The organism is Halopseudomonas sp. T1L2 (assembly GCF_055397385.1).
Map to the genome: position 1 here is coordinate 1,814,653 of NZ_AP040865.1, position 55,115 is coordinate 1,869,767.

Annotated in this window: 60 protein-coding genes (2 of these 60 only partly in view); 30 read left to right on the plus strand and 30 right to left on the minus strand. The window is 60.9% G+C overall.

Annotated features, from left to right (window positions below):
- From fliH to ACZ5WQ_RS08500, 13 genes are all read right to left on the minus strand, one after another.
- Positions 1–230, minus strand: the start of a protein-coding gene (gene fliH, locus ACZ5WQ_RS08440) for a flagellar assembly protein FliH (protein WP_233048259.1). The gene continues 562 nt to the left of window position 1, outside the view; only the first 230 of its 792 coding nucleotides appear in the window; its start codon is at positions 228–230; its stop codon lies beyond the left edge, outside the window.
- Between the two features lie 71 nt (positions 231–301).
- Positions 302–1,324, minus strand: coding sequence for a flagellar motor switch protein FliG (gene fliG / locus ACZ5WQ_RS08445; RefSeq protein WP_088273564.1), 1,023 nt, complete (start codon positions 1,322–1,324; stop codon positions 302–304).
- Positions 1,317–3,032 carry a flagellar basal-body MS-ring/collar protein FliF gene (gene fliF, locus ACZ5WQ_RS08450; RefSeq protein WP_088273563.1) on the minus strand — a complete coding sequence of 572 codons (1,716 nt, stop codon included), beginning with the start codon at positions 3,030–3,032 and terminating at the stop codon, positions 1,317–1,319. Before fliF ends, fliG begins: the two co-directional genes overlap by 8 nt.
- Before the next feature lie 34 nt (positions 3,033–3,066).
- Positions 3,067–3,399 (minus strand): flagellar hook-basal body complex protein FliE, encoded by a 333-nt coding sequence (gene fliE, locus ACZ5WQ_RS08455; RefSeq protein WP_233048261.1) that lies wholly within the window; start codon positions 3,397–3,399, stop codon positions 3,067–3,069.
- Positions 3,400–3,557: 158 nt separating this feature from the next.
- A complete protein-coding gene (locus ACZ5WQ_RS08460; RefSeq protein WP_464383566.1) occupies positions 3,558–4,982 on the minus strand; it encodes a sigma-54-dependent transcriptional regulator in 1,425 nt (474 codons plus the stop codon).
- Positions 4,969–6,225, minus strand: a complete 1,257-nt coding sequence (locus ACZ5WQ_RS08465; RefSeq protein ID WP_464383567.1) for a sensor histidine kinase — start codon at positions 6,223–6,225, stop codon at positions 4,969–4,971. Before ACZ5WQ_RS08465 ends, ACZ5WQ_RS08460 begins: the two co-directional genes overlap by 14 nt.
- 110 nt (positions 6,226–6,335) lie before the next feature.
- Positions 6,336–7,805 (minus strand): sigma-54 dependent transcriptional regulator, encoded by a 1,470-nt coding sequence (locus ACZ5WQ_RS08470; protein ID WP_464383568.1) that lies wholly within the window; start codon positions 7,803–7,805, stop codon positions 6,336–6,338.
- 161 nt (positions 7,806–7,966) lie between these two features.
- Entirely contained in the window at positions 7,967–8,263 is a 297-nt protein-coding gene (locus ACZ5WQ_RS08475) for a flagellar protein FliT (RefSeq protein ID WP_169847211.1), read from the minus strand.
- 10 nt (positions 8,264–8,273) lie between these two features.
- A complete protein-coding gene (gene fliS / locus ACZ5WQ_RS08480; protein WP_464383569.1) occupies positions 8,274–8,657 on the minus strand; it encodes a flagellar export chaperone FliS in 384 nt (127 codons plus the stop codon).
- 121 nt (positions 8,658–8,778) lie between these two features.
- Positions 8,779–9,147 carry a flagellar export chaperone FliS gene (gene fliS, locus ACZ5WQ_RS08485; protein ID WP_464383570.1) on the minus strand — a complete coding sequence of 123 codons (369 nt, stop codon included), beginning with the start codon at positions 9,145–9,147 and terminating at the stop codon, positions 8,779–8,781.
- Entirely contained in the window at positions 9,148–10,605 is a 1,458-nt protein-coding gene (gene fliD / locus ACZ5WQ_RS08490) for a flagellar filament capping protein FliD (protein WP_464383571.1), read from the minus strand.
- A gap of 100 nt (positions 10,606–10,705) precedes the next feature.
- On the minus strand, positions 10,706–11,080 hold the full coding sequence (locus ACZ5WQ_RS08495; RefSeq protein WP_464383572.1) for a flagellar protein FlaG: 375 nt from the start codon (positions 11,078–11,080) through the stop codon (positions 10,706–10,708).
- Between the two features lie 70 nt (positions 11,081–11,150).
- Positions 11,151–12,665: a flagellin gene (locus tag ACZ5WQ_RS08500; protein ID WP_464383573.1), complete on the minus strand. Its 1,515-nt coding sequence runs from the start codon at positions 12,663–12,665 to the stop codon at positions 11,151–11,153.
- 721 nt (positions 12,666–13,386) lie between these two features.
- Between ACZ5WQ_RS08500 and ACZ5WQ_RS08505 the strand changes: the two genes are divergently transcribed.
- The gene (locus ACZ5WQ_RS08505; protein ID WP_464383574.1) at positions 13,387–14,253 is read left to right on the plus strand and encodes an alpha/beta fold hydrolase; all 867 of its coding nucleotides are present in this window, start codon (positions 13,387–13,389) and stop codon (positions 14,251–14,253) included.
- Positions 14,254–14,459: 206 nt separating this feature from the next.
- On the opposite strand, the gene ACZ5WQ_RS08510 is transcribed toward ACZ5WQ_RS08505, so the two are convergent.
- Positions 14,460–15,308: an SDR family NAD(P)-dependent oxidoreductase gene (locus ACZ5WQ_RS08510; protein ID WP_088273551.1), complete on the minus strand. Its 849-nt coding sequence runs from the start codon at positions 15,306–15,308 to the stop codon at positions 14,460–14,462.
- 216 nt (positions 15,309–15,524) lie between these two features.
- Between ACZ5WQ_RS08510 and ACZ5WQ_RS08515 the strand changes: the two genes are divergently transcribed.
- Both ACZ5WQ_RS08515 and ACZ5WQ_RS08520 read left to right on the plus strand, forming a co-directional pair.
- Positions 15,525–16,781 carry a substrate-binding periplasmic protein gene (locus tag ACZ5WQ_RS08515; protein ID WP_464383575.1) on the plus strand — a complete coding sequence of 419 codons (1,257 nt, stop codon included), beginning with the start codon at positions 15,525–15,527 and terminating at the stop codon, positions 16,779–16,781.
- Entirely contained in the window at positions 16,778–17,200 is a 423-nt protein-coding gene (locus ACZ5WQ_RS08520) for a PA0061/PA0062 family lipoprotein (RefSeq protein ID WP_269686971.1), read from the plus strand. The genes ACZ5WQ_RS08515 and ACZ5WQ_RS08520 overlap by 4 nt, the downstream gene beginning before the upstream one ends.
- Here the strand turns inward: ACZ5WQ_RS08520 and ACZ5WQ_RS08525 are convergent, their stop codons facing one another.
- A complete protein-coding gene (locus ACZ5WQ_RS08525; RefSeq protein WP_269686970.1) occupies positions 17,201–17,992 on the minus strand; it encodes a hydroxypyruvate isomerase family protein in 792 nt (263 codons plus the stop codon).
- Positions 17,993–18,156: 164 nt separating this feature from the next.
- Between ACZ5WQ_RS08525 and ACZ5WQ_RS08530 the strand changes: the two genes are divergently transcribed.
- Genes ACZ5WQ_RS08530 through phnE form a run of 4 tightly spaced genes read left to right on the plus strand, consistent with a single transcriptional unit; the run spans position 18,157 to position 21,420 of the window.
- On the plus strand, positions 18,157–19,026 hold the full coding sequence (locus ACZ5WQ_RS08530) for a putative selenate ABC transporter substrate-binding protein (RefSeq protein ID WP_269686969.1): 870 nt from the start codon (positions 18,157–18,159) through the stop codon (positions 19,024–19,026).
- Positions 19,023–19,826, plus strand: a complete 804-nt coding sequence (locus tag ACZ5WQ_RS08535) for a phosphonate ABC transporter ATP-binding protein (RefSeq protein ID WP_464383576.1) — start codon at positions 19,023–19,025, stop codon at positions 19,824–19,826. The genes ACZ5WQ_RS08530 and ACZ5WQ_RS08535 overlap by 4 nt, the downstream gene beginning before the upstream one ends.
- Complete coding sequence (locus ACZ5WQ_RS08540; RefSeq protein WP_228247204.1) at positions 19,823–20,659, plus strand: PhnE/PtxC family ABC transporter permease; 837 nt, start codon at positions 19,823–19,825, stop codon at positions 20,657–20,659. Before ACZ5WQ_RS08535 ends, ACZ5WQ_RS08540 begins: the two co-directional genes overlap by 4 nt.
- The gene (gene phnE / locus ACZ5WQ_RS08545; protein WP_228247203.1) at positions 20,656–21,420 is read left to right on the plus strand and encodes a phosphonate ABC transporter, permease protein PhnE; all 765 of its coding nucleotides are present in this window, start codon (positions 20,656–20,658) and stop codon (positions 21,418–21,420) included. Before ACZ5WQ_RS08540 ends, phnE begins: the two co-directional genes overlap by 4 nt.
- 129 nt (positions 21,421–21,549) lie before the next feature.
- Here the strand turns inward: phnE and ACZ5WQ_RS08550 are convergent, their stop codons facing one another.
- Positions 21,550–21,852: a DUF2288 domain-containing protein gene (locus ACZ5WQ_RS08550; RefSeq protein WP_285676396.1), complete on the minus strand. Its 303-nt coding sequence runs from the start codon at positions 21,850–21,852 to the stop codon at positions 21,550–21,552.
- Positions 21,853–22,158: 306 nt separating this feature from the next.
- Between ACZ5WQ_RS08550 and ACZ5WQ_RS08555 the strand changes: the two genes are divergently transcribed.
- The 5 genes from ACZ5WQ_RS08555 (at position 22,159) to ACZ5WQ_RS08575 (ending at position 27,059) form a co-directional block, all read left to right on the plus strand.
- On the plus strand, positions 22,159–23,286 hold the full coding sequence (locus tag ACZ5WQ_RS08555) for a branched-chain amino acid ABC transporter substrate-binding protein (protein WP_088273543.1): 1,128 nt from the start codon (positions 22,159–22,161) through the stop codon (positions 23,284–23,286).
- 111 nt (positions 23,287–23,397) lie between these two features.
- Positions 23,398–24,324 (plus strand): high-affinity branched-chain amino acid ABC transporter permease LivH, encoded by a 927-nt coding sequence (gene livH, locus ACZ5WQ_RS08560; RefSeq protein ID WP_228247201.1) that lies wholly within the window; start codon positions 23,398–23,400, stop codon positions 24,322–24,324.
- Entirely contained in the window at positions 24,324–25,580 is a 1,257-nt protein-coding gene (locus ACZ5WQ_RS08565; RefSeq protein WP_276530409.1) for a high-affinity branched-chain amino acid ABC transporter permease LivM, read from the plus strand. The genes livH and ACZ5WQ_RS08565 overlap by 1 nt, the downstream gene beginning before the upstream one ends.
- Positions 25,577–26,344 carry a high-affinity branched-chain amino acid ABC transporter ATP-binding protein LivG gene (gene livG / locus ACZ5WQ_RS08570; protein ID WP_088273542.1) on the plus strand — a complete coding sequence of 256 codons (768 nt, stop codon included), beginning with the start codon at positions 25,577–25,579 and terminating at the stop codon, positions 26,342–26,344. The genes ACZ5WQ_RS08565 and livG overlap by 4 nt, the downstream gene beginning before the upstream one ends.
- A gap of 13 nt (positions 26,345–26,357) precedes the next feature.
- The gene (locus ACZ5WQ_RS08575) at positions 26,358–27,059 is read left to right on the plus strand and encodes an ABC transporter ATP-binding protein (protein ID WP_228247199.1); all 702 of its coding nucleotides are present in this window, start codon (positions 26,358–26,360) and stop codon (positions 27,057–27,059) included.
- Between the two features lie 26 nt (positions 27,060–27,085).
- Here ACZ5WQ_RS08575 and ACZ5WQ_RS08580 read toward each other — a convergent pair whose 3' ends face one another.
- A complete protein-coding gene (locus ACZ5WQ_RS08580) occupies positions 27,086–27,727 on the minus strand; it encodes a hypothetical protein (RefSeq protein ID WP_338212809.1) in 642 nt (213 codons plus the stop codon).
- Between the two features lie 154 nt (positions 27,728–27,881).
- Here ACZ5WQ_RS08580 and ACZ5WQ_RS08585 point away from each other — a divergent pair, with 154 nt between their 5' ends.
- The 3 genes from ACZ5WQ_RS08585 (at position 27,882) to ACZ5WQ_RS08595 (ending at position 31,303) form a co-directional block, all read left to right on the plus strand.
- Positions 27,882–28,445: an OmpA family protein gene (locus ACZ5WQ_RS08585; RefSeq protein WP_088273539.1), complete on the plus strand. Its 564-nt coding sequence runs from the start codon at positions 27,882–27,884 to the stop codon at positions 28,443–28,445.
- A gap of 133 nt (positions 28,446–28,578) precedes the next feature.
- Positions 28,579–29,901 (plus strand): Na+/H+ antiporter NhaC family protein, encoded by a 1,323-nt coding sequence (locus ACZ5WQ_RS08590; protein WP_269686964.1) that lies wholly within the window; start codon positions 28,579–28,581, stop codon positions 29,899–29,901.
- 430 nt (positions 29,902–30,331) lie between these two features.
- Positions 30,332–31,303, plus strand: coding sequence for an IS110 family RNA-guided transposase (locus tag ACZ5WQ_RS08595; RefSeq protein WP_464383577.1), 972 nt, complete (start codon positions 30,332–30,334; stop codon positions 31,301–31,303).
- 15 nt (positions 31,304–31,318) lie between these two features.
- On the opposite strand, the gene ACZ5WQ_RS08600 is transcribed toward ACZ5WQ_RS08595, so the two are convergent.
- From ACZ5WQ_RS08600 to ACZ5WQ_RS08630, 7 genes are all read right to left on the minus strand, one after another.
- On the minus strand, positions 31,319–31,657 hold the full coding sequence (locus ACZ5WQ_RS08600) for a Na+/H+ antiporter subunit G (RefSeq protein ID WP_338212810.1): 339 nt from the start codon (positions 31,655–31,657) through the stop codon (positions 31,319–31,321).
- Positions 31,658–31,666: 9 nt separating this feature from the next.
- Complete coding sequence (locus ACZ5WQ_RS08605) at positions 31,667–31,936, minus strand: K+/H+ antiporter subunit F (RefSeq protein WP_233048283.1); 270 nt, start codon at positions 31,934–31,936, stop codon at positions 31,667–31,669.
- Complete coding sequence (locus ACZ5WQ_RS08610; protein WP_285676398.1) at positions 31,921–32,427, minus strand: Na+/H+ antiporter subunit E; 507 nt, start codon at positions 32,425–32,427, stop codon at positions 31,921–31,923. Before ACZ5WQ_RS08610 ends, ACZ5WQ_RS08605 begins: the two co-directional genes overlap by 16 nt.
- On the minus strand, positions 32,424–33,941 hold the full coding sequence (locus tag ACZ5WQ_RS08615; RefSeq protein WP_338212811.1) for a monovalent cation/H+ antiporter subunit D: 1,518 nt from the start codon (positions 33,939–33,941) through the stop codon (positions 32,424–32,426). The genes ACZ5WQ_RS08610 and ACZ5WQ_RS08615 overlap by 4 nt, the downstream gene beginning before the upstream one ends.
- The gene (locus tag ACZ5WQ_RS08620; protein WP_464383578.1) at positions 33,941–34,267 is read right to left on the minus strand and encodes a Na+/H+ antiporter subunit C; all 327 of its coding nucleotides are present in this window, start codon (positions 34,265–34,267) and stop codon (positions 33,941–33,943) included. The genes ACZ5WQ_RS08615 and ACZ5WQ_RS08620 overlap by 1 nt, the downstream gene beginning before the upstream one ends.
- Positions 34,267–37,059, minus strand: coding sequence for a monovalent cation/H+ antiporter subunit A (locus ACZ5WQ_RS08625; protein WP_335600547.1), 2,793 nt, complete (start codon positions 37,057–37,059; stop codon positions 34,267–34,269). The genes ACZ5WQ_RS08620 and ACZ5WQ_RS08625 overlap by 1 nt, the downstream gene beginning before the upstream one ends.
- Positions 37,060–37,261: 202 nt before the next feature.
- The gene (locus tag ACZ5WQ_RS08630; protein ID WP_228245329.1) at positions 37,262–37,723 is read right to left on the minus strand and encodes a glycine zipper domain-containing protein; all 462 of its coding nucleotides are present in this window, start codon (positions 37,721–37,723) and stop codon (positions 37,262–37,264) included.
- A gap of 279 nt (positions 37,724–38,002) precedes the next feature.
- On the opposite strand from ACZ5WQ_RS08630, the gene ACZ5WQ_RS08635 reads away from it, so the two are divergent.
- Complete coding sequence (locus ACZ5WQ_RS08635; RefSeq protein ID WP_233048287.1) at positions 38,003–38,278, plus strand: hypothetical protein; 276 nt, start codon at positions 38,003–38,005, stop codon at positions 38,276–38,278.
- Between the two features lie 12 nt (positions 38,279–38,290).
- Here the strand turns inward: ACZ5WQ_RS08635 and ACZ5WQ_RS08640 are convergent, their stop codons facing one another.
- Positions 38,291–39,451 (minus strand): 1-acyl-sn-glycerol-3-phosphate acyltransferase, encoded by a 1,161-nt coding sequence (locus ACZ5WQ_RS08640; RefSeq protein ID WP_285676401.1) that lies wholly within the window; start codon positions 39,449–39,451, stop codon positions 38,291–38,293.
- Positions 39,452–39,566: 115 nt separating this feature from the next.
- Here ACZ5WQ_RS08640 and ACZ5WQ_RS08645 point away from each other — a divergent pair, with 115 nt between their 5' ends.
- From ACZ5WQ_RS08645 to ACZ5WQ_RS08655, 3 genes are read left to right on the plus strand one after another with little or no spacing between them, the layout of a single operon-like run.
- Positions 39,567–39,761 carry a CPXCG motif-containing cysteine-rich protein gene (locus ACZ5WQ_RS08645; protein ID WP_200818393.1) on the plus strand — a complete coding sequence of 65 codons (195 nt, stop codon included), beginning with the start codon at positions 39,567–39,569 and terminating at the stop codon, positions 39,759–39,761.
- 2 nt (positions 39,762–39,763) lie between these two features.
- Positions 39,764–40,012: a putative signal transducing protein gene (locus tag ACZ5WQ_RS08650; RefSeq protein WP_228245321.1), complete on the plus strand. Its 249-nt coding sequence runs from the start codon at positions 39,764–39,766 to the stop codon at positions 40,010–40,012.
- Complete coding sequence (locus ACZ5WQ_RS08655; RefSeq protein WP_233048289.1) at positions 40,009–40,659, plus strand: SOS response-associated peptidase; 651 nt, start codon at positions 40,009–40,011, stop codon at positions 40,657–40,659. Before ACZ5WQ_RS08650 ends, ACZ5WQ_RS08655 begins: the two co-directional genes overlap by 4 nt.
- On the opposite strand, the gene ACZ5WQ_RS08660 is transcribed toward ACZ5WQ_RS08655, so the two are convergent.
- Entirely contained in the window at positions 40,644–42,788 is a 2,145-nt protein-coding gene (locus tag ACZ5WQ_RS08660) for a methyl-accepting chemotaxis protein (protein WP_464383579.1), read from the minus strand. The genes ACZ5WQ_RS08655 and ACZ5WQ_RS08660 overlap by 16 nt on opposite strands.
- A 202-nt stretch (positions 42,789–42,990) precedes the next feature.
- On the opposite strand from ACZ5WQ_RS08660, the gene ACZ5WQ_RS08665 reads away from it, so the two are divergent.
- From ACZ5WQ_RS08665 to ACZ5WQ_RS08675, 3 genes are all read left to right on the plus strand, one after another.
- A complete protein-coding gene (locus tag ACZ5WQ_RS08665; protein WP_088273524.1) occupies positions 42,991–43,125 on the plus strand; it encodes an entericidin A/B family lipoprotein in 135 nt (44 codons plus the stop codon).
- Positions 43,126–43,192: 67 nt separating this feature from the next.
- The gene (locus ACZ5WQ_RS08670; protein WP_228245315.1) at positions 43,193–43,999 is read left to right on the plus strand and encodes a M48 family metallopeptidase; all 807 of its coding nucleotides are present in this window, start codon (positions 43,193–43,195) and stop codon (positions 43,997–43,999) included.
- 173 nt (positions 44,000–44,172) lie between these two features.
- A complete protein-coding gene (locus ACZ5WQ_RS08675; protein ID WP_228245313.1) occupies positions 44,173–44,826 on the plus strand; it encodes a 7-cyano-7-deazaguanine/7-aminomethyl-7-deazaguanine transporter in 654 nt (217 codons plus the stop codon).
- Positions 44,827–44,832: 6 nt separating this feature from the next.
- Here the strand turns inward: ACZ5WQ_RS08675 and chrA are convergent, their stop codons facing one another.
- Positions 44,833–46,194, minus strand: coding sequence for a chromate efflux transporter (gene chrA, locus ACZ5WQ_RS08680; protein WP_269686959.1), 1,362 nt, complete (start codon positions 46,192–46,194; stop codon positions 44,833–44,835).
- Between the two features lie 101 nt (positions 46,195–46,295).
- On the minus strand, positions 46,296–46,952 hold the full coding sequence (locus tag ACZ5WQ_RS08685) for a DsbA family oxidoreductase (protein WP_269686958.1): 657 nt from the start codon (positions 46,950–46,952) through the stop codon (positions 46,296–46,298).
- Between the two features lie 114 nt (positions 46,953–47,066).
- On the opposite strand from ACZ5WQ_RS08685, the gene ACZ5WQ_RS08690 reads away from it, so the two are divergent.
- The 5 genes from ACZ5WQ_RS08690 (at position 47,067) to ACZ5WQ_RS08710 (ending at position 51,039) form a co-directional block, all read left to right on the plus strand.
- A complete protein-coding gene (locus tag ACZ5WQ_RS08690; RefSeq protein WP_269686957.1) occupies positions 47,067–47,300 on the plus strand; it encodes a DUF1272 domain-containing protein in 234 nt (77 codons plus the stop codon).
- Positions 47,300–47,893, plus strand: a complete 594-nt coding sequence (locus ACZ5WQ_RS08695) for a LysE family translocator (protein WP_269686956.1) — start codon at positions 47,300–47,302, stop codon at positions 47,891–47,893. The genes ACZ5WQ_RS08690 and ACZ5WQ_RS08695 overlap by 1 nt, the downstream gene beginning before the upstream one ends.
- 155 nt (positions 47,894–48,048) lie before the next feature.
- Positions 48,049–49,734, plus strand: a complete 1,686-nt coding sequence (locus tag ACZ5WQ_RS08700) for a carbon starvation CstA family protein (protein WP_269686955.1) — start codon at positions 48,049–48,051, stop codon at positions 49,732–49,734.
- Positions 49,724–50,005, plus strand: coding sequence for a cory-CC-star protein (locus ACZ5WQ_RS08705; protein WP_088273516.1), 282 nt, complete (start codon positions 49,724–49,726; stop codon positions 50,003–50,005). The genes ACZ5WQ_RS08700 and ACZ5WQ_RS08705 overlap by 11 nt, the downstream gene beginning before the upstream one ends.
- 53 nt (positions 50,006–50,058) lie before the next feature.
- Entirely contained in the window at positions 50,059–51,039 is a 981-nt protein-coding gene (locus ACZ5WQ_RS08710; RefSeq protein WP_464383638.1) for an ArsA family ATPase, read from the plus strand.
- Positions 51,040–51,046: 7 nt separating this feature from the next.
- Here ACZ5WQ_RS08710 and ACZ5WQ_RS08715 read toward each other — a convergent pair whose 3' ends face one another.
- A complete protein-coding gene (locus ACZ5WQ_RS08715) occupies positions 51,047–52,309 on the minus strand; it encodes an ABC transporter substrate-binding protein (RefSeq protein WP_373314994.1) in 1,263 nt (420 codons plus the stop codon).
- Positions 52,310–52,477: 168 nt separating this feature from the next.
- Here ACZ5WQ_RS08715 and ACZ5WQ_RS08720 point away from each other — a divergent pair, with 168 nt between their 5' ends.
- From ACZ5WQ_RS08720 to ACZ5WQ_RS08730, 3 genes are read left to right on the plus strand one after another with little or no spacing between them, the layout of a single operon-like run.
- The gene (locus ACZ5WQ_RS08720; RefSeq protein ID WP_464383580.1) at positions 52,478–52,702 is read left to right on the plus strand and encodes a hypothetical protein; all 225 of its coding nucleotides are present in this window, start codon (positions 52,478–52,480) and stop codon (positions 52,700–52,702) included.
- 3 nt (positions 52,703–52,705) lie between these two features.
- Positions 52,706–53,821, plus strand: a complete 1,116-nt coding sequence (locus ACZ5WQ_RS08725) for a beta/alpha barrel domain-containing protein (protein WP_464383581.1) — start codon at positions 52,706–52,708, stop codon at positions 53,819–53,821.
- Between the two features lie 50 nt (positions 53,822–53,871).
- The gene (locus ACZ5WQ_RS08730; protein WP_269686953.1) at positions 53,872–54,813 is read left to right on the plus strand and encodes a GGDEF domain-containing protein; all 942 of its coding nucleotides are present in this window, start codon (positions 53,872–53,874) and stop codon (positions 54,811–54,813) included.
- A 1-nt stretch (position 54,814) separates the two neighbouring features.
- On the opposite strand, the gene ACZ5WQ_RS08735 is transcribed toward ACZ5WQ_RS08730, so the two are convergent.
- Positions 54,815–55,115, minus strand: partial view of a TMEM165/GDT1 family protein gene (locus ACZ5WQ_RS08735; protein WP_088273512.1) — the 3' portion only. It continues 287 nt past the right edge of the window; 301 of the gene's 588 nt are visible here — the last part of the coding sequence; its start codon lies off the right edge, out of view; it ends in the stop codon at positions 54,815–54,817.

Genomic DNA, 55,115 nt, shown 5'->3' on the forward strand with positions numbered 1-55,115 from the left:
TCGCGGATCTGCTCAAGCTCCTCCACGGTGAAAGGCTTGACCGCTTCCACGTCCAGCTCCTGCGGATCGGCCGCCGCTTCTGCTTCGGCTTCCGGCTTGGCCGCAGCCTCAGCCGCTCGTTCAAGTGGAATATGATGCGGCTCGGCGTCAAAGCTCGGCAGATCCCAGCGACTGAACGCTGATACATCACCACTGCGCAACAGCTCGCTTTCGTTCTTGACCTGCGACATGACACCCTACCCCGCTTGGAAAACCCGGCCAGCATACCACCGCGCGATGTGCAGGGCAGCGATTGCCGGGCTCAGATCATCTCTTCGCCACCCTTGCCGCCGAGCACAATTTCGCCGGCGTCGGCCATGCGGCGTGCAATGGTGAGAATTTCCTTCTGTGCAGCCTCGACCTCGCTGATACGGACCGGCCCCTTGGCTTCCAGGTCGTCCTGCAGCAACTCGGACGCGCGCTTGGACATATTGCGGAAGATCTTCTCCTTGATTGCCTCGTCGGCACCCTTGAGTGCGACAATCAGCACCTCGGAGGAGACCTCGCGCAGCAGCGCCTGGATGCCGCGGTCATCCACATCTGCCAGGTTATCGAACACGAACATCAGATCCTCGATCTTGGAAGACAGGTCCTCGTCGATTTCACGGATCGACTCGATCAGCTGCGACTCGGCGCTGGACTCAAGGAAGTTCATGATGTCGGCCGTGCGTTTGACACCGCCCATGGACGCGCGCGAGGTATTGGAGTTGCCGGCAAACTGCTTCTCGAGAATCTCGTTCAGTTCTTTCAGCGCCGATGGCTGCACGGTATTGAGAGCGGCCACGCGCAGGAGAATGTCCAGCCGCACCTTGTGGTCGAAATAGCCAACCACCTCAGCGGCCATATCAGGGTCAAGATAGGCCACCACAATGGCCTGAATCTGCGGATGTTCGTAGCGGATCACATCAGCAACGGCACGCGGCTCCATCCACTTCAGGCTGTCCAGACCCGAGGTGCTGCCGCCAAGCAGAATGCGGTCAACCAGGCTGTTGGCCTTGTCCTCCCCCAATGCCTGGGTAAGCATGGTGCGGATATAGGAATCGGCGCCAACGCCCAAACCGGTCTGCTCGCCCACCACCTCGATAAAGTCGCCCATGACTTCCTGAACCTGATCGCGCTGTACAGTGCGCAATCCAGCCATGGCACTGCCGACCCGCTGAACTTCCTTGGGCCCCATGTGCTTGAGAATCGCCGCCGCATCGGACTCACCGAGGCTGAGCAGGAAAATGGCCGCCTTATCCAGCTTGGACAGTTTGGCCGGGCGTTTGCTGGCGTCATCACTCATCGGCGTTAATCCACTCTTTCACGACCTGTGCCACCCGACCCGGGTCTTCGGCCAACAGGCCCTTGATCGCATTGAGCTGCTGTTCGTAGCCGGCGCCGGGCGGCGGCAACAATACCGGACCGGAGGAAGGACCGGACAGACTCACCTGATCATCACGCAGGCCGCCGTCCATGCCATCGTAACCTCCGCCTGCCAGCGCCGGATAGTTGTCACTGCCGCCCTTGCCGGCGACTGTCAGGTTCTTGAGCGCCGGGCGCAGCACCGCGAAGACCAGCACCAGAACAAACAGAATACCCAATATCTGTTTGGCAACATCCCAGAACCACGGCTGCTCCCAGAACGGGATGGCCGGCAGCGGTTCCAGTTCGGCTTCAGCAACAAACGCGCTATTGATCACGCTGACGCTGTCACCCCGGCTGGCATCATACCCCACCGCGTCCTGGACCAGGCGGGTCAAGCGCGCCATTTCCGCCTCGCTGATCGGCGTCCGGGTGACTTCCCCGGTCTGCGGATCCACCTGTGCCGGGTCGTCTACCACAACGGCAACCGAAAGACGCTTGAGACGGCCCAGCTGCTGGCGGGTATGGCTGATCTGCCGATCCAGCTCGTAATTGCGTACCGCCTGCTCGCGCTTGTCCTGCGGTACGGCGGCAACAACCGGCTGGCCGGTTACCGGGTCAATAACCTGTTCAGGCACCTGGGTGGCTCCCGGCGGCTGGTTCGACAGCGCACCCGGTACGCCCTGGGGGCCAGCATTGGCCGAACGCGCCTCGGTCACCACCTGCTCGCTGCGCAGCGCTGCATCGGGGCTGAACATTTCCGCGGTGGACTCAACTGCGCTGAAATCCACATCCGCCGACACCTCGGCCTTGTAACGTCCGGTCCCCAGCACCGGCTGGAGGATATTGTGTACCCGGCGGGTGTAGGTCTCTTCCAGGCGACGGGTGTAATCAAATTGGCGGCCGGCCACTGTCAGCTCGTTCAGCTCGCTCTGATTGGACAGCAGGTTGCCGTTCTGATCAACAACCGTGACTTCGTCCTTGCCCAGTTCGGGCACACTGGTTGCCACCAGATTGACGATGGCCATCACCTGTGCAGGCTCCAGTCGTCGACCGGCGTACATTTCCAGCAGCACGGACGCGCTGGGCTTGCGATCATCGCGAACAAACACGGTGGAGCGCGGAATGGCGATATGTACGCGCGCTGCCTTGACGTTGTAGAGGCTGGAGATGGTGCGAGCCAGCTCCCCCTCAAGACCGCGGCGGTAACGCGTGGTTTCCATGAACTGACTGGTACCAAGACCCTGCTCACGATCCAGAATCTCGAAGCCTACGTTGCCGTCGGTCGGCGAAATGCCGGCACTGGCCAGACGCAGACGTGCATCGGCCAGATCCTCGCTGCGAACCAGCAGCGCGCCGCTGTTGGGCTCGACCTTATAGTCGATACGGCTCTGCTGCAGCATTTCCACCACCTGACCCGCGTCAAAACCGTCCATGCTGTTGTAAAGCGGCCGGTACTCGGGCTCCTGCGACCACAGCACCACGGCAAACCCGATGGCCACACTGGCAGCCAGACCAACCAGCAGACCGAACTGGCGCAACATCGGCAGTTGCGACAGATTGTCCAGAAAGGTCAGTCCCATCAGCGGCTTGCGATCGGCACCGAGCGGATCACGGGTAGCTGGGGTATTGCTGCCGGCAGAATCCATTGTCATTTCCTCAGACAGTCAGGCTCATGGGAGATTAGATTGGCATTTTCATGATGTCTTCGTAGGCGGTAATCATCTTGTTACGCACCTGCGTCATCGCCTGAAAGGCAACCGATGATTTCTGCGAGGCAATCATCACCTCGGTCAGATCGATCCCCTCTACACCTCGCTCATAGCCGGTTTGCAGTTCAGACGTGGTTTTTTGCAATTCGTTGACGCGATCAACAGCCTGCTTGAGCAGATCATCGAAGCCCGGGCCGTTGACGCCGGGCTCCGCAGGCTTGACCGCCTGCGGCTTGCCCATGGCCTCCATTTGCATGGTGCGCATTTGCAGCATCAATCGATTGAATTCAACACCCTGAGTCACGCTTGCCTCCACGCCGTCCGGTTTTTTGACGGCTACAGTCGCTTTACAGGGTATTCAGCAAGTTTGATGCCAACAGTGGCCAGCCCGCCACCATATGGACAAATGCAAGGCAGCACCGGCCAGATAGCCGATGCCAGAGAGAGGACGATAATTGACGATCAGATACCGGCGAACAGGCTACCTTCGACATCCAGCCCGGCATCGCGCATCTGCGCGAGCTTGTAACGCAGGGTGCGGGGACTGATACCCAGGCGCTCGGCGGCTTCCTTGCGGCGCCCGCGCTCGGCACGCAGTACATTGATGATCATTTGAAATTCGCGCTGACGCACCCCGCTGCCCAGATCAGAGGTGTTGTCGGCGGCGGGCAATACCGGTGACGACGGCTGTACCGATTCAATCGGCGGGACTGGCGGTACCGCGCGTAGCAACGGCGTTGCACCACCGGCCTGCAGATCGAGACACAAATCCGACGGCTGAATGACACCCCCCGCCTGCAGCACGAGTGCGCGCTGCACCGCGTTGTCGAGCTCGCGGACGTTACCGGGCCAGGGATGCGCCTCCAGTGCCTTGACCGCCTGCGCCGAAAAACTGACGCTAGGCAGATTCATCTTGCTCGCGTGCTTGCTCAGCAGGCGCTCGGCAATCGGCAGAATATCCGCCGGGCGCTCGCGCAGCGCCCGCCACTGCAGCGGAAACACACCCAGGCGATAGTAGAGGTCCTCACGGAAGCGCCCGGCAGCCACCTCCGCCGGCAAGTCCCGGTTGGTGGTGGCAATGATACGGATATCCAGCCGAATCAGCTTGCGACCACCCACGCGCTCGACCTCACGCTCCTGCAGCACCCGCAACAGCTTTGCCTGCAGCGCCAGCGGCATTTCGGAAATCTCGTCCAGCAGCAGAGTGCCACCATTGGCCTGCTCGAACTTGCCCGGTTGCGCCGCTACCGCGCCGGTAAAGGCGCCCTTCTCATGCCCGAACAGGGTGGCCTCCAGCATGTTATCCGGAATAGCCGCGCAGTTAATGGCAATAAACGGCTGTTCGGCCCGCGGAGATTGCTGATGGATGTAGCGCGCGAGCACTTCCTTACCGGTCCCGGACTCACCCGAAATCAGGACAGTCGAGTCACTGCCAGCAACCCGCGCAGCCAGTTCCAGCAGCTGCACACTGGCGGGATCGACCGCAACCGGCCCCGTACCGGGGGCCCCCTCAAGGCGTCCTTGCGCATGCTGAGCAATCAGCTCCAGCAGCGCCTTGGGTGCAAAGGGCTTGACCAGATAATCAACCGCCCCTTCGCGCATGGCGCTGACCGCCTGCTGCACAGTGCCGTAGGCGGTCATCAGCAGCACCGGCAAATGCGGGTATTGCGTGCGCAGGGTGCGCAGCAGCGCATGCCCGTCCATGCCAGGCATGTTTACATCACTGACCACCATGCTCACGCTCTCTCGCCCAAGCAATGCGAGCGCAGACTCGGCATCAGCCGCCTGAAGGCAGGCATAGCCACCCAGCATCAGCGTATCGGCCAGCGCCTCGCTCAGATCAGCATCATCCTCAACCAGCAGGATACGAATATCAGGCTTGCTCATGATGGTGTTCCTTGGCTGCGGGCAATAGCCGCAGCGGCAGCAGAATCTCGGCGCTGGTTCCCCAACCGGCCTTGCTGTGCAAATGCAATGCCCCACCGTGCGCATTGACCACCGACTTCACAACCGTGACGCCAAGCCCGGTACCCTGCGGCTTGCTGGTATGAAAGGGCTCACCGATCAGTGCCAATTGCTCGGCCGTCATGCCCTGACCGGCATCCACCACACTCAGGCTCAGCTGACCTTCCATCAAGCGGGCCACCACCTTCAGCCGCGGCGCTGGCATACCCGCCTGCAGCGCATTTTCGATCAGGTTGATAACGGCGCCGACCAGCGTGTCGCGGTTGCAGCGAAGCATTGCATCCTGAGGCAGCAGGTTGACCCAGCGGCAGGTCCCGCCGCGCGCTTCAATCACGCTTTCAGCCTGGCTTTGCAGCCATTCAAAGAAAATGGACACCGGCAGCAAATCGTTGATTGGCAGATCGCCCTTGGCGAACTGCAGCATGTCACGAATCTGGTGTTCAATACTCAACAGACGCCCGTGCAGGCGGCTGGAAAACCGGGTACGGTGCTCAGTCGGCAGGTCGGCATCATTAAGATGTTCGGCATACAGCAACGCCGAGGCCAGCGGGGTTCGAATCTGATGCGCCAGCGACGCCACCATCCGCCCCAGTGCGGACAGGCGCTCATTGCGCGCCAGTTCCGACTGCAGCGCGCGGGTCTCGGTCTGATCCTGGATCAGGATCAACTGACCCGGCTCCCCCTGCAACGACCGGGTTGCCAACGAAACTCTGCGACCGCTGCGCAGTGACACCTCGTGGTAATCGTCTTCACGTGGAGCAAAGCGTTGCTGGATCAGGTCACGCCAGAGCTGCCCCTCAAGTGGCTCGCCGAGCAGCTCACGGGCCGCGGGATTGGCTTCACGCACAACGCCACGCCCGTCCAGAACGATCACGCCGCCAGGCAGCAGATTGAGTACGTTCTGCAACCGCCCGGCCAGGCGCGCCTTCTCTGCCAGCTCACGGGAACGCTGCGCCTGACTGTCAGCCAGTTGACGCTTGAGCAGAGCGACCTGCCGCTCCAGCAGCGCATGGGAAGCACCCAACTGCTCAGACATTGACTGGAAGCGCTCGAACGCATCCTGAAGCTGATCGCTGTCTGTCGTCCGATCGGAGGCCAGCACCTGACGAACGATATCGCCAAGATCATCTGCCGGGTTTTGACTGGGTTGCACGTTGGCCGCCATGGGGTATCCCCTGAATACATGAAGCACACAGGGTTCTCACAGCAAGCCTTATGCCAATATAGAAAAAGACTTAAAAATCAAAGATATAAAAAACACCAAGACCGAGAGCGTCAGTCTTCTGACGAGTCAGTACCGCGATTCAGACCGTACTTGCGCATCTTCTCAACCAGCGTGGTACGGCGAATGCGCAGGCGTTCAGCCGCACGGGCGACCACCCCGCTGCATTCGTCCAGGGCCTGCTGGATCAGCGTTTGCTCAAGACCTGCCAGGTATTCCTTGAGGTCCAGCCCCTCGGGCGGCAGGAATGCCGGGCTGTCGAGCCCGACCAGACCATTGAACGCATCGCTGCGCTCGTCTTCGGTCTCACGCAGCTGGCGCAGGTCATCCTGATCATCCTCGACATAGCGAAACTTGCGCGGCAGCTCGCCCACGCCAATCACCCCATGGGGATGCATGATCGCCATACGTTCTACCAGGTTGGCCAGCTCCCGCACGTTACCCGGCCAATCATGCTGACACAGCGACAGGATGGCCGAGGTACTGAACCGGATCGAGCCACGCTTCTCGGTCTCGAGGCGGGTAATCAGCTCGTTCAGCAGCAGCGGCAAGTCTTCGATACGCTCGCGCATGGCGGGCATATCGATGGGGAACACGTTAAGGCGGTAATAGAGGTCCTCACGGAAGGTACCCTCTTCGATCATCTGCTCCAGATTCTTGTGCGTCGCTGCAATCACCCGCACATCGGCGCTTTGCACCTTGTTGCTGCCTACACGCTCGAAGGTACGCTCCTGCAGCACCCGCAGCAGTTTCACCTGCATCGGCAGCGGCATGTCGCCTATCTCGTCAAGAAACAGGGTTCCACCCTGAGCCAGCTCGAAACGCCCGGCCCGGCTGGTAATGGCGCCGGTGAAGGCGCCCTTCTCGTGTCCGAACAGTTCGCTTTCCAGCAGCTCGGCCGGAATGGCTCCGCAGTTGACAGGCACGAACGGCGCGTCCTTACGGCGCGAATGGTAATGCAGGTTACGGGCGACCACTTCCTTGCCCGTCCCCGATTCACCCAGAATCAGTACCGTGGCCTCGGTGTCAGCCACCTGCTGCATCATCTGACGCACAGACTGAATTGAACGGCTGGTGCCGACCAGGCTGCGAAACAGGTTGGGTTCGCGCTGGCGCTGGCGGTTGCTGCTTTCCTCAAACACCTCGCGGTAGACCTGAGCGCGGTGCAAGGCATCCAGTAGATGGTTGTAACTCAGCGGCGGCTCAAACACGGCCAGCAAACGTTGTTTCAGGTGGTCAGGCCAGTGCGTGGACTGCTCGGGGTCAAGCAGAATAACCGGCAGGTTTTCATCCCACTTGTCCAGTTGGCCGAGCAGCGCGGGCAGGCCTTGGGCGTGGGCGCAATGACCGAGAATGACACAGCGGATGTGGCTTGGCGTATCGACCGCTGCGTTGACGGCCTCCTGCCAGCCTTCGCTGTCGGCAATAATGGCGTCTTCGCCCAGAAAGGACAGAATAACGCCCAGATCATGACGCCCTTGGGCAGCGTCATCAATCAATAGGATATGGCTGTTCGGCAGCATAGACGGGGAGGCTTTCCTGTTGGCAGGCAAGGATGATCGCAGCACGGTAATGGCGCTGCGCCATACTCTTTTATCATGAGGCTAAATGTAGTCAGAAATGGTAGGCGAGTCAAATAGTTGGCGCGCCATTTTCCGACTAACGCGACTCACGCCTGTCCGCCTCAGCGGAACATCTGATAGACCTTGGCGCCTTGGCGCCCGCGCTGCAAGTCCTGCAGCTCTTCGGCCAGTTTGCCTTGGACTGCCTGACACAACGCAACCACTTCGCGGTAGGTCTCGCTCAGGTCTTCCAGCACGACAGCAACCTGCTGGTCATCGCGCTGGGGGTCTTCCATCGCCTGGCGCACCTGGTCCCGACACAGCCGGTCCAGCTCGCCAACTTGCTGCCAATCTCCAGCCTTTACGGCATCGATCAGGGAACTGTGGGTATGTTGCAACTGCTCTACGGCATTGGCCATGTCTGACTCCTCACGCTTGGCGGATGCCGTCCCAACCGGCCTTCACTTCACGCAGCAAATCGGTTACTTCATCCAGCAGGGCTGGATCATTACGCAGGTTAGCCTGACTCAGGCGCTGCTGCATGAAAGCATAAAGATTATCCAGGTTGCCCGCCACTTCTCCGCCCTGCTGATGATCCAAGGCTTCACGCAGACCACCAAGAATCGCGACGGCCTTGCCGATCTGCTCCCCCTTCAGCCCAGTGTTGCCGTACTGCATCGCCCCTTTGGCCTGAGCGACGCGCTGCAATCCGCCTTCCATCAACATCTGGATCAGGCGATGAGGGTCGGCCTCACTGACCTGAGCGTTGACGTTAACGGTCTGGTATTGCTTCATTGCGGCGTAAGCATTCATCGGACAAACCCTGCTGGCAAATGGGACATGACTCATTTATCGGCACCGCAACCTAAAGCTGAAGGCCAGAAATGAAAAAACCGGCGCCAGGCCGGTTTTTCTTCAGCAGAGCGAGCAGGCGTCACGCCGGCTCGATCGCATCCCAGGCTTCCTTGATTTCAGTCAGCAGATGCTGAACCTCATCGAGTGAGCGAGGCGTATCGTCCAGTGCCACGCCGGCCAGCTTGAGTGTCATGTAGTCGTACAAAGCATCCAGATTCTCGGCAATCTCACCGCCCAAATCCTTATCCAGCGACGCCTGCAACGCCCCGATAATGCTGATGGTACTGCTCACCGCTACGCCGCGGCGCTCGGGATTGCCGGTCTCCTGGGCGTGACGCGCCAGCTTGACGCGCTCTATCGCACCGTTAAGCAACAGCTGTACAGCGCGGTACTGGGACACTTCCTGAGAAATGTTGACCTGCTTGTAAGTGTCAATGGGATTTGCCATTTATGAATCCTTTTTAACAACGCCAGGCAAGCTGGACAACTGGCTGGAGAGAAAGTCACCTGTACTGGAAAGATTTGCGACCAAGGTATCCATAGCGTTGAACTGCGCCAACAGTCGGGTTTCAAGGCTGGCGAGGCGCGTCTCCAGGCGCTCACGCTGCTCGTCAATGCCCGATAGCGTGTTTTGCAGGGCCTTGGTCCGCCCCTCGATAATGCCACCCGTCTGGGTGTAAGGCTCGAGCTTGGCATCCAGGCGCGCCATCAGGCCATTCTCACCCGCCATAAATTCGCCCAATGCCTCAAAGTTGTTGTCCAGCGCCTCATCCAGTTTGTCGCTATCAATCGCTAAAGTGCCGTCCCGCTGAGTGGTAATACCAAGCTCTGCCAGAATACGGATATCACCACTGGCCACCGCACCCATTTCATTGCGCAAGCTGGAGAGCACCGAACGTACGGAGGCATCCCCCACCAGGGCTGCCGCCAGCGGCTCGCTGTCATCACCACCCACAGCAGTTACAGAGGTGAGTGAGCCAACGGTTTTCATCAGTGCGTTATAGCCATCCACAAAGGACTGCAGCGAGCTTCGCATGCCGGCCTTATCCAGACCAACGCCCAGGCTAACGCTGGTGCCAGCATCCAGATCTTCCTGGCTTTGGGCGGCATTAAGGGTCAGAGTGACGCCATCGATGGCGTCAGACACCGAGTTGCTAGCACTGCTAATGGCCAACCCGTCGATGGACAAATTGGCATCACGCGCATAGGAAATAACGCGCGGAGCCAGCGGGTCCAGCGGGTCTACCGGGGTAGGCTCATAATCGCTAGTGGCTGGCGGCGTATAGGCCAGCACACTCAGGTCTCCAGTGTCACCGGCCTCGGTGGTCACTTGCACGCTGATGTCGTTACCGCTACCGGTATCGCTGGAACTGAGCACCAGCCGCGAGCCGCCACCGCCGTTAGGGTCGCTCACCACTGTGGCGGTGATGCCGCTATCCGCGCTCTGCGCATTAATGGCATCACGAATGCCGGCGAGACTGTTGTTGTCTTCAGTCACCGTGACATCGATAGACTTATCCCCAGCTGCGATGGTAAGGGTGCCTGTACCGATGGCGTCCGTTGCACTAGCTTGACCACGCAGCGCGATTTTGCTGCTCTTGGCCAGATTAAACACCTGAACATCGTAGTTGCCGACCGAGGCATCTTTGTCTGCGGTGACGCTAAAAATGTCAGTATTTGAGGAGGTGGCGTTGCGCTTGGCGTATAGATCGCTGCTATTGAGCTTATCCAGAACGTCTTGGAAGGTGGACAGCGCGCCACGCAAGCTGCCAAGGGCGGTAAATTTTTCGGTTGCGGCATTTTCCTGGCGGGTCAGCTGGGCGGCCTTGGGGGCGCCATCGGCCTGTACCAATGCCGATACCAGGCTGCTGATATCCATGCCCGAACCAATACCTGTAATAGCCATGATGCTTACCTCGCGACCGTTTATTGACGGTTCGCCTGCCGAAAGGAGTATTCCGGTCTAGTCAGGCAAGTTGCATGCCAGCAAAACCGGCAGCAGAGGGTCAGGCCTCTGCTTCAAACAGTACACTGCGAATCTCAGACAGGTTTTCTGCCAGTCGCAGCGCTTCTTCCGAGGGAATCTGGCGAATCACATCACCGCTACTCGCCTCGGTTACATTGATAACCATACGGCCGCTGTAATCATCCAACGCAAAATTGATGTCACGGCGTACCGTCTGAACAAAATCCTGAATATCCGACACGGCCGTTTCCAGCTTACCGCGTTCAATCTCGGCGGGCTGAGTCACGGCCTCCTGAATTTGCGTAGCCACCGCTTGCAGCCCTGTGGCCTGCTGCGGCTTGGCTACTCCCGCGTCTCCCGCTGCCGGGTTGGCTGGGCGCACTACGTCAAAAGGTTTGATAGAACCCATATCCATGGTGACTACCTCACAACGGAAAAAGCGGAGAGAGGGTTAACCTCTCTCCGCAGTATAGCCCTGTCTACCCTTAGCCCAGCAGGCTGAGGACAGCTTGCGGCAGTTGGTTAGCCTGGGCCAGCATGGCAGTACCGGCTTGCTGCATGATCTGGTTTTTGGCCAGATTGGCAGACTCGGCGGCGTAGTCGGTGTCCTGAATACGGCTACGAGCGGCAGAAGCATTTTCTGCGATATTCTGCAGATTACTGATAGTAGAGTCGAAGCGGTTCTGGACCGCACCCAGCTGCGCACGCTGACTATCAATTGTAGCGATAGCGCCGTCAATGACCGAAATTGCGTCCTGGGCTGCATCTGCTGTCAAAATATTCAGCGATTCAACACTGACCCGACTGCCAATATTGGCACCCGTAATTTCACCAACATCGGCGCTGCCATCGTCGGTAAGGCTAAAAGAGCCCGTCGAATCAAAAGTCAGCGTACCTACAGCCTGCATCGCAAAGTCTGTATCATTCAGAGTCTCCGCCGAGCTGAAAGTGCCATCCGAAAGCTGGACTTTAATAGCTAGCGTCTCGTTAGCCGCGTCCCCGTCGGCGTCATCGTCAAAATTCTCAATCTGGATATTGTCGCCATTCTTGGCGCTTACAACCAACTCTTTATCGCTATTAATCGAAGCTGACAGGCCGTTAGCTCCTGAGTCTGCATTGATCGCATCGCGGAGTGCCTCCAGATCCGTGGTCGCATCACCCGATCCAGCGATCTGAATGGTAGTCTTACTACCGCCGGCCGTGCCGATATCGAAGCTCACCGCCGCGTCGGCCGCCAAACCCAAGTCAGTACCAAAAGAGATCGCATTTTTTGCCGACGCGGTCACCCCGGTCTGGCTTGAGATCTGATTCACTTTGCCTGCCAGATCGCTTGCAGAGTCGTTGGCCGCAACATCAAAGGTCCCGGTCCCAACTGCGCCATTGACGGTCACAACACCAGCATTGTAGGCGGTCGCCGCTTTCGCGGTTGCCAAGTCTGCCGCCACAACAACCGTACCTGCAACGCTGCCATCATCGCGAGAACGGAAGGAGCCAAGAGTTTCAGTTGACGCATCGGTCAAAGTGACGCTAATGGTCTCGTTTGCTTGCGAACCGACCTGAAATGCTGCCGAACCAAAGCTACCGTCAAGAATCTTGCGCCCACCAAAAGCGGTTGTATCAGCGATCCGCGTTAATTCTTCTTTAAGCTGATTTACTTCCTGATTCAGCGCGTCGCGCTCTTGAGCTGAGTTTGAGCCGTTAGCAGACTGCAGTGCGAGGTCACGCATGCGCTGCAGAATATTAGTGGACTCCTGCAGAGCACCTTCAGCAGTCTGTGCAATGGAAATACCGTCGTTGGCGTTTTTGACCGCTACGTTCAAGCCATTGATCTGGCTGGTCAGACGATTGGAGATTTGCAGGCCGGCTGCATCGTCTTTGGCGCTGTTGATGCGCGAGCCGGAGGACAGACGCTCCAGGGAAGTGGACAGCGCGTTGGACGAGCCATTCAGGTTACGCTGAGCATTCAGGGAAGCGATGTTGCTGTTTACTGTAAGAGCCATGATGAGTACCTCGACCTAGTGATGTTTGCCTGAGCTTACGACTCGCGGGCCGGCTTTGCCCAGGCACCCATTGAGTTCGCATTCGATTACTGTATCGGCGCTTTGCGAGCGACCTTTAGCCTTTTTTGCAATCTTTTTTTCTGATTTGCCATCAATGACTTAGGGCACCTCGGCGTATTCCTGCTGGCAGCTGTCAAAAACCCAGCGCCACAACTGCATCAAAGCTGTTACCTATATCGTTCATACCACGCCGATCTTTAGCCGTATTTCAGCCAATCCATGGCCGTTCGTCGGTCTGCGCATGCCCTGGCGGACGCGACATGCGTCCCTACGGATGGAGTGTTTGCGAGGACGCGGTGCGCACTGCGGCGGCGGTTACATCTGGTCATGCGGAAGGACATCACAGGTCGTGTCCGTGCAGTGGTTATGCGCGGAGTGAATGCGAGTACGCGCGCGACCTATCTCATCCTGCGGATGGGAGGTAAGCCGATGATCAGTCGGGGACCATGGTCACAGGGACCACAGTCAACATACAAGGGACACGACAGGTCGTGTCCGTGAGGCATTTGCCGCGCCGCGGTGACTAGTGCTCTCCATGACATATAGATGAAGACAGACAAAAGGCAGGGGCGATGCAACGCCCCTGTCATCTGACTGGGGTTAGCTGTGAGCACTGCGGTCGTCGCCCTGCGTCGGCAAGCCCACTGATATCGAGGTGCCCATGTACGCTGAGAAAGCTGTTGTTCGCGTGCACCGTGATTTGCAGGTGCACACCTGGTTTTACCCCAACCCGGCCAGCGACACGACAATCATTCTGGTCAACGGCTCGCTGGCGACCAGCGCCGCCTTCGGCCAGACGCTGCGCTATCTGCAGCCGCTGTGCAACGTGGTGTTGTTCGATCAGCCGTACAGCGGTCACTCGCGCGCACACAATCCGTCCATGCCGCTGATCGGCAAGGAAGACGAAGCGCTGATTCTGCTGGACTTGATCGAGCACTTTCGCGCCGATCAGGTGCTGTCGTTCTCGTGGGGAGGCGTGGCGACCATGCTCGCGCTGGCGCAGCGGCCATCGCGCATTCAGCGTGCGGTGATTACCTCGTTCTCACCAGTCCTGAACCCCCACATGCAGGACTACCTGAGCCGCGGCAAGACGCATCTGGCCGCCTGTGACCGGCAATCGGTCGCCATGTTGATCAACGACACCATCGGTGAACACTTGCCCTCTTTATATAAGCGCTGCAACTTCCGCCACGTCAGCAGCCTGGAGGAACACGAGTACAGCCAGATGCTGTTTCACGTGCGACAGGTGCTGGAGCTGGATGCCGGGCAATACATGAGCTGTGTGCGCAACATCGATATACCGCTGCTGTTTGTGAACGGCGCCTGGGACAAGTACACCAGCGCAGAAGACGCACGCTGTTTCGGCGAGTTGGCGAGCGATGCGCGTTTTGTCAGCATTGCGCATACCGGGCACTTTCTGGAGATGGAGCACAAGACGGCGCTGCAGGACACGCGCGCGGCGGTAGCAGGATTTGTGCTGGGCGATACGGCCGGCGCCGACAGACAGAAACTGGCGCTGGCTGGCTGAACTCCGGGACGGCCGAGTTCCAACTCGGCCATAGCGCTGCATTCCTGCCTGCTGGTCGAGCGGGCGCTCGACCTTCCCGGAAACCGCCTGCCCTGACGCTGTTGTATGACGCCGAGCTCCCGCCAGCGTAGGGACGCGACATGTCGCGTCCGCCGGTGCACCATGTCCAGGCCTGCCGCATGACCTGGACCTGATGCATCAGAGCTTTACGGATTCAGCGAGTCGAATACCGTCTGCTCGTTGTCAGCCGCCTGAGCGCGCAGGGCAATCAGTTGCTTGATCTTGCGGTGCGGGAAGACATAGAACTGGTTGGCCTCCACCGCCTTGACGGTCATTTCAGCTACGTCAGACGCCTGAATCCTGCCTTTGGCAACCGCAGCCTTGGTCATCTCGGCACGCTTGAGTGCCGTTTCACTGAGGGCAACGGTATCAGCCTTGTCCGCCGGACGGTTACGCTGAGAGTCGGAAATACCGGTGGGGAAAAACGCCGGGCACAGGCAGGTCACGCCAACATTGGCGCCAATGTCCTGCAGATCCAGCGCCAGGGTTTCGGAAAGCGCTACCACCGAGTGCTTGCTGACGTTGTAGACCGCCATGTTGGGGCCATTGAGCCAGCCTGCAGCAGAGGCGGTATTGACGATGTGACCCTCGCCCTGCTCCAGCATGATCGGGGTGAACACCTTGACGCCCCAGATCACGCCATAGACGTTCACACCCATCACCCACTCCCAGTCGTCCGGGGTGTTTTCCCAGGCGGCGCCACCGACGCTGACGCCAGCGTTATTGAACAGCAGGTGAGCGCCACCAAAGCGCGACTTGCACAGATCGGCCAGCGCCTGCACCTGTTCCAGCTTGGAGACATCCAGCCGCATGGTGGCGGATTCGGTACCCGGCGCCGCTTCCTCAACCAGGCGCACGGTTTCCTGCATGCCGCGCTCATCCACATCGCCGAGCACCAGCTTCATGCCGCGTGCCGCGCAGCACAGCGCCAGCTCGCGGCCGAGACCGCTACCACCACCCGTGATTACCGCTACCTTGCCCTGAAGGTCCTGCATGCCGTGTCTCCTCGTAAAATGCACTACATCGCTTATGCGCAGACTTGCTGATAATAAGTTGTCTGAATAGGATGCGCCGGGCGGCAACGTTCGACCAGCGCTATCGGTCTGCTTGATCAGGCAGCAGCAACCGGGTTTATCGAAATATGTCAGACCGCCGATAAGTCCGCCGATTTAACCTATAGTTGCCTTGAAACTCGACAGGGACCTTCGACGATGTCGCGTGTATTGATGCTGTCACTGCTGCTTATGCTGGCCTGCACTGCACAGGCTGGAAGCATTCGCCTGAACACTGACATCTTCCCCCCCTACCAGGTGCGCGAAGGAGACCGTCTGACCGGCAGCTCTGTCCGAGCTCTGGAATGCATATTCGACAGCATGCAGGTCGAGTACGACATCCGGGTCCTGCCGTGGGAACGCGCCATCCAGGAGGTCAGTGCCGGCAAGGCCGACGGCTTCTTCTCGGCGACCAGAATGAACCGCGCCAGCAATTTTGCGGTCCTGTCTGCACCACTGGCACTGGAAAAATGGTACTGGTTCAGCAACAGCCCTACCCGCCCGCCGAGCATAGGCAAGGCATCAAGCCTGAGGATCGCCGGTATCCGCGGGAGCAACGAGGTGGAGTGGCTGCAGCAGCATGGTTATCGCGTTGACCCGCTGGTGAGCAACACCGGGCAACTGCTGCAATTGCTGCAGCGCGGCCGTATTGATGCCTTTCTTGCTGATCAGCAGACCCTGCGAATCGAACTGACCCGGGCGCCCACAACGCTGCGCCCGTCCTACGCCCACTTTCAGCAATACACGACCCTCGGCGTCTACTTCGCCAATCGCTATGTCGATGCCCATCCTGGCTTCATAGAACAATTCAATGATCGGGTATTCGGCTGCCTGCCGGAATTTGGCGTGCTGACTGCGGGGGAGCGCCAGCGCCTGCAAAGCCTTTACGAAAACCTGTTTGCGCAATGGCGGCAGGACTCTGCATTAATCTCTGCGGTGCGGGAACAGAACCGCAGGCACCAAGGGCTATCAATCCAGGCAATCGAACAGCTGGACAGGCAATGGCTGGCGGAGCAGCACCTGCCCGCCGATCAGCGCCCGCTGACGACCAGCGTGCTGAACACGGCGCTGTCGGACTGGCTACGGAACATCCAGTCCGGCCAGAACGGAGCCATCAGCGAGCTGATAGTGACCGACCAGCACGGCCTAAACGTGGCGATCAGCGACCTGACGACCGATTACTGGCAGGGCGACGAAACCAAGTTCGTCGAGCCATTCTTTTCAGACCAGCCGTACATGAGTACGCTCGACTATGACCAGTCCACCCGGCGCTTTCAGGTTCACCTCAGTACCGGCATACGTGACCCGCTGACGAACAGCGTCATTGGCGTACTGATCATTGGACTGGATGTCGAAAAGGCCCTGCGTATGGATGACCTGCTGTTTCCTCAACCACTGACTGCAACAGGCCCATGAAGACGATCCGTGTACTTCCTTGCGCACTGCTGCTCATCGGCTGCGCCTCAGCGCCCCTGCCGCCACTGGCACAAGACAGAGCCCGCATCACCCTTGACCCTGACGTGGGCAGCCTGGCCCAGGCCTACCGACTGGATGGCGAGCCGCAGCGCAGCCTGCGCTTCGACGATCTCAGCACAGGGCCGCACGAGCTGCAGGTACGCTATGACTTCGAGACGCCTTCCGCAGGCGCGGTGCCAGGAGTAATGAGCAGCGGCCGGGGCACCTGCATCATGGCCATCAGTCATGACTTCGCCCCAGGCCGCCATTATCGCCTTGAACTGGCCCGTCGCGGCTGGCGACCGGCCGGCTGGTTATATGATGATCGCGGCAACCTGCTGACAAGAGCGCGTGAGGTTCGCTGCGGCCCCGGTGTCTGATCAGCCAACCCAGCCGGCCGAACGCCAGTTGTCCAGCCAGCGCAGGGCATCAGCCGGGTCTGGGCGGTATTCGGCCGCCAGCCAGCCGCGGTAGTCTGCCAATGCCAGCGCCTGCATCGCCTCGGCAAAATCAATATCCCCCGTGCCGGGAGCGCCGCGCCCCGGCGCGTCGGCAAACTGAACGTGGCCGATACGACCAGCCAGGCGGTCTATCGCAACAGGCAGGCTCTCGCCCATGCGGACCATGTGATACAGATCCAGCTGGGCGGCCACATTGGCATGCGCCACGCGGTCCATCAGGTCGACCAGCTCCGCTGAGCCGGCAATCAGAAAACCGGGCATATCGAGCCGATTGATTGCCTCACAGCAAACACCAATGCCCAGACCGGCGAAGCCGTCGGCCGCCAGCCGCAGATTGTCCGCCAGGCACGCCAGGGCAGCCTCCCGCTCAACGCCTTCAACCAGCCGCCCAGGCAGCACATTGACACGCTCGGGTCTGACTACTTCGGCATAACGCAGCGCCTGCTCCAGCGCCCGAGCGAAGGCCGGCCGACGCTCAGGTACTGCCGCGAGCCCCGCGCCGCCTTCCATCAGGTCACCGGCCGGCAGGTTGATCAGTACCAGCGGCAGCGCCAGGCGCTCCAGCTCGGCTCTGAGCGCTGCGGCTTCCAGCACATAGGGGAACTGGATCTCGACACCGGAAAAACCTGCGTCACGGGCAGCATCGACCCTCTCGGGCAAGGGCAGATCGGCAAACAGCAGGGACAGGTTGGCAGCGACGGGCCAGCGCATGGAGTGCCTCCACAAAAAGCCAGCAGTGTAATGGATGCCAGACAGAATGGGAGCACAGCACGGCAGCACTTCGCCTCGCTGCATTTTTTCACTACACTTCGCACACGCCGTACCGGGCCAACAACGCTCGGCACGAGTAATCCGCTATTGAACCGGAGAAAAACATGTTCCCACGTCGTCGCCCCGCCGCGCTGCTGGCAGGCCTTTGCCTGTCTGTCGCTACCCTGTTCTCTGCCGCTGTCAGTGCTGAAACAACTGAGCTTCGTGTCTCCGCCATCCCGGATGAGGCGCCCACCGAGCTGCTGCGCAAGTTCGAACCTCTCGGTCAATACCTACAGGAACAGCTGGGTATTCCAGTCGTATTCCAGCCGGTCTCCGATTATGCCGGCGTGGTTGAAGCGCTTGGTGCCAAGCGTCTGGATATGGCGTGGCTGGGAGGTTTTACCTTCGTTCAGGCCAAGCTGCGCACCGGCAACGCCATCCCGCTGGTTCAGCGCGAGCAGGATGAAGTGTTTACCAGCACCTTCATCACCGCCGACCCACAGGTAAACAGCCACGCTGACCTCAAGGGCAAGAGCTTCGCCTTCGGCTCGGTGTCCTCGACCTCCGGGCACCTGATGCCCCGCTACTTCCTGCAGCAGGACGGCATCGATCCTGACACCTTTTTCAGCCGTGTCGGTTTCTCCGGCGCCCATGACGCCACTGTCGCCTGGGTCGAATCCGGCAAGGTCGACGCCGGCGTGCTGAACTCCTCGGTCTGGGAAAAGCTGCTGGAAGAGAACAAGGTCGACACCAGCAAGGTGCGCGTCTACACCACAACGCCAACCTACTACGACTACAACTGGACCGTGCGTGGCGACCTGGAGCCTGAACTGGTCGAGCGCATCCGTGCGGCCTTCCTGGCGCTGGACCCGGCCAACCCGGCGCATAAGGCGATCCTTGACCTGCAACGAGCCTCGCGCTTTGTGCCGACCAGCGCCGAAAACTACATCGGCATTGAAGAGGCCGCCCGCTCCGCGGGTCTGCTGGAGTGAGTATCCGGCTGTCCGGGGTGGACTATGTTCACCCCAACGGCCAGACCGCACTGCACGGCATTGACCTGACCCTGAACCCGGGTGAGCAGGTTGCCATCATCGGACCCTCCGGCGCGGGCAAGACGACCCTGCTGCGCCTGTTGGCGACCAGCCTGTTGCCCAGCAGTGGCGAACTGAGTCTGCTGGACCGCCAGCCTGCCCGGCTGGGTTCCGGCGACCTGCGCCGACTGCGCAGCCGTATCGGTCTGATCCACCAGAGCCCGCCGTTGCCGCCGCGCCAGCGCGTCGTCACTGCGGTGCTCGCCGGCCGCCTGGGCCAGTGGTCACTCGCCCGCGCACTGGTTTCGTTGTGCTACCCGCTGGATATCCCGGGTGCTCGACAGGAGCTGGCTCGGCTGGATCTCGGCGACCGCCTGTTTGACCGGTGCGACCAGCTATCAGGTGGGCAGCAGCAGCGGGTCGGGATTGCCCGCACGCTGTACCAGCGTCCGGACCTGCTGCTGGCCGACGAGCCGGTTTCGGCGATGGATCCGGTACTGGCCGACCACACCCTGAGTCTGCTGGGTGAAGTAGCCCGTGAACGACAGCTGCCGCTGGTGGCCAGCCTGCATGCGGTCGATCTCGCGCTCAAGCACTTCCCGCGGATTCTCGGGTTGCGCGCAGGCCGAGTCCTGTTTGACAAGCCGGCAGGCGAGGTCAGCGAGCAGGACCTGACGGCGCTGTATGCCAACGACAGCCTGACCGCCCGCCAGTCCGAGCCGGCCAATCCGGCAATTGCCCGGCCGGTCCGTTGTCTGTGAACAGGCCTTCAACCCACTGGCGCGAGCGCGACCCGGCCGCCCTGCCCCGCGCCCTGCTGACCGCGATACTGCTTCTACTCCTGTGGCCGGGCCTGCAACTGACCGAGTTTCGTCCCCAGCATCTGTTCAGCGGTGACAACCTGAACACCATGGGCCGCTTCCTGAGCGGCTTCTGGCCACCGGCCAGCGACGCCGAATTTCTGCATCTGCTGGCTCGTGCGACGCTGGAAACCCTCGCCATGGCCACAGCCGGCATGGCACTGGCACTGATTCTGGCAATCCCCGCGGCTCTGGCAGCCACCCGGGCGCTGTCGGTTTCCACCCTGCTGAGCGGGCGAGCGCACTGGCTCGGCCGGCTGCTGCGCTACCCGGTGCGGATGCTGCTGATCGTACTGCGCAGCATTCCCGAGATCGTTTGGGCATTGCTGTTCGTGCGGGCCGTAGGCCTGGGCCCAACCGCCGGCGTACTGGCCATTGCCATTACCTACAGCGGCATGCTCGGCAAGGTCTACGCCGAGATACTCGAGTCGGTGGATCAGGCCCCCGCTCGGGCACTGCTGCAGAGCGGCAGCTCGCGCATCGCCGCCTTCTTTTATGGTCTGCTGCCCAATGCAGCACAGGAGCTGACATCCTATAGCCTGTACCGCTGGGAATGTGCAGTGCGGGCCTCGGTGGTAATGGGTTTTGTCGGTGCCGGCGGACTGGGCCAGATGATTGACCTGTCGATTCGCATGTTTGCCGGTGGCGAGGTGGTGAGCATCCTGCTGACCTTCCTGCTGCTGGTGCTGGTTGCAGACCAGATCAGCCTTTACCTGCGCCGGAGGCTGGCATGAAGCGTACGCTGCTCAACGCACTGACCCTGACGCTCCTTTGCGCCGCGGTCGCCGCGTCATTTATCTGGCTGCAACTGGATTTCAGTTCTCTGGTTACCGCGGATGGTCGCGAGCAGATGGCCCGCTATGTGGCGGCGTTCTTCCCACCCAACACCAGCCCGGCCTGGCTGGCCAAGCTTTGGCAAGGCGCATTGGAGACACTGGCCATCTCGGCGATCGGGACGCTGCTGGCTGCACTGTTCGGCGCCGCCCTGAGTCTGCTGGCGGCCGGGCGAATGGGCACTCTTGCGCGCAGCCTCTGTCGCCTGTTGCTCAATGCGCTACGCTCGGTACCGGAGCTGGTCTGGGCAGCCTTGATGGTGCTGGCCGCCGGGCTCGGCCCCTTTGCCGGCACCCTGGCACTGGCGCTGCACACCACCGGCGTGCTGGGCCGCCTGTTTGCCGAGGCGCTGGAGAACACCCCGACCGCGCCTGCGACCGCGCTGCGCGAGGCGGGAGCCGGACGCATTGTTGCCTTCCTCTATGGAACGCTGCCGGGCGTGTTGCCGCAGTGGCTGTCCTATACGTTGTATCGCTGGGAAAACAACATCCGCATGGCGGCTGTGCTTGGCTTTGTCGGTGCCGGCGGTCTGGGCCAGATGCTGCACGTCACCCTCAGTCTGTTCCAGCAGTCCAAGGCATCCAGTGTCATCATCGCCATGCTGGCGATGGTGCTGCTGGTCGATGCCCTCAGCGGCTGGTTGCGGGCAAGATTGGGTTAGACGGTAAGACCGGGGCCGCTCGGACGCGACATGTCGCGTCCCTGCCTCTCGGTGTGGTCGGCGCCTGTACCTGTGCCAACGCGCCATTGACACAGGGCCACGACATGTCGTGGCCGCAGCGTCCAACGCTCAGCCAGTCCGCTCCTGCACCAGCACCCAGGGCCGGATCACCACGGCCCAAAGCGTATCCGGGTTGCGTTCGGCCCAATCAGCGGCGCAGCTGTCGGTCGCAACCTGCAGCTGTCCGGCATCCATCCAGCCCTTGATGGCTTCGCTGTTGTCTTCCATCATCGCCGCCGCAACCTGAACCAGATCCAGTGCCGCATCAACCGCAAGCAGGTCGCCACGGGCAAAATGCGGCTCCAGCACTTTCCACTCGATCTGCGCTGTCGCGCCGAGAATGGCCGCGTAGGCCTCATCCGATACCGTCATAATTGCTCGCGCTCCCTATGGTTTCAGCCGCTGAATACTAATGAGCTGAGACGTGAACGCAAGTCTGCTGCCCGCCCTGATGGGGCAAATACGCCAAAAATGACTATTCTAAGAGCGGAGATGTCGCCATACAGACAGAATATTTCAGTTTGCGGACATCGGTTTATTTTTTGCACACCCCAGATTCCATTGCCTGCAGGACGATTGCTAAACTGCGCCGGTACAGTTCCGAACCGATGTTCCGGCAGCACGACATCACTGGCGTAACACCCCTTTTCGGCATAACAACACAAGTGAGCAGATGACATGAAAATGGCACACAAGAAAGCACTTTCCCGGATGATCGCCGCCGCGGCGCTGGCTGGCGCCAGCACCTGTGCAGTCGCAGCGGACACCATCAAGATCGCCCTGGCCGGTCCGGTCACCGGCCCCGTCGCCCAGTACGGCGACATGCAGTTCATCGGCGCCAAAATGGCCATTGAGCAGATCAACCAGGCAGGCGGCGTCAACGGTGCCCAGCTGGAAGGTGTGGTATTTGACGATGCGTGCGATCCCAAACAGGCCGTTGCGGTCGCCAACCGGATTGTCAACGAGGGTATCAGCTTTGTTGTCGGCCACCTCTGCTCCAGCTCTACCCAGCCCGCTTCCGACATCTACGAGGAAGAAGGCATCCTGATGATCACCGCGGCCTCCACCAGCCCGGACATCACCGACCGCGGCTACCAGATGGTGTTCCGTACCATCGGTCTGGACAGCCTGCAGGGCCCGACCGCCGGCAACTTTATCGTCGAGCAGATCAAGCCGCAGAAAGTCGCCGTCATCCACGACAAGCAGCAGTATGGTGAAGGTATCGCCACCGCCGTACGGGACGTGCTGCTGGCCAACGATGTTGAGGTGCCGGTCTTTGAAGGTATTACCGCTGGCGACAAGGACTTCTCCGCGCTGATCGCCAAGTTGCGCCAGGCCGGTGTCGATTTCGTCTACTACGGCGGCTACCACCCCGAACTGGGCCTGATCCTGCGTCAGGCTGGCGAGCAGGGCCTGGATGTTCGCTTCATGGGTCCGGAAGGGGTTGGCAACACAGACATCTCCGCCATCGCCGGCGAATCCTCCGAAGGCCTGCTGGTTACCCTGCCCAAAGCCTTTGACCAGGATCCCAAGAACGCCCATCTGGTCGAGGCGTTCAAGGCCAAGAACGAGGACCCGTCAGGTCCGTTCGTATTCCCGGCCTATGCCGCCGTTCAGGTCATTGCCGACGGCATCAAGATCGCCGACAGCACCGACACCGAAGCCGTCGCCGAAGCACTGCGCAGCAACAGCTTCGAAACCCCCACCGGCACTCTCAGCTTCGATGAAAAGGGCGACCTGAAGAACTTCAACTTCGTCGTCTATGAGTGGCACGCTGACGCCAGCAAGACCGCACTGACCGAGTAATCGACCCGCAACGGGCCTGTTCAACCATACGTTGGCAGGCCCGCTTTTTATTGTCGAACGCACAGCTGTGCGGACCTGCACTGTTTCCCTTGCCCTTTCGGTGTCATGGCCATGCCAGAGTCCCTTTACTACCTTATCCAACAGCTGCTCAACGGTCTGACCGTCGGCAGCACCTACGCCCTGATCGCCATCGGCTACACCATGGTCTACGGCATCATCGGCATGATCAACTTCGCCCATGGCGAGGTGTACATGATCGGCAGCTATATCGCCTTTATCGTCATCGCCGCGCTGGCCATGTTCGGTATCGAGTCGGTGCCGGTGATGATTGTCGCTGCGTTCGCCATCAGCATGATGGTGACCAGCGCCTACGGCTACAGCATCGAGCGCGTCGCCTACCGCCCATTGCGCGGCGGCAACCGCCTGATTCCGCTGATTTCCGCTATCGGCATGTCGATCTTCCTGCAGAATCTGGTGCGTATCGCCCAGGGCTCGCGCGACATTGCCATGCCGACCATGATCAGCGGTGGCATTGATATCGGCCCGCAGGACGGATTCCACGCCACCCTGTCCTACATGCAGATGATTATCTTTGTAGTCACCCTGATCACCATGACCCTGCTCACCCTGTTCATCTCCCGCTCACGCATGGGCCGCGCCTGTCGCGCCTGCGCCGAGGATCTGAAGATGACCAACCTGCTGGGGATCAACACCAATGCCGTCATCGCCCTGACCTTCGTCATCGGCGCCGCGCTGGCTGCCGTTGCCGGCGTACTGCTGGGCATGTACTACGGCGTGATCAATCCCTACATCGGCTTCATGGCCGGTCTCAAGGCCTTCACCGCAGCGGTTCTGGGCGGTATCGGCAGTATCCCGGGGGCTGTCCTCGGCGGCCTGCTGCTGGGCGTCACCGAGGCCATTACCGCCGGGTACTTCAGCACCGAATACAAGGATGTGGTCGCTTTCGGTCTGCTGATCCTGATTCTGCTGTTCCGTCCCAGTGGCATCCTCGGTCGTCCGGAGGTGGAGAAGGTATGATCCGTTCGAACCTGAAACCGGCGGTGATCTCAGCCGTTGTGGTTGCCATCCTCACCGGCCTGTTGCTGGGCGTGCGCCTAGATCAGCAGGGTACTACCCTCGGTCTGGTCGGTGCCGGCCCGGACGTGTACTGGAAGATCGCGGCAGCAGCCGCCTTCCTGTTTTTCTTCAACCTGTTCCGCGATCAACTCAGCGCCCTCTGGAAGGGCCTGCCAGGACTGCCGAAGGCGCCGCCGAAGCTGACCAGCCTCGGCGACAAGCCCGCACTGCGGCGGCTGTTCTGGTGCTTCATGATCGCCGCAGCGATCCTCTGGCCGTTCCTCTCCAACCGCGGCGGCACGGACCTGGGCACCCTGGTGCTGATCTACGTGATGCTGGGCCTGGGCCTGAACATCGTTGTGGGTCTGGCCGGTCTGCTGGATCTGGGCTACGTCGGCTTCTACGCGGTTGGCGCCTACGGCTACGCACTGATGGCGATGTATTTCGATGTCGGCTTCTGGACCGGCCTGGTCATCGCCGGTTGCCTGGCGGCCCTGTTCGGCTTTCTGCTGGGGTTCCCGGTGCTGCGCCTGCGCGGCGACTATCTGGCCATTGTGACGCTGGGTTTTGGCGAGATCATCCGCATCCTGCTGAACAACATGACCTGGCTGACCAACGGCCCGAACGGTATCGGCGGCATTCCCAAGCCCACCCTGTTTGGCCTGGAATTCAGCCGCCGTGCCAGCGAGGGCATGCAGAGCTTTCATGAGTTTGTCGGCATCAGCTACAACTCCGAGCACCGGGTAATCTTCCTCTACCTGCTGGCACTGCTGCTGGTACTGATCACCCTGTTCGTGATCAACCGCCTGCTGCGCATGCCGATCGGTCGCGCCTGGGAAGCCCTGCGCGAAGACGAGATCGCCTGCCGCGCACTGGGCATCAACCCGACCGCCGTCAAACTCGGCGCCTTCACCATCGGCGCCAGCTTCGCCGGTTTTGCCGGCTGCTTCTTCGCTGCGCGCCAGGGCTTTATCAGCCCGGAGTCGTTCACTTTCATCGAGTCCGCCATCATCCTCGCCATCGTGGTGCTGGGTGGCATGGGGTCACAGATCGGCGTCATTCTGGCGGCGATCATCATGACCATCCTGCCGGAGATGGCCCGCGAATTTGATGAATACCGCATGCTGCTGTTCGGCCTGATGATGGTCCTGATGATGATCTGGCGTCCCCAGGGTCTGCTGCCGATGAGCCGTCCGCACATGGAGTTACGTACATGAGCCGCCCCCTTCTGGATGTATCGGGCCTGACCATGCGCTTCGGCGGCCTGCTGGCCGTTGACGGCGTTCACCTCAGCGTACAGCCCGGTCAGATCGTGTCGATGATCGGCCCCAACGGGGCCGGCAAGACCACCGTGTTCAACTGCCTGACCGGTTTCTACAAACCGAGTGGCGGCAAGATCGTGTTCGATGGCCGTGAAATCCAGGGCATGCCCGGCTTCAAGGTTGCCCGACGCGGCATGATCCGCACCTTCCAGCATGTGCGCCTGTTCAAGGAAATGACCGTGGTGGAAAACCTGCTGGTAGCGCAGCACCAGCATATGAACACCAACCTGCTGGCCGGCCTGTTCAAGACACCGGGCTATCGCCGCAGCGAGCAGGAAGCGATGGAGCGCGCCGCCTACTGGCTGGATCGAGTCGAGCTGCGCGAGTTTGCCAACCGCCCGGCCAACACCCTGGCCTATGGTCAGCAGCGCCGTCTGGAGATCGCCCGTTGCATGGTGACACAGCCCAAACTGCTGATGCTGGATGAGCCCGCAGCGGGTCTGAACCCGAAGGAAACCGACGATCTCAAGGCACTGATCAGCGAGCTGCGCGATGAGCACCAGATCACTGTGCTGCTGATCGAGCACGACATGAAGCTGGTGATGAGCATCTCCGACCACATCGTCGTGATCAACCAGGGCCGCCCGCTGGCCGCCGGCACCCCGGATGAGATCAAGCAGAATCCAGACGTCATCAAAGCCTATCTTGGCGAGACCTGAGGGAAAGCACCGCATGCTGTATATGAAGAACGTGTCGACCCACTACGGGAAGATTCAGGCGCTGCATGACGTCAACCTTGAGGTGCGTCGCGGCGAAATCGTTACCCTGATCGGCGCCAACGGCGCCGGCAAGACCACCCTGCTGATGACCCTGTGCGGCGACCCGCGAGCCACCACCGGCAGCATTCGCTACGAAGGCGACGAGCTGACCGGCATGACCACAGCCGAAATCATGCGCAAGGATATTGCCATCGTGCCGGAAGGGCGCCGCGTGTTCTCGCGCCTGACGGTTGAGGAAAACCTCAGCATGGGCGCCTTTTTCAGCGACAAGGAGACACGTCAGGTGCAGCTCGATACCGTGCTGACGCTGTTCCCGCGGCTGAAGGAACGTTACCAGCAACGGGCCGGCACCATGTCCGGCGGCGAGCAACAAATGCTGGCGATCGGCCGGGCACTGATGAGCAAACCGCGGCTGTTGCTGCTGGATGAGCCGTCACTGGGCCTGGCACCGATCATCATTCAGCAGATCTTCGATATCATCGAGCAACTGCGCCAACAGGGTGTCACCGTCTTCCTGGTTGAGCAGAACGCCAACCAGGCGCTCAAACTGGCGGACCGTGGCTACGTGATGGAGCACGGCCATATCGTGCTGGAAGACACCGGCGAGGCGCTGCTGGCCAATCCGGATGTGCGCAAGGCCTACCTCGGCGGCTGATCTCGGCCAGCTCACTCCGCAGGCTATCAGGGCGCGATGATCGCCCCCTGATAGCCGCATCCGCGCTGCTGCTCGCCATTGACCGTCAGTGTTGCCCGCAGGTGAAAGTAATCACCGGTAACCGGATCCTGACAGGCCTGCGGATACAACCACAGCTCGACCTGATGATCCGACGGCGTGGCTGCATTCAGCGCGCCGTCCGGCAACTGTTCAATCACCACCGAGCGCGCCGGATAAGTCAGATTTCCATCAGATCGCACCAGCCCTGCTGGCGACAGCCAGGCCTGCCAGGCAGGTTGATAGCCCAATGCGACCCACTGCGCGGAGTCCGCGCTGTCATCACTGCAACCACGTCCGTGCGACTGCATTCGCAGCACCTGCTCCGGGTGCAGCCGGCCATGCCGGTCAATCTCACCTATCAGATCGGTGAAGATGGCGATCTGCCCCGGCTGACTGGCCAATTGATAAATCCCGTCCAGCATCTGCGACTCTGTCAATGCCATGACCCGCTCACTCCCGCACTCACGCAGCACGAAGCCATCGGTGGTGCGCTCCAGCAAGCCACTGACGCGCTGCGGCTCGCCACTCCAGAAACCCTGCATCACGCTACAGCCACTCAAAAGCAGTGGCGCCAGCAGCGCCGCCCTACCCCAGCGAATCGGACTCAATCTGTGAACTCCTTTGCGTTAAGCGGACTCAGGTCTGAATCATGACATACGGGAGATCACAAACCAGCAAGCCAGTGGTAATCTGTGCCGCATCAACCCGCTTGCGATACGCGCAAGCGCATTTGGTTCCCGACCCGCGTGTGGATAGATAACAATGAAGCTGCTTTCTGCCATTTCACTTGGAAGTGTTCTGCTCCTGCTGACCGCCTGCTCAAGCACCAAAGCTACTCCACCGCCACCTCCTGCACCAAAGCCGGTTACCCCCTGGACTCACCTGCACCTCGACGAACTGCGCGCCATCGCCGCCGAGGAGCGCTACGAACTTGAGCACGAGGGTGACAATGTGCGCCTGATCATTCCGGTCAATGGCAACTTCCACCCCAAGCGCACCCTGCTGCTGCCCTCCGGCCTGGTTCCACTGTCGCGGGTCGCGAAGCTGTTGCGCGGCGCCACCGACAGTCACATCCAGGTGACCGGCTACAGCGACAGCGTGGGCGACGACACCATCAACCAGCGCCTTAGCCTGGAACGCGCACAGGCGGTAGCCAGCGTACTGCAGCTCGGCGGCGTCAGCCGCAACAACATGGAGCTGATCAGCCTCGGCGAGGCCGACCCGCGGGCCGACAACGCCACCGCCGCCGGTCGCGAGCAAAACCGCCGTGTGGTCATCAATATAACCCCGCGGATCCCTGCCTCCAGCGTTGCCCTGGCGCCCTGAATCCGATCCGGGCGGGCCGCTACGGCCCGCCCACTCCCGACCACCTGTGCCCTGCAGGTCGGATTCCTCTGCTAAACTGGCCGGCTAACGTCGGATAGCCCGACGTACTCCCTTTGCTGTCAGAGACCACCCAATGCCTACACCCGTACAACCCCGGGCGAGCGCCCTGTTGCCCCTGTTGCTGTTCCTGCTGATCTTCCTCGGCAGCGGCATCTATTACAGCCTCGCAGGGACCGACTTCGCCTTCTACCAGATCAAGGCACCCGTCGCGATCCTGCCTGCCATTATCCTGGGCCTGCTGCTGGCCAAGCCCAGCTACCGCGAGAATCTGCAGACCTTTATCGACGGTATCGGTGATCGCAACATCATCACCATGGCGCTGGTATTCCTGCTGGCCGGCGCGTTTTCCAGTGTCACCAAGGCGATCGGCGGCGTTGATGCAACCGTCAACATGGGCCTGAGCATCTTGCCGCCCAGCCTGATCCTGCCCGGCCTGTTCATGATTGCCGTGTTCATTTCCACTGCCATGGGCACCTCAATGGGCACCATCGGCGCGCTGGTCCCCATCGCACTTGGTTTTGCCGAGGCCACTGGCCTGTCGATTCCGCTGGCCGTAGGCGCCGTGATTGGTGGCGCCATGGCCGGGGACAACCTGTCGATCATCTCCGACACCACTATCGCAGCTACCCGCACCCAGGGCGTCGGCATGCGCGACAAGTTCCGCCTGAACCTGATTATTGCCCTGCCGGCGATGGCAGTCACCCTGGTGGTGCTGTTTATTGTCGGTGACGCCCACGGCGCCGCCGCAGCAGAAGACTTCAATCCCTGGCTGGTCGTGCCCTACCTGAGCGTGCTGGTGCTGGCACTCTGCGGTCTGGACGTGATGATCGTGCTGATGACTGGCGTTATTCTCTCCGGTGTGACCGGTATGCTGATCAAGCCCGACTACGCACTGGCCAGCTACGGCAACGACATTTACCAGGGCTTCGCCGGGATGCTGGAAATCACCATTTTGTCGATGCTGATTGGCGGCCTGTCGGCCATCATGAAGCAGGAAGGCGGACTGGACTGGCTGCGCGAGCGCATTCAGGCGCTGACCTCACGCTCTGCGGGCCGTCGCAGTGGAGAAACCGGGATCGCCGGATTGGTCAGTCTGACCAACCTGTTTGTAGCCAACAACACCGTCGCCATCATCATCAGCGGCAGCGTAGCGAAGGATCTGGCCAGCCATTACCAGGTCGATCCGCGCCGCAGCGCCAGTCTGCTGGATATCTTCTCCTGCGTGATTCAGGGTCTGATTCCCTACGGTGCCCAGATACTGCTGGCCGGATCACTGGCCGCGCTGTCACCGATGGTGCTGATCACCCAGGTTCACTACTGCTGGCTGTTGGGTGTAATGGCGGTACTGGCTATTGTCTTCGGACTGCCGCGGCTGAAGACCGCGGCAACCTCGTAGGGACGCGACATGTCGCGTCCGTGCGATTGCTGGAGCACTGCGAATTGGCACGGTCACGGCATGCCGTGACCCTACGCAGAGGTTGGGGTAAGACGCGTGCGTGGAGCGCGGCATGCCGTCCGGAGTCGAGATCGACCGGAGCGATCCAGCTACGAGATACTCCAAAGGCCTTTCGGACACAGCATGCTGTGCCCCTTGTATGTTGACCGTTGTCCCTGTGACCATGGTCCCCGACTGATCATCGGGTGGCAGGTGACAGGCCGGTGTGCCCCTGAAGCCTCAAGAGCTTGGTTCGTAGATGGGCCGTCACCTGCCAACACACTCAGACAGTTCGAACGGTATCTGGTGCCAGCGCTAAGCGCCTGAGCACGTATTCGCAAGGTAGAACAGAGTGTGGTGACGATCGCCTGCCAACAGAACCGGAGGCCCCATGACCTGCGTTATCGGAATCGACATTGCCAAGCACACCTTCGATATTGCCAAGCCACTGGAGCGCGATAAATACCGCACCAAGGCCAAGCTGGCGAACACCCTAGAAGGATTCAAGCAACTGGAGCAGTGGCTAGAGAAACACGCCGAACCGAATTGCTGGGTGCTGATGGAAGCGACCAGCGTGTACCACGAAGCATTGGCGACGCATCTGCATCATCAAGGCTACCAGGTCTGCGTCATTAACCCCGCCCGCATCGCCAAGTACGCGCAAAGCGAGCTGCGCCGGGTTAAAACCGACAAGACCGATGCCAAGCTGATCGCCCGCTACGCGCAGCGTCATCTGGAAGATCTACGCCCTTGGGAGCCCGAACCAGAGGGCATTCGTCAGCTGCGTGGTCTGGTACGCCGGCTTGCTGATCTTAAGGAGTTGGCGCAGATGGAACGCAACCGTCTGGACGTCAGTGCTGAATCCGCACAGGCCTCCATCCGCATTCATCTGGAGCACCTGAATGGTCAGATAGCACTGATCAGCAAGGCCATTAACGATCACATCGACAATGACCCGGACCTACGCAAGCAGAAGCAGTTAATGAAGACCATTGATGGTGTCAGTGATGGCACTGCCGCCACACTGCTGGCGGAGCTGGGCAGCCCCCTGCGATTCGACAGCGCAAGGCAGCTGGCAGCGTTCTGTGGTCTGAATCCGCGTTTGCAGGAATCCGGGATATACCGAGGCAAGTCGACCATCTCGCGCACCGGGTCAGGTCGGTTGCGCGCAGCGCTATACATGCCAGCCCTCTCGGCGATGACCTACAACCCGGTCATCAAGGCGATGAAAGTGAGGCTGGCTGAACGCGGCAAAACAGGTCGGCTGGCCGTGTGCGCCGCTATGCGCAAGCTGCTGCATATAATCTATGGCGTGCTGAAATCAGGTCAGCCGTTCGACCCGATCAGGGCGCTTGCACACTGATCGGGAAGACGGTATCTACTGCTCCCAGGGTTCCCCGCGGGTGCGGGGTTCGCGGCGCAGCTTTTCATGCATGGCAGCCTTGGCCAGCATATTGGCACTGACCGGCGCAGTCAGGAACAAAAAGAAGGTAATCAACAGTTCATGCAGACTGATGCTGCCGCTCTGGGCACTGAAGTAGACCATGGATCCCAGTACCAGCGCCCCGACACCCAGGGTCGAAGCCTTGGTCGGGCCATGCAGGCGCATGAAGAAATCAGGCAGCTTGAACAGGCCGATGGCGCCGACAAGGGCAAATACGCTGCCGATCAGCACCAGTGCGGCAACCAGCCATTCAACCCAGCTCGCGTCACTCATGTCCCTCTCCTATTCGATGATATTGCCACGCAGCAAATGCTTGGCGATGGCCACTGTACTGACAAACCCCATGACCGCGATCAGCAGTGCGGCCTCGAAAAACAGGTTGGAGTCCAGATACAGACCCAGCAGCATGATCAACGCGATAGCGTTGATATACAGCGTATCGAGCGCCAGTATCCGGTCCGGCAGATCCGGGCCCTTGATCAGACGGGCAAAGGTCAGCAGCAGCGCTGCGGTGATGATGCCCAGACAGAGCAGAACTACGGTGTCGAGCATTCGAAAATCTCCCGAATGGGTTCTTCATAGCGCTGACGAATGTGGTCAATCAGCGCCTGTTCATCGCCCACATCCAGACCATGAATCAGCAGCGTGCTGCGATCAGGACTGATATCGGCCGATACCGTCCCCGGTGTCAGCGAAATGGTGCTGGCCAGCACACTGATCGAAAAGTCCTGCTGCAACTGCAGCGGATAATGAACGAAGGCTGGCCGCAGTCGACGGCGCGAGCCGAGAATCAGCCTGGCGACCTGCAGGTTCGCCAGCACGATGTCACTGAGCACCCGGCAGGCAAAAATCAGCAAACGACCAAAGCGCAGCCGATGCGGTGACCGCGGCCAGAAGACATGGGTCAACCAGGGAATAAGGGTGGCCAGCACGGCCGCCATGATGACGTTGCCAACCGATACCGAGTTCATCAGCAGCAGCCAGCCTATCAGCAGAGACACACTGAGCCAGGGGTGCGGAAACACGCGATCAGGTCGCTTCATTGGGCGCCTCCGGCAATGGGTTGCAGCGACAATACCGCGTCGATATACAACTGCGGCATGAGCAGTTGCTCTGCGGTCTGCGCCAGGTAAGACAACAGCGGCCCGGCCATCACCACCAACGCGGGGCTTGCAGCGAGCAGCAAGAGCACCGCACCCATGCGCGCGCCATCGACCGGCTCACCTGTGGCGGCCTGATCGGATTGACGCCAGAACAGGGTGCTGCCTGCCCGGCTCAAGGCAACCAGTCCGAGTAGTCCGCTACCCAGCACCAGGGTGTAAAGCCAGGCGGCAGTGACACCCTGCCCTGCCGAGCCGAGCAGCAACAGCTTGCCGAGGAAACCGGACAGCGGCGGCAAGCCAACGATGGACATGGCAATCAGGAAGAACACGCCTCCCAGCAGCATCGGATGCGGTAATTGCGGCCCGGCAATCAGCCTTGCCGAGAAACGCGGCCCGCGTACTCGCTGGAGGATACCGGTCAGCAGGAACAGGGCGCCGGTAATCCAGGTCGAGTGCATCAGGTAGAACAGAGTCGCCTGCAGCGACTCCGCCGTCCCGATCGCCAGCCCTGCCAGCATGGTGCCGACCGATACCACGACCAGATAGGCCGTCAGCGAACTCAGGGTGCTGGCGGCCAGCGCACCGATAGCACCGAGCAACAGGGTTACCAGAGCCAGCGGCCAAAGCCAGGACAGCGCCATATTGGCCAGCTCGCCGGCATCGGCCCCGAAAATCAGCGTATACACGCGCAGGATCGAGTACAGCCCCACCTTGGTCATGATCGCAAACAGCGCGGCAACCGGTGCACCCGCCGCCGCGTAGGCACGCGGCAACCAAAAGTAGAGTGGAAAGACCGCTGTCTTCAAACCGAACACCACCAGCAGCAGCATACCCGCCGCCCCGACCAGAGGCGCATCTGCCGGATCAAGCTCACGCACCCTGAGCGCCATGTCGGCCATGTTGAGCGTTCCGGTCACGCCGTACAGGGTTCCGACGGCGATCAGAAACAGCGCCGAGCCGGTCAGGTTCAGCAGCAGATAATGCAGGCCGGAGCGCACCCTAGCCGACCCCGCGCCATGCAGCAGCAGCGCGTAGGAGGAAATCAGCAGGACCTCGAAGAACACGAACAGGTTGAACAGATCGCCGGTCAGAAAGGCGCCGTTGATGCCCATCAGCTGAAACTGGAACAGCGGATGGAAATTGCGACCGGCGGCATCGTCACCACGCACCGCATAGATAATGGCTGCGGCGGCAAGTATTGCCGTTACCAGCAGCAACAGGGCGCTCAGCCGGTCGACCACCAGCACGATACCGAACGGCGGCATCCAGTTACCGAGGGCGTAGACCCCGATACCCTGTCCGGCCTCGACTACCAGCATCGCCGCCAGCGGAATCTGCAGAAAGGTCGCCAGCAGTGACAGTGCCCGCTTGGTGTCCATGCTCGCGCCGAGCACCAGCAACAGTGCACCGGCAAACATCGGTACCAGTACGGGCAAAATTGGCAGGTGACTCATCAATGGTCCCCCTTGCCGTCAACGTGGTCGCTGTCGAGCTCGCCCTGCGCCCGCAGCGCCAGCACCAGCGCATAGGCCGTCATGGCAAAGCCGATGACGATTGCGGTCAGCACCAGCGCCTGCGGCAAGGGGTCTGCGTACACCTCTGCCTTGCCAAGCACCGCCGGCGCTGAATCACCGAGACGACCGGTGGCAAACAGATACAGATTCACCGCGTAACTCAGCAGTGCCAGCCCGACCACCACCGGAAAGGTGCGCGCCCGCAACATCAGGTAGACACCGCAACTGGTCAGCACTGCAAGGGTAATGGCATACAGCAGCTCCATCAGAAATCTCCTCCGACTACCCGCGACTGCGGCAATTTGCCAAGGTTTGCCAGGATCAGCAGTGTTGCGCCCACGACCGTAAGATACACACCAAGATCAAACAGCATTGCGGTCGCCAGCTCGATCTCACCGACCAGCGGAATATGGAAATGCCCGAAGCTGCTGGTCAGGAACGGATAGCCAAAGGCCCAGCTCCCCACCCCGGTAGCACCGGCGATCAGAACCCCGGCGCCTGCCAGCCAGTGGTAGTTAACCGGCCAGCGCTGGGCAGTCCAGGCCTCACCGCTGGCGACATACTGCAGGATCAGCGCGACCGCGGTAATCAGGCCTGCAATAAAGCCGCCACCCGGCAGGTTGTGTCCGCGCAGGAAGATGTACACCGAGATCATCAGCGCCAGCGGCAACAGGACGTGCGACAAATTAACCAGCATCAGCAGGTCACCACGCTGCGCCCAGGGCTTGCCGAGGCTGTCTGCACCGGGCACCCGCAGACGCAGACCATCGATCAGCGCATAGATGGCGATGGCTGCGATCGCCAGCACGGTGATCTCACCCATGGTATCGAAGCCACGGAAGTCGACCAGAATAACGTTCACCACATTGTGGCCACCGCCACCCGTCACGCTGTTGGCGAGGAAGAAGTCGGCGATGCTGTCGTAGGGACGGGTGAGCATGGCGAAGGCAAGCGCGCCCACCAGAGCGCCACACAGCAGCGCGATAATCAGGTCACGGCCACGGCGCAGGCCCGAGGACTCACGTGGGGTCCGCGCCGGCAAAAAGAACAGCGCCAGCATCAGCAGGACGATGGTGACCACCTCGACCGAGATCTGGGTCAACGCCAGATCCGGCGCGGCAAAGCGGGCAAATGCCAGCACCACACCCAGCCCCACCACACTGAGGGTCACCAGTGATACCAGCCGCAGGCGATGCCAGTACGCGGTAGCAACCGCACTCAACATGGTCAGCACGGCCCCGGCCAGGGTTACGCCGTCAACGGGGGTCATGGCAACCGGCCCCCGCAGCGCCGGCAGCTGGATCAGCCAGAAACCGGTCACCACCAGTGCGGCCAGCAACAGGCAGAGGAGGTAGCGTTGCAGCGAGGCATTTTCCAGCAGCAGGGTTATCTGACCCGCGCCCCGCACCAGACGCTGCACCGCCGCCTCAAATACCAGCTTGGCGTCCACATCCCGCTGGCGGGCATACCAGTCGAACAGCGGCCGACGCAGTGAATAGACCAGAATTCCCAGCACCATGGCCGCGAAGCTCATAAACAGAGGCAGGTTGAAGCCGTGCCAGATCGCCAGACTGTACTCCGGCAAGGCGTTACCCACCGTCGACTCCGCCGCTACCGCCAGCAGACCGGCAACCGTAAAGCCCGGCGCCAGACCGACCGCCAGACACATCACCACCAGAATTTCGACCGGTACGCGCATATAGCGCGGTGGCTCGTGTGGCGGATACTTGGGTAGATTCACCGGCTTGCCGTTGAAAAATACATCGTGCACGAAGCGCAGCGAATAGGCCACCGAAAACACCCCGCCCAGGGTCGCACCCAGCGGAATCAGCCAGCTCCAGTTGCCGAGCATGTGCTGCTCCAGCGTCTCGGTGAAGAACATCTCCTTGCTGAGAAAGCCGTTGAGCAGCGGCACACCGGCCATCGCCGAGGCGGCCACCATCGCCAGCACCGCAGTATGCGGCATGAAACGCAGCAGGCCATTGATACGCCGCATGTCACGGGTACCGGTCTCGTGATCGATAATCCCTGCGGCCATGAACAGCGAGGCCTTGAAGGTGGCGTGGTTGATGATATGAAACACCGCTGCGACAGCTGCCAGCCGCGTATCCAGACCAAACAGCAGGGTGATCAGGCCCAGATGACTGATTGTCGAATAGGCCAGCAGCCCCTTGAGGTCATGCTGGAACAACGCAGTACAAGCGCCCACCAGCAGCGTTGCCATACCGGCGCTGCTGACGATGTAGAACCACAGATCGGTGCCAGCGAGTGCCGGATAGAGGCGCGCCAGCAGAAACACCCCTGCCTTGACCATGGTTGCCGAGTGCAGATACGCCGACACCGGCGTTGGCGCCGCCATGGCGTGCGGCAGCCAGAAGTGGAACGGAAACTGTGCCGACTTGGTAAACACCCCGAGCAGCACCAGCACCAGAATCACCGGATAAAGGGCATGCTGACGAATCTGCTCGCCAGCGGCAAACACATCCGTCAGCTCGTAACTCCCGACAATCTGGCCCAGCAGGAGAATACCAGCCAACAGTGCCAGACCACCGGCGCCGGTAACAGCCAGCGCCATCCGCGCGCCCTTGCGCGCATCGGTAGAGTGCGACCAATAGCCGATCAGCAGGAAGGATGACAGGCTGGTCATTTCCCAGAACACCATCAGCAGCAACAGGTTTTCGGACAGCACCACGCCAAGCATGGCCGACATGAACAGCTGCAGATAACAGAAGAAACGGCCCATCGGGTCGTTTTTGGAGAGGTAGTAGCGGGCGTAGAGAATAACCAGCAGGCCGATACCCTGAATCATCAGGGCAAACAGGAAACTCAGGCCATCAAGCCGGAAACTGATATTCAGCCCCAGTTCGCTCAGCCAGGGCCGCGACTGGATCAGAGTTTGCCCGGCGAATACCGCATCGGCATGCCGCCAGAGCAATGCCAGACCGATGACCGGTGCAACCATGGCCATCGTGGCACAAAGAGAACGCCCTTGATTCTTGAACAGCAGTGGAAGCAGGCTGCCAAGCAGCGGGAGGATGACGATCAGCGCCAGGGTCATGCAGGACTTACTCCTTATATGGCCATTGCGGCTCCCGTTCCAGCAATACCGCAACTACGGAATGGGCATGGTCAGGAGGCGCACGTCATTATAGGGGCAAGCTGCCATCGCCGAGCAACGCAAGCAGCTGAATCCGTTACAAAATGCGTAACAACGCTATGGCAGCAGCGCCCTGGCTGCTGCCATTCCGGTTCCATGCGCGTTACTTGACGACCCGGGACTGACCATTCACCGACATGATGCGCACGCGATCACCCGGGGCAAAATTAACCCCTTCAACCACTTCCTGAACGTAGGCACGAGTATAGCCACCATCTTCGTTAACGATAATTTCCACGCCCTGAGTACGGGTAATCCCCTCCTCGGCTGCCGCACCGGCCATGCCGCCAGCCACTGCGCCGACAATAGCGGCAATCGCGCTGCCACGACCGCCACCCACCGAGCTGCCGGCGACACCACCGATGGCCGCCCCTGCGGCTGGGCCAATCACGGTCTTGGTACCTTCAATCTGCACCAGACGCACCGATTCCACTGTCCCCATACGCACGGTCTGCGGCGCCCGCGCATCATCCCGACTGTAAACATCGCCGCTCAGCGAAGATGCACAGCCGCCCAATGCCAGCAGGGCACCGAGCATCAGAGTCACCACATACCGATTTTTCATATCGTCACCTCAATTGGTCCGCCTTGCATCAAGGCCCGTTTCACAAGGGTGCGCGCAGTCTCGCAGAGAGGCAATACCGACCACCGGAGGTGGTAACCGTTGATCGGATTTTGAACAGATCGAGTCGAATTTAATCGCCTCTTGGCATAACATCTGCGGCGCTTATTAATAGACGAGCCCACTCCGGCGCGTCGTTACATTCCTTTTGCGTTTCGTCGTAACCAACAAAAAAGCCAATAGAACCTGGTTGCCCGAATCCGAGACACCGGAGGTTCTGCCATGTTCCCGCTGCAGGCAGCTTGGTTGTATTACCTTGAAAACCCGGCGCTGGTCCTCAACGGCCTGGCCCTGTTCTTCGCCGTCAATGGCAGCTGGCTGTGGATTGCGACCCAACTGCGCAGCAGCCTCGGCCGCCAGCGCCTGGCGACCCTGCCACCCAGCGAAACCGACATCAGCCAGCAACGCGATCAGCGCATCAATCGCCTGTTCTACAGCGTCGGCACCGTCTGCCTCAGCCTGGCCCTGCTCCTCAGTCTGGTCAGCACCCGCGTCTGAACCTGACCTCGATCAGACGCCGGCCGATTCCTCGATCACCCGCAAGCGACTGCGCACCGGGTTAGCGTACTGCAGCAGCCAGAATGGCCGCTGCGCCTCGGGTAACGCCGACAACCGTGCTGCAAAACGCTGTTCCTCGGCCGCCAGCTCGCTGGCTGTGTAGTCCGTACGCCAGTTCGACAGCGCCGTTGGCACCTGTTCGCCTGAGTGCTCAAATGCCAGAAAGTTGCTCGGATAGAGGCGATACTGACCCAGAATCTGCCGATCCACTGCCGCAGCTACCTGTCTGGCATCGTCAAAGGCCTCCGTCAGCGGCTTGCCAAACGCCACATGCACCCGCCCCTTGTAGCCCGTCAGGCCCATGGCAATGGAGCGGTCATCCTCGCCCGGCTCCTTGCTGTAACTGCCAGCATGCGCACGCTGCTCCAGCTCGCGCGCTTTCATGCCGTCACACGGATCCCATTCGTAGGAAATCGATACCGGTACCATGCTCAGCGAGCGAATCACATCCGCAACAGCTTCGGCCTTGCGGCTCATGCAGAACATCTTGATGATCGCCGAATCGGTTTCATCCAGACCGTCCTTCGCTCGCCCCTCCGCCTGAGCAATCCAGATCGACTGCCCCTCGGCAATCGAGTGGCTGATATAGGCAGACAGGGTCTGGTAAGCCTGCAGCTTCTCGCGCCGACCGGTCAGTGAGCGGTGCACGATAAAGCTCTTGTTCAGGCGCATCAGATCGGCAACGAAGGGCCGCTGCAGCAGATTATCTCCAATCGCAATACGTGGCGTCGGGTGCCCCGCGTGGTAAAGCGCATAATTGACAAACGCCGGATCCATCACGATGTCACGATGATTGGCGATAAACAGGTGGGGCTGATCGCTGCGCAGGTTATCCAGGCCACTGTAGGTGACAGCCAGTGTGCTGCTTTCTATCAGGCGATCCAGATAGGGTTCCAGCCTGTGCTGAAGATCATCAACCGATTCGACGCCACGGGCCTCGCGTCCGAGCGCCAGTTGCACCAGCGACCGGGCAACACCCGGTAGCCAGCGATTGAGGCGCGGGAAGCGGTAGCCAGCCAGCATGCGCATCAGTTCCTGATCAGACAGCAGACGCTCCAGCACAGCTGGCACTTCGGCATCGTTGTAGGGGCGAATGCCCTCGAACTCGCTCATGTCACCCTCAGAGTCTTGTCGTCAGCCGGGCATTATGCGTTGCCCACCGTGGTTTCGCCAGATTGACGATGCAGCTACACTGCATGTCACATACAAGACGTACGGGGACTTTACGGTGCAGGCACTGGAAGAAGCGAATCTGGTCTGCCCTCACTGCGGCGAACCCATCACCCTGCTGCTTGACCTGAGCGGTGGAGCCCAATCCTATACCGAGGACTGTCAGGTCTGCTGCCAGCCAATCCACGTCAGCCTGTGGATCGACGACGCAGGCGACGACTATCACGTCGACCTGCGCCGCGAGCAGGACTGAGCATGCAGCGTATCTACCGTCCCGCCGACATGGCGGAGGCCAGCTTGCTGACCGCCGTACTGGCCGACCATCACATCCGCAGCCACATCAGCGGCGGCTATCTGCAGGGGGCCATTGGCGATCTGCCAGTGCATGACCTGCTTGGCCTGTGGGTTGAAGACGAAGACGTCGATCGCAGTACCGAGCTGATCCATGCCTATCTCCAGGCAAGCCCCATCAACGAAGAAGACAGCGAGCTACCCCAGCCATGAGCGGTCGCCTGGCCCAGTTCAATCAGCCCCATACCACAATGCCCGACGACTGGAAGCCACAGTGGAATATTGCCCCTGGCAAACCGTTGCTGATTCTGCGCAAGACAGCAGGCCAGCTGGAGTGCGCCTCTGTCCTGTGGAACCTGACGCCGGGCTGGCTAAAGGACCTCAGCCGGGCCAGTTTTTCGGCCCGGGCTGAATACCTGCACGAAAAACCCATGTTCCGGCAGGCCTTCGCCCAGCGGCGCTGCATCCTGCCCGTCGACGGCTATTTCCTCTGGCTGCAGCAGGGGCAACGCAAGCAACCCTGGTATCTGCGGCGCAAGGAAGGCGGGCTGGCACTGGCGGGTATCTGGGAACGCTACCAGCTGGATGACGGTCAGTACTGGGACAGTTGCGCGCTGATCACCGTACCTGCCAAAGGCCTGGCAAACCGGCTTGGCGACCGTATGCCGGCAGCCCTGAACAGCGCGGAGCAAGCCATATGGCTGGCCGAGAGCACGGCGGTGACGGCCCTGCAGCCATTGTTGCTGAATGCCGACAGCCGTATCGAGATGGCCTACCCTGTCAGCACAGCAGTCAGCAACCCGGCTACCCAGGGGCCGCATTGCTGCAGCCCCGCAGGTCCGGCTCAAACCTTGAACTGATTGATCAGACGGCGCTGATGCTCTGCCAGCTTGGTCAGTGACGCACTGGCCTGTGAGGCCTCATCGGCACCCTTGGCCACATCCTTGGCGACCGTGTCGATGGTCATGACGTTGCGATTGATATCCTCGGCAACCGCACTCTGCTCCTCGGCGGCACTCGCGATCTGATTGTTCATGTCATTGATCACCGATACTGCCTGGGTAATCGAGGTCAAGGCTGCATCCGCCTCCTCCGCCTGCAGTACGCTCTGATCGGTGCGGGCACGGCTTTGCTCCATCACCTTGACGGTCTCGCGGGTTCCATTCTGCAGCTGCTCGATCATATGCTGAATTTCTTCGGTCGAGCTCTGGGTTTTCTGCGCCAGGTTACGAACCTCATCGGCAACCACCGCAAAGCCGCGACCCTGCTCACCGGCGCGAGCCGCTTCGATGGCCGCATTCAGCGCCAGCAGGTTGGTTTGTTCTGCAATACCGCGAATGGTGTCCAGAATACCGGTGATATTTTCGCTGTCGCGTGCCAGTGCCTGCACGCTGTCGACCGCACGCTGAATATCCTGCGAGAGGTTCTGAATGGTTTCGGACGTTGCCCGCACCACCTCACGTCCGTGCGAAGCGGAACCGTCGGCATTTTGAGCCGCGCTGGCCGCCTGCGAGGCGTTACGTGCAACATCTTGTGCGGTCGCAGTCATTTCTGTCACGGCCGTCGCGACCAGATCAATCTCGCTGAGTTGACGCTGTACCCCGTCATTGGTCCGCAGCGCGATGTCGGCGGTGTGTTCCGAGGCATCGGTGACCTGCTGAACCGAACCGACAACCTCACGAATCATGCCCTGCAGCTTGTCGAGAAACGCATTGAAGCCCCGGGCGATATCACCCAGCTCATCCGCCCGCTCCACATTGAGACGCTTGGTCAGATCGCCTTCGCCCTTGGCAATATCGTCCAGCATGGCTACCAGCTGGCGCGCGGGCTTGGCCAGACCGTAAGCCAGCAACACCATCACACCGAGACCCGCCAGCGCAACCAGCAGGCCGATGCCGGTCAAAAGCATGGAGTCCTGTTGGCGCATGTCAGTCAGCTCGGTATCGAGCTGATTGAAGTCCTGCATGACCACCGCAAGCGGTAACTTGATAACCAGCGACCAACGCACATCTGTGCCCGGCAGCGTGACCGGCATGATCAACTGCAGATGATCCACACCTTCACTCTCGATCTGAAAAAGCGGCTCGTTGGACCTGCCCACAGCGGCAATGGCGTCCATTTCCATTTGATCAAGCACCAAAGAGGCATGATCGCCCGGCTTGGCACCCTCGCCCGTGAACGCAACCAGCCGCCCGGAAGCACTCACCAGAGCCTGCTCGCCCTGGCCGTCGTAGAGATCCTGATTGCTCTCATGCAGCATCTGCTGCAGAAACTCCATCGACAGATCGGCACCGGCGATACCCATGAACTCACCGTCGCTGACGATCGGCACGGTAAAGGAGGCAAGCAACACTGTCTTGCCGCCGACCTCATAAGGGGCTGGGTCAACTACACAGGGCTTCAGCGTTTCACGGGGGCAAAGATAATACTCGCCGGTACGCACGCCGTTTTCGAGGATGGTTTCATTCTCCATATCGCCGAGTGCTTCCAGCGACAGGCTGCCATCTTCGTTACGGAACCACATGGGCATGTAGCGCCCTGTGCCGTTGTAGCCGTCGGTTTCAACTCCCTCAAAAAAGCTGTCCAGGTTATCCAGCGAGTTTGGCTCCCAGCCGACGTAGGCATCCCACAGCTGCGGGCTTTGCTCCAGCGTCATGCGGATTACGCGGGTCATTTCCTCGCGCCCCATCATCAACGCCGGCATCCCGTCATCCTGAATCTGTCCCAACATCGAGTTGAGCTGCGCCAATTGCATGGCTACCGTCAGCGGATACTCCAGATAGCGACGAATACGCGCCTGTTCACCACCCGCTATCGCCATCACGCGGTCCCTGACCAGATCATCGATCAACACCCGCGACCGTTCCTGCACCAACGCCTGACTGCGTTCGGCGGAATAAACCGAGTAAAGCGTCATGACGCCAACAGCGATAAACAGACAGGCACCTGCCAGCACGGTAATGGAAAGCTGAATTGACCTGAATTTCATGAAATACCTCGACGTGGGAACGACAGAGCGGCGCAGGACACCGGTTCATCCGTAATATCGGCCACAGCATAAAAATCTGCAGCCCGTTGCATACAATTGTCCAAATACCGGTCCAATAACGTAATCTTTCACCGTTGAATGCCCGCGGGGCTGTTCCCCAGAGGCCTGCAACAATATTTTACGCCTGATGAGAGAATAGAGCATGAAGAGATCACGGGTACTGCTGCTGTCTGTCCTGTTCAGTCTTGCCGGCCTGAGCGCCTGCAACACGATGGAAGGGCTGGGCAAGGACATTCAGAAGGTCGGCGACAGCATCGAAGACGCTGCCAACCGATAACGCGGGGCCGGTGCTTCCAGGCGGAGCATCGGCCGAATTTCAACTTCGTTTTGCAAGGAAGAGCCCAATGCGACTGCGATTCACCCTTCTCCTGCCCGTTGTGCTGCTGGTTGGCTGTCAGAGCGTGCAGACCACTCAAGGCGGTAACGTCGGCGTCAACCGCACCCAGTATATGATGAGCGGCCTGTCCAGCGAGCAGGTCAACCAGATGGCTGCCGAATCGTACAACGAGACCCTGGCTGAAGCCAAAAAGCAGGGGCTGCTGAATACCAGCGCTGCCACCGTGCGCAGACTCAATGGTATCGCTGCCAAGCTGATCGCACAGGTCCCGCACTTCCGCCCCGATGCCAGCAGCTGGGACTGGGAAGTCAACCTGATCAAGGATGACCAGCTCAATGCCAGTTGCTCACCCGGCGGCAAGATTCTGTTCTACTCGGGAATTATCGATCGCCTTCAACTGACCGATGCCGAAATAGCCCAGATCATGGGGCACGAGATTGCCCACGCCCTGCGCGAGCATGGCCGCGAGGCTATTTCTCGAGCCTATGCCACCCAGATGGGCACCCAACTGGCCAGCGCCCTGCTGGGCCTGGGCGAAGGCGGAAGTCAGGCTGCTCAGATGGCGGTGCAATATGGCCTGACGCTGCCGAACAGTCGAGCCAACGAGAGCGAAGCCGATCTGATTGGCTTGGAGCTGGCCGCACGCGCCGGCTACGATCCGCAGGCTGCCGTGACTCTGTGGCAAAAAATGCAGGCCGCATCGCAGGGCGAGCCACCGGCATTCATGAGCACCCACCCCTCTTCCTCCGGCCGTATTGAGACACTGCGCTCTGCTGCTCCCCGCGTTCAGGGCCTGTACGAAGCTGCCAAGTAAGCAGATCCCGGCCGGCGAGCTTGCCCCGCCGGCCGGAATGCAGCGAATACGCTGGTCAATCCGTGCAAAACCGGTACAATTGCGCGCCGTTCGACCCCGAACGACATGGGTTCCCTCACCCCATCTGACAAAACGGCGAGTCAGCAGACTCGAATCGTAAAAAAGGACAGACCATGACCGTACTTACCTCCGGCATGCAGCGCCGCGCGCTCGCACTGCTGATCAGTTTTCACATTGCCATCATCATCGCCAGCAATTACCTGGTGCAGTTGCCGATCACCCTGTTCGGTTACCACACCACCTGGGGCGCCTTCAGCTTTCCGTTCATTTTCCTGGCTACCGATCTGACCGTTCGCCTGCTCGGCAAACAGGCTGCGCGCCGCGTTATTGCGCGCGTCATGCTGCCGGCGCTGGTTGCGTCCTATGTAGTGTCGGTGGTGTTTCAGGAAGGCAGCTACCGCGGCATCGACGCACTGCTGTCGTTCAATGACTTCGTGCTGCGCATTTCGCTGGCCAGTTTCGTTGCCTACGTGATCGGCCAGTTGCTGGACATCCAGGTATTCGACCGGCTGCGCCGTATCAAGGCCTGGTGGATCGCACCAAGCCTGTCGACCGTGCTGGGCAACCTGGCAGACACCTTCGCCTTCTTCTCGGTCGCCTTCTGGCACAGCAGCAATCCGTTCATGGCCGAGCACTGGGTCGAGATCGCTACCGTCGACTATGCCATCAAACTGCTCATCAGCATGCTGCTGTTCCTGCCGCTTTACGGCGTGCTGCTGCGCACCCTGATGAACCGCCTCGGCGGCCCGGCGACCTCAGCCGCCTGAGCGGTATCAGGACAACAACCCTGATACACCCAGCAAGAGCCCTGCTGCAGCACCAAGCAGCAGGGTCTGCAGCACCGTCCAGCCCCTCCCAAACAGCAGACCGGCCGCGATCAGCCCGATGCCCAGTGCCAGCCAGTCCGGCCCGGCAGTCTCGGCAGGCATGACAACGTGCCAGCCGAAAAATAGCGCCAGATTGACGATAACGCCCACAACAGCAGCACTTACGCCAGTCAGGGCGGCAGTCAGACGCAGTTCGCCACGGGTAGCTTCGATCAGCGGCGCACCGCCCAGCACAAACAGAAACGACGGCAGAAAGGTGAACCAGCAGACCAGCAGCGCCGCCAGCATGCCAGCAGCCAGCGCCTGATCAGCACCTAAAAATGCGCCCTGATAGCCACCAAGAAACGCGACAAACACCACCACCATGATCAAAGGCCCCGGGGTGCTTTCGCCCAGCGCCAGCCCGTCGATCATCTGCAGCGGCGAGAGCCAGCCGTATTGCAGTACAGCACCCTGATAAACATAGGGCAGCACAGCATAGGCCCCCCCGAAGGTCAGCAAGGCTGCCTTGGTAAAGAACCAGGCCATCTGGGTCAACGGCCCATGCCAGCCTTGCCATAACGTCAGCAGCCCCATCGGCAAGACCCAAAGCGCAGCTCCGATCAGCAGCAGCTTCGCCAAACGCCATGAGCTGAAGCGGGCATGTTCGGGTATCGGGCTGTGATCATTCAACAGCGCATCCCCGCCGCCATCAGACGGCGCGTGAGCCGCCGTAGAAGGCGAAAAGGCCGACGGCAGCAATCGCCCGCCAACGGTGCCAGCCAACGCCGCCGCCAGCACGATCAGAGGAAAAGGTAGCTGCAAGGCGAATATCGCTACGAAAGCGGCCAGCGCAATTGCCCAGAGCCAGCGGTTATGCAACACCCGACTGCCGATCCGCCAGGCCGCCTGAACAACCACGACCACCACCACCGGCTTGATCGCGTAGAACACCCCTGCAATCAGCGGCACGTCGCCATAAACCAGATACACCCAGGCCAGCAAGATCAGCAAACCCAGCGATGGCAGAATAAACAGCAGCCCAGCCACCACCCCACCCCAACTGCGATGCAGCAACCAGCCCAGATAGGTCGCCAACTGCTGCGCCTCCGGCCCGGGCAGCAGCATGCAGTAGTTCAGGGCGTGCAAAAAACGCCGCTCGGATAACCAGCGACGCCGGGAAACCAGCTCGTCATGCATCAATGCGATCTGCCCGGCAGGGCCACCGAAACTGATAAACCCCAGCTTCAGCCAAAAGCGAAATGCCTCTCGGCGACTCAGATCAGACGGGCCCGGAGGCAGGGTTTCAGATGAGGGGGCAGTTGCCATGACATACCTTCTGTAAGGACATCCGTAAGCCTCATGATGACAGGACAATATTTCACCCTTGCTGCAGGTCCTGCCAAATCCATATCAGAGTCCTCTGACGCTCAGGCCGACGCCCCTTGGCGCCCGGCAATCTCGCGCAGCGCCTGAACCAGATAATCCGGTTCCTGTGCCCCGGAAATCAGGTACTGGCCGTTGATCACGAAGGCCGGTACCGACGAGATACCCGCCTGCTGCCAGTGCGCCTCGTCGGCGCGAACAATGTCGGCGAACCTGTCACTGGTCAACACCTGCTCGGCCTCTGCCGCATCGAGCCCGGCGGCACACACGGCATCGAGCAGTACGTCCCTGTTGCTGACGTCCTTTGCTTCTCCGAAGTAGGCGTCGAACAGGGCCTGTTTCATCGCCGTCTGACGATCGTGCTCAGCCGCCCACTTCACCAAGCGGTGACCATCGAAGGTATTGGCGGTGTAGCGTTCCTGCATATGGGTGAAATTCAGCCCGAGACCGGTGGCGATACGAATCATGTCATCCTGCGCCGCCCGCACCTCGAACTCGTTACGACCGTACTTGCGGCACAGCGCCTCGACAATCGGCATCGGCCGCTGGGCCGGATCGGGATTGAGCTCGAAGGCGTGCCACTCCACCTTTGCTCCCACCTCGCCTTCCAGCGCCGCCAGAGCCTGCTCCAGGCGAGCATAGCCGATGGCGCACCAGGGACAGGCAATGTCGGAGACGATATCAATGGTCAGGTTCTGCATGGTGTTACTCACGATTGACTGGGTTTAACGGATGAGACTACACCATATACAGCGGGTTTCATCGGGCATCAGCCGCTGCTATAACTGCAAATAATCATCTTGCCGGTATCTGCCATGCTGCAACTGCGCCCCAACTGTGAATGCTGCGACCGCGACCTGCCCGCCGATGCATCCTATGCTCTGATCTGCAGCTTCGAATGCACCTTCTGCCACGACTGCGCGCAGCGCTTCGCAGGCTGCTGTCCGAACTGCGGCGGCAACCTGGTCACCCGCCCGACTCGCCCGGCACATCTACTTGAACGCTACCCGGCCAGCCGTGACCGGGTGCTCAAGCCACACATCCACTGATGAACGCCGGCGAGCTGCTCTCGCTGTTTCTTGCCCTGACGGTGCTGGCGGCGCTGCCCAGCAGCAGTGTGGCGCTGGTCGTTGTGCGCAGTGCCCGATACGGCGTTGGCCAGGGTGTTGCGGCAGCAATCGGCATCACCCTCGGCGATTTGCTGCTGGCCGCGCTGGCGCTGGCGGGCTGGCAGGTGGTAATCGACAGCCTGGGCGGGGTGTTCAACCTGCTGCGCTGGCTGGCAGCGGCCTACCTGATCTGGTTTGGCTGGTCCCTGTGGCGTCAACCGCATACAAAGCAGGCGTTGCCCATTTCGACCGGCAGCAGCTGGCACAGTCTGATCGCGGGGTTGCTGCTTACCCTCGGCGATATCAAGGCACTGATTTTCTACGCCAGCTTCCTGCCTCTGTTTGTAACCACACCACTGTCGTCCGGGGTAGCGCTGCAAGTACTGATTACCACCGCAGTGGCCTTGCTGCTGGTCAAGACACTCTATGCAGTGCTTGGCAGTCGCCTTGCCCTGCCCCGCCAGAGCCGGGGACTTCAACGTCTGGGGGGCGGGCTGCTGATTGGTTGCGGCCTGTATCTGGCAAGCCGTTGACCTACTGACCTGATATCAGGCTGCTGCGTACCTGCTTCACATTGCCCTGTTCCTCCCGGCGACCCGCCGGCCCGCCCTGGGCTATAGTAGGCAGTGCGGCGGAGCAGATGCTCCGACAGGCGATCCGACAAAACTTATAACACTGGAGCCACAGCATGAGCGCAGCCATTTTGCTACTGATCGGGCTGGGATTGATGACCCTGGGGTACTTCATCTACTCCCGTTTCATTGCCAACCGGATCTATCGCCTCGACCCGGATTTTCGTACGCCAGCGCACGAATTCGAGGATGGCATCGACTTCGTTCCGACCAACCGCTTTGTGCTGTGGGGTCACCATTTCACCTCCGTCGCCGGCGCCGCGCCCATCGTCGGGCCGGCCATTGCAGTCATCTGGGGCTGGCTTCCGGCCTTCATCTGGGTGGTGATGGGCACCATTTTCTTCGCCGGCGTCCACGATATGGGCGCGGTCTGGGCCAGTGTGCGCAACAAGGCCAAATCGGTCGGCTCGCTAACCGGCGACGTAGTGGGCAAGCGCGCCCGCAGCATCTTCATGATCGTGATTTTCCTGGTACTGCTGATGGTCAACGCCGTATTTGCGGTGGTCATCGCCAAGCTGATGATGAGCTTCCCGACTGCCGTATTGCCAGTCTGGGGTGCGATTGTCGTCGCATTGATCGTCGGCCAGCTGATCTATCGTCGCATGATCAGCCTGCCGGTCGTTTCAGTGGTTGGGGTCGTCGCGCTCTACGCGCTGATCTGGGCCGGCCCATCGGTACCGATTCAGATGCCGGCCGAGGTTGCAGGACTCTCGGGCAACGCCATCTGGATTCTGCTGCTGTTCCTCTACGCAGGCGTCGCGTCTGTGCTGCCGGTGTGGATGCTGCTGCAACCGCGTGATTACATCAACGGCCTGCAGTTGTTCGTCGGCCTGCTGATTCTGTACGGCGCAATCATGCTGCTGAACCCGGCGCTGGTCGCGCCGATGATCAATGACGACGTGCCGGCAGGCACCCCCTCGATTGTGCCGCTGCTGTTTGTCACCATCGCCTGCGGCGCCATTTCCGGCTTCCACGGGCTGGTGTCTTCCGGCACCACCTCCAAGCAGCTGAACAAGGAAACCGACGCCCGTTTCGTCGGCTACTTCGGTGCCATCGGTGAAGGCTGCCTGTCACTGGCAGCGATTCTGGTTGCCTGTGCCGGCTTTGCCAGCCTGACAGACTGGAAAGCCATGTACAGCGCCTTTGGCCAGGGCGGGGTCACCGCCTTCGTGCAGGGCGGCGCCTACGTCATCCACAACGGTCTGGGCCTGCCCGAAGTGACCGCCGCCACCCTGCTGACCGTAATGGCCGCCCTGTTCGCCGGCACGACCATGGATACCGGGCTGCGTCTGCAGCGCTATATCTTCCAGGAATGGGGCGAGATCTATCATCAGGAGTGGATGAAGAAGCCGCTGCCCGCCACCCTGCTGGCGATCGGCAGTTGCCTGCTGCTGGCCTTCGGCGCCGGCGGAGCGGACGGCTCCGGCGGCATGATCATATGGCCGCTGTTCGGCACCACCAACCAGTTGCTCGCCGGTCTGACCCTGCTGGTGATTACGGTGATGCTGGTGCACTACCGCCGCCCCATGTGGTACACCCTGCTGCCGCTGTGCTTCCTGCTGGTGATGACGGTGACCGCGCTGGTGATCCAGCTCAAGACCTTCTACGACCAGCAGAACTACTTCCTGCTTGCGCTGGATATCGTCGTGCTGATTGCCGCCATTCTGGTCGCGCTGGAGTGCGCTGCGGCGCTGAAACGGCACTTGGCACTGGCAGCAGCGGAGCAAGCCGATGGCCGCTGACCGTGGCGAGAAATGGCGCGCCTGGCTGAGTCAGGCGCGCTTCTTCCTGGAAGAGGCCTACAGCTCCCGCTACCGGGGCGCGATTGCCCGCAGCCGGCGTGACCACGATGACCTGTTCATGCTGCTGGTGTTCAGCGAGATGATGGGCGTACCCAACCCGGCTTCCTACTACACGCTGGAGCTGCAGCCGCTGCTGCTTGAACGCTTCCACGACTGGCACCGGCGCATGGGTATGGAACACTCGCCGCTGGACCATTTCCGCTGCTGCTGACCGGGAGAGTCGATATTTCCACTTCCAACCTTGACCTGCTGCACCGCCGCCTGCTGTGGGTCGGCGGCAAGGGCGGCGTCGGCAAGACCACGGTCGCTGCGGCGCTGGCCGTACTGGCGGCCAGCCGGGGGCAGCGCTGCCTGATCGTCTCGACTGACCCGGCGCACAGCCTGGGCGATGTGTTCGACCGCCCGCTGGATGATCGCCCCAGACGCCTGCTGCCCAATCTGGACGCGCTGGAAATCGACCCCGATGCCGAGGTGGACGCCCACCTGCAGCGGGTGATTGAGCAAATGCGCAAGCTGGCAGCACCTGAGATGCTGACTGAGCTCACCCGACAAATGCAGCTGACCCGCCATTCACCGGGCACCCAGGAAGCGGCACTGCTCGAGCGCATTGCCAGACTGGTCACCGCACCGCCGGACGACTACGACCTGATTTTCTTCGACACTGCCCCGACCGGGCACACCCTGCGCCTGCTCACCCTGCCTGAGGCCATGGCCGCCTGGACCGATGGCCTGCTCAGCCACAACCGCAAGTCCGCCGAGCTGGGCAAGGTGCTGCAGCACCTGACCCCGCGCAGCGGCCGTGATCTCAATAGCCCGTTTGACGATCCCAACGAGGATCCGCTGAGCGGTCTGGATCAGCGCACCCGCAGCGTTGCCGAAACCCTGCGCAACCGCAGGCGGCTGTTTCACCAGGCCCGCCGCCAGTTGGAGGATCCGGCAGACAGCGGTTTTCTGTTTGTGCTGACAGCCGAGCGGCTACCGATTCTGGAGACGGTACGGGCAGTAGAGAGTCTGCGGCAGGCGCAGATTCCGGTCGCTGCGGCGCTGGTCAACCGGGTCATACCCGACAGCGCCGACGGCCACTTCCTGCAGCAGCGTCGACTGCAGGAAGCCAGCTATCTGCAGCGAATTGATCGCGAGCTTGGCCACCTGCCGCGTCCGCAACTGCCCTGGCTGGAAACTGACGTGCAGGGCATCGGGATTCTCCAGCAGCTGGCGACACTGCTGGAGCAACAGGGGTTTTGAGCGTCGCTTAGCGCAAGCGCAGGGGCTGACCGGCCGCCTTGCGCTCGGCCTGCCACTGCTCCAGCGTCTGCGCCGCCTCTTCAGCCGAGAGCTGTCCGATGATCTTGAAGTAGTCCTGGCGCAGCGGATCAGCCATCACCTCGGCGCGCGGCTTGATACGGACCGCATAGACGGTCTGCAGGTTCTGATGGTCGAATGCACGCCAGGTCTGGGTATCCTTCAGCAGTTGATAGCTGTGCCCTTCCAGCGCACGAATCAGCCCTTCGCTCTCAAGCGACCCGCTGCGCTCAACCGCATCAGCCCACTGGTAGACAATGCTGTAAGCCGATGCGGCCGAGCTGGAAGGATAAGTCTGATAGCGTTCGGCAAAGGTGCTGACAAATTGCTCGCCCCGTTCAAAGCCGAACTCGCGCGGCACATTCCAGGTCCATGGCACCGCACCCAGCACACCGGCCATGACTGACGGCCCGGCCTGCTCGACCATGCTCAGGGTCAGATTGGGTACCACCACCTGCACATTCTCGAAGCCAAGCTGACGAACCAGGCCCATCGCCTTGACCATCTGATCACCAAAGAGCACCAGCACCAGCACCTCGGGCTCGGCAGCACGGGCCTGCTGCAGCGCCTCGCGCAGTTCACGCAGCGACGCATTCGGGAACGGTATCCGCACAGCTCCGTGCACCGCCACATCATCCGTGCCGGTAAAGTGGCGCATCGACTCCTCGGTGCTGTGGCCCCAGGTGTAGTCCGCGGTCACGTAGTAGTAGCGCTTGCCGGCGTACTGCTCCTGCAATTGTGCTGCCAGTACCCGCGCTGCCATCCAGGCGTTGTAGCTCTCGCGGAACATGTATCGCTGGCCATCGCGCCCGGTGGTGTCGTTGGAATAGGTCAGTGTGCCGAAATACAGCAGGCCACGATCGCGGGCCCGCTTGCCTGCGGCAATGGCCACGGCGCTGCTGGCACCGCCAAACAGCATGCGCGCGCCGGCATCGGCCAGTTCGTCAACATTGCGCACAGCCCGCTCGGGATTGGACGCACTGTCGCGCTCCAGCAGCTCCAGTGGACGTCCCAGCACCCCGCCGGCCTGATTAATCTCGTCCAGCGCCAGCATCGCCCCGCGCATCTGCATCAGGCCCTCCTGGGCATACTGGCCGGTGCGTGGCAGATTAAGACCAATGGCAATAGGCTCGGCCGCGCCGGCAAGGCCGGCCCAGAGCATGGCAAGACCAGCCAGGCAGCAGCGTACGGGTGAAATAGGATAAGTGGTCATGACAGGCGTCCTTGAATCAGCGAGAAACTCCGCAAAAGGCCGCATCATTCCACAGTAAGATGACATCCCGGCAGTGTCCTTTGGTCGCACCTGTATACATCTGCACACTGGCTGACCAGGCGGCGCAGTGCTATACAGAGTGTTTTTTGACCACCATGGAAGGTCGCCATGATGCCAGACAATACGTTGCTCGCCGATGCCCGCGCCATTTTGGCCGGTGCCCAGGACAAGATTGACCGGTTGCGCTCTATTGATCCGTTCTTTATCGACCTGTCGCTGCGCGAGAACCCGGTCGGCGCCCGGGTTGGTCAGACGCTGCAGGACAAGCTGGAGATCCTGCCAAAGCTGCGCGAATTCGGTTTTCGCAACATTCTGCTGGGCACCCTCGACTAAGCCATGCCCGACGAGCTGGAAGTCGACGACGACTTTATGATCTACCTGCGCGACCATCAGGTCGACATGAGCGGCTGCTACGCCTTTACCGATCTCGGGCTGGTCAACGACACCGGTGAATTCACGCCCTCGCCGTCGATGCTCAAATTGCGCGACTACCGCGTGCCCAATACGCTGCACGAGATCTACCTGAGCCGGGACGGTATGGCCGGCCAATACGACTTCGCTACCCTGCGTCGCAGCATTCCCGCCAGCATCGCCTGGCTGCAGCAAAACATCCGTGGCGATGACGGCGGCGCACCCAGGATCATGATCAACGTAGTCGATGGCTGCGATGCCTTCATCCAGAATCCTGACGAAACCATCGAGATACTGCAGTTGCTGGCACAGCAGCCGATCTTCGGGCTGAGCATGGAAGATGATCGAGGCACCTACCTGCCGTTCCAGGTTGGCGCCTTTGTCGCCGTCGCTCGCCGCTGTCTGCCTGCGCCACTCAAGTTGCTGGTACATATTAATGCCGGCGCAGGCGTCGAGAACGCCTCCGTCATCGAGGCCCTGCTCAACGGGGCAGACGGTGCCTGGGGCGGGCTACCCAAACGTGCTGCCATTATCGGCCATGCGTCTCTGGGGGAACTGATTGCGAATCTGGTTCGGGTCGGCAATCGGCACATGGCATCTACCTACCGGCTCGACCGGCTGCTGCCGCTGGCGACCCGCCTGCAGGTACTGGACGAAGAGGAAGCGGTACCTGACGACCTGCCAATTCTCGGCAATAACGCCTACCGGCTGCCGCTGAGCTTCTTCCGCCAACGTCCCGACCGCTTCATGGATCTGGTTCCCCAGGCCATCGGTGGCAGCTATGGTTACCGCATCTGCCCGGTTGTCAGCGATGCACCCGTGATTGCCGGGCGCTTGGCAGAGGTCACCGGACAGCCTGCCGACAGCTTCGCCCAGCCTGTTCTGGAGCAAATGATCCGGCTGATGCGCCGCGACTTGCGCGCCGGCCAGCGCATCGTCTATGACCAGCCGGCCAAGCTGCTGACGCTGTATCAGCGCGCACGGCAGACAGCAGGCAATACGTCATCAGGTGTAACGCCAAGTGATGGCCAACTGGCATGAAGCATGCTTACATTCAGCACTGAACAAAAAAACGTCAACAGGATACGGGTATGAGCGACATCGCCACCGAGATAGCCCACGACAGCGCGGTCTATAAGACACTGCTCGAATCAACCAAGGCCATTCCCTGGAAGATCGACTGGAAGACCATGACCTTCGCCTACATCGGCCCGCAGATCGAACACCTGCTGGGCTGGACACAGGACAGCTGGATCAGCGCCGACGACTGGGCCAACCGCATGCATCCGGAGGACCGCGAGTGGGTAGTGAACTTCTGCATATCCCAGTCCCAGGCCGGAACCGATCACGAAGCCGACTACCGGGCACTTACTGCCGACGGCGAGTACGTGTGGATTCGCGACGTGGTTCATGTGGTACGTGACGAGGATGGCGAGGTTGAGGCCCTCATCGGCTTCATGTTCGACATCAGCGAGCGCAAGAAAACCGAAGAACGCCTGAAAACCCTGCAAAAGGAACTGGAGGAGCTGTCTTTCAAGGACGGCCTGACCGGCGCCGCCAACCGTCGCATGTTCGACTCCATTCTGCAGCTGGAATGGACCAATGCCCGGCGCAACGGCCAGCCGCTGTCGGTCATTCTGCTCGATATCGACTACTTCAAGCAGTACAACGACCACTACGGCCATATCAGCGGCGACGACTGCCTTAAACGGGTTGCCCAGGCATTGAGTGGCGCCGCAGCGCGTTCGCGCGATTTCTTTGCCCGCTACGGCGGTGAAGAGTTCGTACTGGTGCTGCCGGAGACCGACGCCAAGGCTGCCGAGCGCGTGGCAGAGCGTTGCCGCTCGCTGATTTTCAAGGAGCAGATTCCCCACGCCAACTCGGAAGCGGGCCAGATTCTGACTGTCAGTATGGGCATTGGCACCATTGTGCCCGGTCAGCATGACGACCCACGGGCCTTCCTCGACGCCGTGGATCGCAGCCTGTATCAGGCCAAGCAGCAGGGCCGCAACCGTATCGTCAACGGCGCCTGACTCAGCCCGCCGTTGTCAGCATCGGCTGCACCAGCAGCCACGCCGAGTACAACCCCAGCAGCAGGAATGCCAGGGCGGTAATGCGGCGGATCAGGGTCAGCGGCAGGCGCTCTGCCGCGACATTACCCAAAATCACCACCGGTACGTTGGCCAGCAGCATGCCAACGGTCGTGCCCAGAACTACCCAGACGTAGGCATCGAATTGCGCAGCCAGCACCACCGTTGCGATCTGGGTCTTGTCACCCATCTCCGCGAGGAAGAAGGCAATGACGGTCGCAACGAACGCGCCATAACGCCCAACC

Coding starts and splice junctions, on each gene's coding strand:
- fliG (WP_088273564.1), bottom strand. CDS start 1,324: ATGAGTGATGACGCCAGCAAACGCCCGGCCAAACTGTCCAAGCTGGAT.
- fliF (WP_088273563.1), bottom strand. CDS start 3,032: ATGGATTCTGCCGGCAGCAATACCCCAGCTACCCGTGATCCGCTCGGT.
- ACZ5WQ_RS08460 (WP_464383566.1), bottom strand. CDS start 4,982: ATGAGCAAGCCTGATATTCGTATCCTGCTGGTTGAGGATGATGCTGAT.
- ACZ5WQ_RS08465 (WP_464383567.1), bottom strand. CDS start 6,225: ATGGCGGCCAACGTGCAACCCAGTCAAAACCCGGCAGATGATCTTGGC.
- ACZ5WQ_RS08470 (WP_464383568.1), bottom strand. CDS start 7,805: ATGCTGCCGAACAGCCATATCCTATTGATTGATGACGCTGCCCAAGGG.
- ACZ5WQ_RS08475 (WP_169847211.1), bottom strand. CDS start 8,263: ATGGCCAATGCCGTAGAGCAGTTGCAACATACCCACAGTTCCCTGATC.
- fliS (WP_464383569.1), bottom strand. CDS start 8,657: ATGAATGCTTACGCCGCAATGAAGCAATACCAGACCGTTAACGTCAAC.
- fliS (WP_464383570.1), bottom strand. CDS start 9,147: ATGGCAAATCCCATTGACACTTACAAGCAGGTCAACATTTCTCAGGAA.
- fliD (WP_464383571.1), bottom strand. CDS start 10,605: ATGGCTATTACAGGTATTGGTTCGGGCATGGATATCAGCAGCCTGGTA.
- ACZ5WQ_RS08495 (WP_464383572.1), bottom strand. CDS start 11,080: ATGGATATGGGTTCTATCAAACCTTTTGACGTAGTGCGCCCAGCCAAC.
- ACZ5WQ_RS08500 (WP_464383573.1), bottom strand. CDS start 12,665: ATGGCTCTTACAGTAAACAGCAACATCGCTTCCCTGAATGCTCAGCGT.
- ACZ5WQ_RS08505 (WP_464383574.1), top strand. CDS start 13,387: ATGTACGCTGAGAAAGCTGTTGTTCGCGTGCACCGTGATTTGCAGGTG.
- ACZ5WQ_RS08510 (WP_088273551.1), bottom strand. CDS start 15,308: ATGCAGGACCTTCAGGGCAAGGTAGCGGTAATCACGGGTGGTGGTAGC.
- ACZ5WQ_RS08515 (WP_464383575.1), top strand. CDS start 15,525: ATGTCGCGTGTATTGATGCTGTCACTGCTGCTTATGCTGGCCTGCACT.
- ACZ5WQ_RS08520 (WP_269686971.1), top strand. CDS start 16,778: ATGAAGACGATCCGTGTACTTCCTTGCGCACTGCTGCTCATCGGCTGC.
- ACZ5WQ_RS08525 (WP_269686970.1), bottom strand. CDS start 17,992: ATGCGCTGGCCCGTCGCTGCCAACCTGTCCCTGCTGTTTGCCGATCTG.
- ACZ5WQ_RS08530 (WP_269686969.1), top strand. CDS start 18,157: ATGTTCCCACGTCGTCGCCCCGCCGCGCTGCTGGCAGGCCTTTGCCTG.
- phnE (WP_228247203.1), top strand. CDS start 20,656: ATGAAGCGTACGCTGCTCAACGCACTGACCCTGACGCTCCTTTGCGCC.
- ACZ5WQ_RS08550 (WP_285676396.1), bottom strand. CDS start 21,852: ATGACGGTATCGGATGAGGCCTACGCGGCCATTCTCGGCGCGACAGCG.
- ACZ5WQ_RS08555 (WP_088273543.1), top strand. CDS start 22,159: ATGAAAATGGCACACAAGAAAGCACTTTCCCGGATGATCGCCGCCGCG.
- livH (WP_228247201.1), top strand. CDS start 23,398: ATGCCAGAGTCCCTTTACTACCTTATCCAACAGCTGCTCAACGGTCTG.
- livG (WP_088273542.1), top strand. CDS start 25,577: ATGAGCCGCCCCCTTCTGGATGTATCGGGCCTGACCATGCGCTTCGGC.
- ACZ5WQ_RS08575 (WP_228247199.1), top strand. CDS start 26,358: ATGCTGTATATGAAGAACGTGTCGACCCACTACGGGAAGATTCAGGCG.
- ACZ5WQ_RS08585 (WP_088273539.1), top strand. CDS start 27,882: ATGAAGCTGCTTTCTGCCATTTCACTTGGAAGTGTTCTGCTCCTGCTG.
- ACZ5WQ_RS08590 (WP_269686964.1), top strand. CDS start 28,579: ATGCCTACACCCGTACAACCCCGGGCGAGCGCCCTGTTGCCCCTGTTG.
- ACZ5WQ_RS08595 (WP_464383577.1), top strand. CDS start 30,332: ATGACCTGCGTTATCGGAATCGACATTGCCAAGCACACCTTCGATATT.
- ACZ5WQ_RS08600 (WP_338212810.1), bottom strand. CDS start 31,657: ATGAGTGACGCGAGCTGGGTTGAATGGCTGGTTGCCGCACTGGTGCTG.
- ACZ5WQ_RS08605 (WP_233048283.1), bottom strand. CDS start 31,936: ATGCTCGACACCGTAGTTCTGCTCTGTCTGGGCATCATCACCGCAGCG.
- ACZ5WQ_RS08610 (WP_285676398.1), bottom strand. CDS start 32,427: ATGAAGCGACCTGATCGCGTGTTTCCGCACCCCTGGCTCAGTGTGTCT.
- ACZ5WQ_RS08615 (WP_338212811.1), bottom strand. CDS start 33,941: ATGAGTCACCTGCCAATTTTGCCCGTACTGGTACCGATGTTTGCCGGT.
- ACZ5WQ_RS08620 (WP_464383578.1), bottom strand. CDS start 34,267: ATGGAGCTGCTGTATGCCATTACCCTTGCAGTGCTGACCAGTTGCGGT.
- ACZ5WQ_RS08625 (WP_335600547.1), bottom strand. CDS start 37,059: ATGACCCTGGCGCTGATCGTCATCCTCCCGCTGCTTGGCAGCCTGCTT.
- ACZ5WQ_RS08630 (WP_228245329.1), bottom strand. CDS start 37,723: ATGAAAAATCGGTATGTGGTGACTCTGATGCTCGGTGCCCTGCTGGCA.
- ACZ5WQ_RS08635 (WP_233048287.1), top strand. CDS start 38,003: ATGTTCCCGCTGCAGGCAGCTTGGTTGTATTACCTTGAAAACCCGGCG.
- ACZ5WQ_RS08640 (WP_285676401.1), bottom strand. CDS start 39,451: ATGAGCGAGTTCGAGGGCATTCGCCCCTACAACGATGCCGAAGTGCCA.
- ACZ5WQ_RS08650 (WP_228245321.1), top strand. CDS start 39,764: ATGCAGCGTATCTACCGTCCCGCCGACATGGCGGAGGCCAGCTTGCTG.
- ACZ5WQ_RS08655 (WP_233048289.1), top strand. CDS start 40,009: ATGAGCGGTCGCCTGGCCCAGTTCAATCAGCCCCATACCACAATGCCC.
- ACZ5WQ_RS08660 (WP_464383579.1), bottom strand. CDS start 42,788: ATGAAATTCAGGTCAATTCAGCTTTCCATTACCGTGCTGGCAGGTGCC.
- ACZ5WQ_RS08665 (WP_088273524.1), top strand. CDS start 42,991: ATGAAGAGATCACGGGTACTGCTGCTGTCTGTCCTGTTCAGTCTTGCC.
- ACZ5WQ_RS08670 (WP_228245315.1), top strand. CDS start 43,193: ATGCGACTGCGATTCACCCTTCTCCTGCCCGTTGTGCTGCTGGTTGGC.
- ACZ5WQ_RS08675 (WP_228245313.1), top strand. CDS start 44,173: ATGACCGTACTTACCTCCGGCATGCAGCGCCGCGCGCTCGCACTGCTG.
- chrA (WP_269686959.1), bottom strand. CDS start 46,194: ATGGCAACTGCCCCCTCATCTGAAACCCTGCCTCCGGGCCCGTCTGAT.
- ACZ5WQ_RS08685 (WP_269686958.1), bottom strand. CDS start 46,952: ATGCAGAACCTGACCATTGATATCGTCTCCGACATTGCCTGTCCCTGG.
- ACZ5WQ_RS08690 (WP_269686957.1), top strand. CDS start 47,067: ATGCTGCAACTGCGCCCCAACTGTGAATGCTGCGACCGCGACCTGCCC.
- ACZ5WQ_RS08695 (WP_269686956.1), top strand. CDS start 47,300: ATGAACGCCGGCGAGCTGCTCTCGCTGTTTCTTGCCCTGACGGTGCTG.
- ACZ5WQ_RS08700 (WP_269686955.1), top strand. CDS start 48,049: ATGAGCGCAGCCATTTTGCTACTGATCGGGCTGGGATTGATGACCCTG.
- ACZ5WQ_RS08705 (WP_088273516.1), top strand. CDS start 49,724: ATGGCCGCTGACCGTGGCGAGAAATGGCGCGCCTGGCTGAGTCAGGCG.
- ACZ5WQ_RS08715 (WP_373314994.1), bottom strand. CDS start 52,309: ATGACCACTTATCCTATTTCACCCGTACGCTGCTGCCTGGCTGGTCTT.
- ACZ5WQ_RS08720 (WP_464383580.1), top strand. CDS start 52,478: ATGATGCCAGACAATACGTTGCTCGCCGATGCCCGCGCCATTTTGGCC.
- ACZ5WQ_RS08725 (WP_464383581.1), top strand. CDS start 52,706: ATGCCCGACGAGCTGGAAGTCGACGACGACTTTATGATCTACCTGCGC.
- ACZ5WQ_RS08730 (WP_269686953.1), top strand. CDS start 53,872: ATGAGCGACATCGCCACCGAGATAGCCCACGACAGCGCGGTCTATAAG.